56 protein-coding genes (2 of these 56 running past the window's edge) are annotated in these 56,730 nt (G+C 65.2%); 20 read left to right on the forward strand and 36 right to left on the reverse strand.

What is annotated here, in order from left to right:
- From XH96_RS28500 to XH96_RS28510, 3 genes are all read right to left on the reverse strand, one after another.
- Positions 1-858, reverse strand: the 5' portion of a protein-coding gene (locus tag XH96_RS28500) for a TRAP transporter large permease (protein WP_194388850.1). It extends 462 nt beyond the left edge of the window; only the first 858 of its 1,320 coding nucleotides appear in the window; the start codon lies at positions 856-858; its stop codon lies beyond the left edge, outside the window.
- The gene (locus XH96_RS28505; RefSeq protein WP_194388851.1) at positions 855-1,370 is read right to left on the reverse strand and encodes a TRAP transporter small permease; all 516 of its coding nucleotides are present in this window, start codon (positions 1,368-1,370) and stop codon (positions 855-857) included. Before XH96_RS28505 ends, XH96_RS28500 begins: the two co-directional genes overlap by 4 nt.
- An 83-nt stretch (positions 1,371-1,453) precedes the next feature.
- Entirely contained in the window at positions 1,454-2,452 is a 999-nt protein-coding gene (locus XH96_RS28510; protein ID WP_194388853.1) for a TRAP transporter substrate-binding protein, read from the reverse strand.
- 379 nt (positions 2,453-2,831) lie between these two features.
- Between XH96_RS28510 and XH96_RS28515 the strand changes: the two genes are divergently transcribed.
- From XH96_RS28515 to XH96_RS28545, 7 genes are all read left to right on the forward strand, one after another.
- Positions 2,832-4,289 (forward strand): sensor histidine kinase, encoded by a 1,458-nt coding sequence (locus XH96_RS28515; protein WP_194394293.1) that lies wholly within the window; start codon positions 2,832-2,834, stop codon positions 4,287-4,289.
- Between the two features lie 171 nt (positions 4,290-4,460).
- Positions 4,461-5,282 (forward strand): FadR/GntR family transcriptional regulator, encoded by an 822-nt coding sequence (locus tag XH96_RS28520; RefSeq protein ID WP_194388855.1) that lies wholly within the window; start codon positions 4,461-4,463, stop codon positions 5,280-5,282.
- 149 nt (positions 5,283-5,431) lie between these two features.
- On the forward strand, positions 5,432-6,253 hold the full coding sequence (locus XH96_RS28525; RefSeq protein ID WP_246789770.1) for an ABC transporter permease: 822 nt from the start codon (positions 5,432-5,434) through the stop codon (positions 6,251-6,253).
- On the forward strand, positions 6,250-7,056 hold the full coding sequence (locus XH96_RS28530) for an ABC transporter permease (RefSeq protein ID WP_080659888.1): 807 nt from the start codon (positions 6,250-6,252) through the stop codon (positions 7,054-7,056). The genes XH96_RS28525 and XH96_RS28530 overlap by 4 nt, the downstream gene beginning before the upstream one ends.
- Positions 7,053-7,811: an ABC transporter ATP-binding protein gene (locus XH96_RS28535; protein WP_124159510.1), complete on the forward strand. Its 759-nt coding sequence runs from the start codon at positions 7,053-7,055 to the stop codon at positions 7,809-7,811. Before XH96_RS28530 ends, XH96_RS28535 begins: the two co-directional genes overlap by 4 nt.
- Positions 7,808-8,140, forward strand: coding sequence for a hypothetical protein (locus tag XH96_RS28540; protein ID WP_194388857.1), 333 nt, complete (start codon positions 7,808-7,810; stop codon positions 8,138-8,140). Before XH96_RS28535 ends, XH96_RS28540 begins: the two co-directional genes overlap by 4 nt.
- Before the next feature lie 4 nt (positions 8,141-8,144).
- Complete coding sequence (locus tag XH96_RS28545) at positions 8,145-9,200, forward strand: ABC transporter substrate-binding protein (RefSeq protein ID WP_194388858.1); 1,056 nt, start codon at positions 8,145-8,147, stop codon at positions 9,198-9,200.
- Positions 9,201-9,317: 117 nt separating this feature from the next.
- Here XH96_RS28545 and XH96_RS28550 read toward each other — a convergent pair whose 3' ends face one another.
- The 4 genes from XH96_RS28550 to XH96_RS28565 all read right to left on the reverse strand — a co-directional run bounded on the left by XH96_RS28550 (position 9,318) and on the right by XH96_RS28565 (position 12,742).
- Positions 9,318-10,862: a heme peroxidase family protein gene (locus XH96_RS28550; protein WP_194388860.1), complete on the reverse strand. Its 1,545-nt coding sequence runs from the start codon at positions 10,860-10,862 to the stop codon at positions 9,318-9,320.
- Between the two features lie 259 nt (positions 10,863-11,121).
- Positions 11,122-11,394, reverse strand: coding sequence for a hypothetical protein (locus XH96_RS28555; protein WP_194388862.1), 273 nt, complete (start codon positions 11,392-11,394; stop codon positions 11,122-11,124).
- Positions 11,395-11,535: 141 nt separating this feature from the next.
- A complete protein-coding gene (locus tag XH96_RS28560; protein ID WP_194388864.1) occupies positions 11,536-12,267 on the reverse strand; it encodes a cytochrome c biogenesis CcdA family protein in 732 nt (243 codons plus the stop codon).
- Positions 12,268-12,475: 208 nt separating this feature from the next.
- Positions 12,476-12,742: a hypothetical protein gene (locus tag XH96_RS28565; protein ID WP_194388865.1), complete on the reverse strand. Its 267-nt coding sequence runs from the start codon at positions 12,740-12,742 to the stop codon at positions 12,476-12,478.
- Between the two features lie 483 nt (positions 12,743-13,225).
- Between XH96_RS28565 and XH96_RS28570 the strand changes: the two genes are divergently transcribed.
- Both XH96_RS28570 and XH96_RS28575 read left to right on the forward strand, forming a co-directional pair.
- Entirely contained in the window at positions 13,226-14,275 is a 1,050-nt protein-coding gene (locus XH96_RS28570) for a LysR family transcriptional regulator (RefSeq protein ID WP_194388866.1), read from the forward strand.
- A gap of 29 nt (positions 14,276-14,304) precedes the next feature.
- The gene (locus XH96_RS28575) at positions 14,305-14,676 is read left to right on the forward strand and encodes a helix-turn-helix domain-containing protein (protein ID WP_020608151.1); all 372 of its coding nucleotides are present in this window, start codon (positions 14,305-14,307) and stop codon (positions 14,674-14,676) included.
- On the opposite strand, the gene XH96_RS28580 is transcribed toward XH96_RS28575, so the two are convergent.
- Positions 14,631-14,978, reverse strand: a complete 348-nt coding sequence (locus XH96_RS28580; protein WP_194388867.1) for a hypothetical protein — start codon at positions 14,976-14,978, stop codon at positions 14,631-14,633. The genes XH96_RS28575 and XH96_RS28580 overlap by 46 nt on opposite strands.
- On the opposite strand from XH96_RS28580, the gene XH96_RS28585 reads away from it, so the two are divergent.
- Complete coding sequence (locus tag XH96_RS28585) at positions 14,959-15,780, forward strand: enoyl-CoA hydratase (RefSeq protein WP_194388868.1); 822 nt, start codon at positions 14,959-14,961, stop codon at positions 15,778-15,780. The two genes, XH96_RS28580 and XH96_RS28585, sit on opposite strands and share 20 nt — an antisense overlap.
- Before the next feature lie 104 nt (positions 15,781-15,884).
- A complete protein-coding gene (locus XH96_RS28590) occupies positions 15,885-16,166 on the forward strand; it encodes a hypothetical protein (RefSeq protein ID WP_194388869.1) in 282 nt (93 codons plus the stop codon).
- 37 nt (positions 16,167-16,203) lie between these two features.
- Here XH96_RS28590 and XH96_RS28595 read toward each other — a convergent pair whose 3' ends face one another.
- The 8 genes from XH96_RS28595 to XH96_RS28630 form a co-directional block, all read right to left on the reverse strand.
- A complete protein-coding gene (locus XH96_RS28595; protein ID WP_194388870.1) occupies positions 16,204-17,283 on the reverse strand; it encodes an isocitrate/isopropylmalate dehydrogenase family protein in 1,080 nt (359 codons plus the stop codon).
- Between the two features lie 107 nt (positions 17,284-17,390).
- Positions 17,391-18,458 carry an alcohol dehydrogenase gene (locus XH96_RS28600; RefSeq protein ID WP_194388871.1) on the reverse strand — a complete coding sequence of 356 codons (1,068 nt, stop codon included), beginning with the start codon at positions 18,456-18,458 and terminating at the stop codon, positions 17,391-17,393.
- Positions 18,459-18,540: 82 nt separating this feature from the next.
- Positions 18,541-19,512: an ABC transporter ATP-binding protein gene (locus tag XH96_RS28605; protein WP_194388877.1), complete on the reverse strand. Its 972-nt coding sequence runs from the start codon at positions 19,510-19,512 to the stop codon at positions 18,541-18,543.
- The gene (locus tag XH96_RS28610; protein WP_194388879.1) at positions 19,509-20,501 is read right to left on the reverse strand and encodes an ABC transporter ATP-binding protein; all 993 of its coding nucleotides are present in this window, start codon (positions 20,499-20,501) and stop codon (positions 19,509-19,511) included. Before XH96_RS28610 ends, XH96_RS28605 begins: the two co-directional genes overlap by 4 nt.
- On the reverse strand, positions 20,498-21,370 hold the full coding sequence (locus XH96_RS28615; protein ID WP_194388881.1) for an ABC transporter permease: 873 nt from the start codon (positions 21,368-21,370) through the stop codon (positions 20,498-20,500). Before XH96_RS28615 ends, XH96_RS28610 begins: the two co-directional genes overlap by 4 nt.
- Complete coding sequence (locus XH96_RS28620) at positions 21,357-22,307, reverse strand: ABC transporter permease (protein WP_194388882.1); 951 nt, start codon at positions 22,305-22,307, stop codon at positions 21,357-21,359. The genes XH96_RS28615 and XH96_RS28620 overlap by 14 nt, the downstream gene beginning before the upstream one ends.
- A 7-nt stretch (positions 22,308-22,314) precedes the next feature.
- On the reverse strand, positions 22,315-23,850 hold the full coding sequence (locus XH96_RS28625) for an ABC transporter substrate-binding protein (protein WP_194388884.1): 1,536 nt from the start codon (positions 23,848-23,850) through the stop codon (positions 22,315-22,317).
- Between the two features lie 131 nt (positions 23,851-23,981).
- Positions 23,982-25,178 (reverse strand): CaiB/BaiF CoA-transferase family protein, encoded by a 1,197-nt coding sequence (locus tag XH96_RS28630; protein WP_194388886.1) that lies wholly within the window; start codon positions 25,176-25,178, stop codon positions 23,982-23,984.
- A gap of 193 nt (positions 25,179-25,371) precedes the next feature.
- Here XH96_RS28630 and glgA point away from each other — a divergent pair, with 193 nt between their 5' ends.
- A complete protein-coding gene (gene glgA, locus XH96_RS28635; protein WP_194388888.1) occupies positions 25,372-26,787 on the forward strand; it encodes a glycogen synthase GlgA in 1,416 nt (471 codons plus the stop codon).
- Between the two features lie 165 nt (positions 26,788-26,952).
- Here glgA and XH96_RS28640 read toward each other — a convergent pair whose 3' ends face one another.
- Positions 26,953-27,900 (reverse strand): oxygenase MpaB family protein, encoded by a 948-nt coding sequence (locus XH96_RS28640; RefSeq protein WP_194394295.1) that lies wholly within the window; start codon positions 27,898-27,900, stop codon positions 26,953-26,955.
- Positions 27,901-27,978: 78 nt separating this feature from the next.
- On the reverse strand, positions 27,979-29,115 hold the full coding sequence (locus XH96_RS28645) for a patatin-like phospholipase family protein (protein WP_194388890.1): 1,137 nt from the start codon (positions 29,113-29,115) through the stop codon (positions 27,979-27,981).
- A gap of 200 nt (positions 29,116-29,315) precedes the next feature.
- Between XH96_RS28645 and XH96_RS28650 the strand changes: the two genes are divergently transcribed.
- Positions 29,316-30,203: a LysR family transcriptional regulator gene (locus XH96_RS28650; protein ID WP_194388892.1), complete on the forward strand. Its 888-nt coding sequence runs from the start codon at positions 29,316-29,318 to the stop codon at positions 30,201-30,203.
- Positions 30,204-30,388: 185 nt separating this feature from the next.
- Here the strand turns inward: XH96_RS28650 and XH96_RS28655 are convergent, their stop codons facing one another.
- Together XH96_RS28655 and XH96_RS28660 are read right to left on the reverse strand one after the other, a co-directional pair.
- Entirely contained in the window at positions 30,389-31,105 is a 717-nt protein-coding gene (locus XH96_RS28655; protein ID WP_194388894.1) for a peroxiredoxin-like family protein, read from the reverse strand.
- A gap of 84 nt (positions 31,106-31,189) precedes the next feature.
- Positions 31,190-31,474, reverse strand: coding sequence for a hypothetical protein (locus XH96_RS28660; protein WP_194388896.1), 285 nt, complete (start codon positions 31,472-31,474; stop codon positions 31,190-31,192).
- 238 nt (positions 31,475-31,712) lie between these two features.
- On the opposite strand from XH96_RS28660, the gene XH96_RS28665 reads away from it, so the two are divergent.
- Positions 31,713-32,195: a cupin domain-containing protein gene (locus XH96_RS28665; RefSeq protein WP_194388898.1), complete on the forward strand. Its 483-nt coding sequence runs from the start codon at positions 31,713-31,715 to the stop codon at positions 32,193-32,195.
- 176 nt (positions 32,196-32,371) lie between these two features.
- The gene (locus XH96_RS28670) at positions 32,372-33,574 is read left to right on the forward strand and encodes an MFS transporter (protein ID WP_194388900.1); all 1,203 of its coding nucleotides are present in this window, start codon (positions 32,372-32,374) and stop codon (positions 33,572-33,574) included.
- Here the strand turns inward: XH96_RS28670 and ccoS are convergent.
- The 10 genes from ccoS to XH96_RS28720 form a co-directional block, all read right to left on the reverse strand.
- The gene (gene ccoS / locus XH96_RS28675) at positions 33,571-33,738 is read right to left on the reverse strand and encodes a cbb3-type cytochrome oxidase assembly protein CcoS (RefSeq protein ID WP_194388902.1); all 168 of its coding nucleotides are present in this window, start codon (positions 33,736-33,738) and stop codon (positions 33,571-33,573) included. The genes XH96_RS28670 and ccoS overlap by 4 nt on opposite strands.
- The gene (locus tag XH96_RS28680; RefSeq protein WP_194388904.1) at positions 33,738-35,927 is read right to left on the reverse strand and encodes a cation-translocating P-type ATPase; all 2,190 of its coding nucleotides are present in this window, start codon (positions 35,925-35,927) and stop codon (positions 33,738-33,740) included. The genes ccoS and XH96_RS28680 overlap by 1 nt, the downstream gene beginning before the upstream one ends.
- 11 nt (positions 35,928-35,938) lie before the next feature.
- Complete coding sequence (locus XH96_RS28685) at positions 35,939-36,424, reverse strand: FixH family protein (RefSeq protein WP_194388905.1); 486 nt, start codon at positions 36,422-36,424, stop codon at positions 35,939-35,941.
- A gap of 16 nt (positions 36,425-36,440) precedes the next feature.
- A complete protein-coding gene (gene ccoG / locus XH96_RS28690) occupies positions 36,441-37,907 on the reverse strand; it encodes a cytochrome c oxidase accessory protein CcoG (RefSeq protein ID WP_194388906.1) in 1,467 nt (488 codons plus the stop codon).
- A 118-nt stretch (positions 37,908-38,025) separates the two neighbouring features.
- Positions 38,026-38,901, reverse strand: a complete 876-nt coding sequence (ccoP, locus tag XH96_RS28695) for a cytochrome-c oxidase, cbb3-type subunit III (RefSeq protein WP_194388907.1) — start codon at positions 38,899-38,901, stop codon at positions 38,026-38,028.
- 6 nt (positions 38,902-38,907) lie between these two features.
- Entirely contained in the window at positions 38,908-39,072 is a 165-nt protein-coding gene (locus XH96_RS28700; protein ID WP_028179361.1) for a cbb3-type cytochrome c oxidase subunit 3, read from the reverse strand.
- A 13-nt stretch (positions 39,073-39,085) separates the two neighbouring features.
- The gene (gene ccoO / locus XH96_RS28705) at positions 39,086-39,820 is read right to left on the reverse strand and encodes a cytochrome-c oxidase, cbb3-type subunit II (RefSeq protein ID WP_194388908.1); all 735 of its coding nucleotides are present in this window, start codon (positions 39,818-39,820) and stop codon (positions 39,086-39,088) included.
- A gap of 12 nt (positions 39,821-39,832) precedes the next feature.
- Positions 39,833-41,482, reverse strand: coding sequence for a cytochrome-c oxidase, cbb3-type subunit I (ccoN, locus tag XH96_RS28710; RefSeq protein WP_194388909.1), 1,650 nt, complete (start codon positions 41,480-41,482; stop codon positions 39,833-39,835).
- Positions 41,483-41,831: 349 nt separating this feature from the next.
- A complete protein-coding gene (locus XH96_RS28715) occupies positions 41,832-42,257 on the reverse strand; it encodes an HPP family protein (RefSeq protein WP_028179364.1) in 426 nt (141 codons plus the stop codon).
- Between the two features lie 38 nt (positions 42,258-42,295).
- Positions 42,296-43,129, reverse strand: a complete 834-nt coding sequence (locus XH96_RS28720; protein ID WP_194388910.1) for a universal stress protein — start codon at positions 43,127-43,129, stop codon at positions 42,296-42,298.
- A 212-nt stretch (positions 43,130-43,341) separates the two neighbouring features.
- Between XH96_RS28720 and fixL the strand changes: the two genes are divergently transcribed.
- From fixL to XH96_RS28740, 4 genes are all read left to right on the forward strand, one after another.
- Positions 43,342-44,859, forward strand: a complete 1,518-nt coding sequence (fixL, locus tag XH96_RS28725) for a sensor protein FixL (RefSeq protein WP_194388911.1) — start codon at positions 43,342-43,344, stop codon at positions 44,857-44,859.
- A gap of 3 nt (positions 44,860-44,862) precedes the next feature.
- Positions 44,863-45,480 carry a response regulator FixJ gene (gene fixJ, locus XH96_RS28730; RefSeq protein WP_194388912.1) on the forward strand — a complete coding sequence of 206 codons (618 nt, stop codon included), beginning with the start codon at positions 44,863-44,865 and terminating at the stop codon, positions 45,478-45,480.
- 43 nt (positions 45,481-45,523) lie between these two features.
- Positions 45,524-45,940 carry a response regulator transcription factor gene (locus tag XH96_RS28735; RefSeq protein ID WP_194388914.1) on the forward strand — a complete coding sequence of 139 codons (417 nt, stop codon included), beginning with the start codon at positions 45,524-45,526 and terminating at the stop codon, positions 45,938-45,940.
- A gap of 203 nt (positions 45,941-46,143) precedes the next feature.
- Entirely contained in the window at positions 46,144-46,842 is a 699-nt protein-coding gene (locus tag XH96_RS28740) for a helix-turn-helix domain-containing protein (protein ID WP_194388915.1), read from the forward strand.
- A 66-nt stretch (positions 46,843-46,908) separates the two neighbouring features.
- Here the strand turns inward: XH96_RS28740 and XH96_RS28745 are convergent, their stop codons facing one another.
- The 4 genes from XH96_RS28745 to XH96_RS28760 are packed head-to-tail and all read right to left on the reverse strand — an operon-like array spanning position 46,909 to position 52,791.
- Positions 46,909-48,195, reverse strand: a complete 1,287-nt coding sequence (locus XH96_RS28745) for an MFS transporter (RefSeq protein WP_371739892.1) — start codon at positions 48,193-48,195, stop codon at positions 46,909-46,911.
- A 23-nt stretch (positions 48,196-48,218) separates the two neighbouring features.
- Positions 48,219-48,740, reverse strand: coding sequence for a PRC-barrel domain-containing protein (locus XH96_RS28750; RefSeq protein WP_194388919.1), 522 nt, complete (start codon positions 48,738-48,740; stop codon positions 48,219-48,221).
- Positions 48,741-48,763: 23 nt separating this feature from the next.
- Complete coding sequence (locus tag XH96_RS28755) at positions 48,764-50,968, reverse strand: amylo-alpha-1,6-glucosidase (RefSeq protein WP_194388920.1); 2,205 nt, start codon at positions 50,966-50,968, stop codon at positions 48,764-48,766.
- A 59-nt stretch (positions 50,969-51,027) separates the two neighbouring features.
- The gene (locus XH96_RS28760; protein ID WP_194388922.1) at positions 51,028-52,791 is read right to left on the reverse strand and encodes an ABC transporter ATP-binding protein; all 1,764 of its coding nucleotides are present in this window, start codon (positions 52,789-52,791) and stop codon (positions 51,028-51,030) included.
- A 275-nt stretch (positions 52,792-53,066) separates the two neighbouring features.
- Between XH96_RS28760 and XH96_RS28765 the strand changes: the two genes are divergently transcribed.
- Positions 53,067-54,137 carry a glycosyltransferase family 4 protein gene (locus XH96_RS28765; protein ID WP_194388924.1) on the forward strand — a complete coding sequence of 357 codons (1,071 nt, stop codon included), beginning with the start codon at positions 53,067-53,069 and terminating at the stop codon, positions 54,135-54,137.
- Positions 54,138-54,298: 161 nt separating this feature from the next.
- Here XH96_RS28765 and XH96_RS28770 read toward each other — a convergent pair whose 3' ends face one another.
- A complete protein-coding gene (locus XH96_RS28770; RefSeq protein WP_194388925.1) occupies positions 54,299-56,227 on the reverse strand; it encodes an alkyl/aryl-sulfatase in 1,929 nt (642 codons plus the stop codon).
- Between the two features lie 104 nt (positions 56,228-56,331).
- Positions 56,332-56,730, reverse strand: the 3' end of a protein-coding gene (locus XH96_RS28775; RefSeq protein WP_194388927.1) for a GGDEF domain-containing protein. Its footprint extends 759 nt past the window's final position; 399 of the gene's 1,158 nt are visible here — the last part of the coding sequence; the start codon falls outside the window, past its right edge; its stop codon occupies positions 56,332-56,334.

The following is a 56,730-nucleotide window of genomic DNA, read 5'->3' on the forward strand; positions in this document are numbered from 1 at the left end:
CACGCCGGCAAGGCGCCCGGTGTCGAGCAAGGCCTTGTACAATTCGCGTGGCCCCGTCTCGCGGTAGAAGAATGTCGAGAGCGCCACGGAATAGAGCACCGCGACGCAGGCGGACTCGGTCGCGGTGAACCAGCCGAGCAGAATGCCGCCGACGACGATGAACGGCGTCATCAGCGCCGGTATCGACCGCCAGATGGCGGATCCCATCTCGACCCAGGTCGATTTCGGATAGGTGGGGTAGCCCCGGCGCACGGCATAGATGTGCACCGTCACCATCTGCGCGCCCGCGATCAGCAGGCCCGGCACGATGCCGGCCAGATACATCGCCGCAATCGAGGTCGAGATCAGCCCACCCCACACGATCATCAGGATCGACGGCGGAATGATCACTGCAAGCACCGCCGACACCGCGGTGATGGCGATGGAGAACGAAAGGTCGTAGCCCTCCTTGTTCTGCGCATCGATGAAGATCTTGGACTGGCTCGCCGCATCGGCGGTGGAGGAGCCCGAGATACCGGCAAAGAACACCGACAGCACGACGTTGATCTGCGCCAGGGATCCCGGCCAGTGCCCGACCATCGAACGCGACAGCGTCACGAGGCGATCGGTGATGCCGCCGATGCTCATCAGGTTCGCCGTCAGCAGGAAGAACGGCACCGCGAGCAGGATGAATGAATTGTACGCATTGAAGGTCTCCTGCGCGAGCATCATCAGCGACAGGCGCGGCTCGATCAGCAGGATCGGCACGCAGGCAAGGCCGAGCGCGAAAGCGACCGGCACACGCGCGATGAGCAGGCCGATGAAGGCCCCGAACAGCACCATCGCAGCCTGTCCGGCAGAAAGTACGGTGCCGCTCATCTCTGTGCCCCGACCAGAACGCGTATTTCATCGATGATCTGTTCACCCGCAAAGACGATCCACGTCAGACCGGCCACCGGCCAGGCGACATGGATCAGCCAGAGCGGCAGATCGGCCAATTCCGACGTTCTGTTCCAGGCAAAACGGGTGAACTCGATGCCGGCGGTGACGAACACCAGCGCCAGCGCCAGCACGCCGAGTCGCGCGAGGATCCGCACCGCGGCCTCCGACCGCCGCGACAGGTCGGGCCACACGTCGACCTCGAAATGCTGCGCCTCCCTCACACCGACCATGGCCCCGATCATGATCGTCCAGATGAACAGGAAGCGCGCCATTTCCTCGGTCCAGATGTAGGACGGAATGAACGGCGTATAGCGTGAGATGATTTGCAGCGTGACCGGAACAACAAGAATGCCGACGCAGGCGGCCAGCAGGAATTCCAGCAATTTCGCATAGGCCGCCGTGATGCGGCGCCACAGCGACGGTGTGGACGGGACGTGCATTTCGGACATTGGAGCTCCGTGCGGCGACTCATCCGCCATGTCCGGGCAGGAAGCGGGGCCTGCCCGGAATGCCGACGGCGGATCAATCGACCTCAGACGACGTTGATCTTCTCGAAAATGCCCTCGGCGCCGATTTCCTTGGCGTAGGTAGCCATCACGGGATCGGCGAGCTTCTTCATGGCGTCGCGCTCCTCGAAGGGAACGCGCTTGAGCTTGCCGGCCTTTTCGAGCGTGTCGAGCTTGACGACCTCTTCGCTCGACTCCAGCTGGCGGCCGTAGTCGCCGGCCTCCTTGCCGGCCTTCATGATCGCGTCTTGCAGATCCTTCGGCAAGGTCTTCAGCGTCTTCACCGAGAAGCAGATCGGCCGGATCGATACGGCGTGCTGGGTCAGGTTGAGATGCGGGGCCACCTCGTAGAACTTCATCGCCTCGACGCCGGCCGCCTCGTTCTCGCCGGCCGAGATCACGCCGTTCTGGATCGCGTTGTAGATTTCGTTATAGGCGATCACGGTCGGGCTCATGCCGACGGCCGCAAAGGTCTTCGACCAGATCGGAGCGCCCTGCACGCGAACCTTGAGCCCCTTGAGGTCGGCAAGATTCTTGAGTGGCTTGTTGGCGAAGATGTTGCGGATGCCGCCGCCGGCATAACCGATCAGAACGACCTCGGCCTTGGCCGCGACCTCGTCGGCGATCGGTGCCAGGATGTTGGCTTCGACCACCTTGTTCATGTGATCGATGCCCTTGAACACGAAGGGCGCATCGATGAACGGGGCCGCCTTGGCGAAGGTCGACATGTGAGCTGGGGAAACGATGCCGTAATCGACCGCCTTGCCCTGCGACATGTACTCGAAATACTGCTTCTCGAGGCCGAGCGAGGAGTTCTTGTGCAGGGTGAAATTGACGGGCTTGCCGTAGTACTTCTTCACCAGCTCCTCGAACCGGATCAGCGCCCGGTTGAAGGCATGGTCGTCATTGAACTGGACCGCGCCGTTCAGCGCGATCGGGGCTTGCGCCCTGAGGATCGACGGCATGCCGATCGCAGCCGCCGCAGTGGTCGCACCGATACCAGCGAGAAATGACCTTCGCTTCATCGTCTCCCCTCCCTTTGAGGCTCCGTCCCTGTCGCCGGGGCATGAGCGCAGCCGTTATGCGGCTTGCATTCATGGAGCGTATGAAAAACTACGGCGGGACGGAAGTCATTTCGCTTGGGCTGGACGTCCTCCTCGTCGCGGAGCTCCGCCGGTGCCGTCTGCTGCACTGCCGCGATCGCGATGATCTGACGCCACTCCAGACTGCGTCGCAGCGTCTTTCGCGGGATCGCTCCGGCCGTGAAAATCGTGGCACCGGGCAAGTACTGCCCTTATGGTCCTCCCAAAATCATGATCCGGCGCCGCTGCGCTGGAACCGGGACGCCCACGCTTGTCAAAGCTCACCCTGCCGGTCCGGCTCGCCCTCCTGGTCGCGGGAACGATGTTGCCGCTGATCGTCTTTGCCGTCGGCCTCGCCTATTCCAACTATCGCCAGGATCGCAGCGAGGCAACGCGCCGGGTGCTGGAGACCGTGCGAAGCATGCGCCTCGTGCTCGACTCCGAGGTGCAGCGGATGACCGGCGGCTTGCAGGTGCTCGCGCTCGGCGATTCCCTGCAAAGCGGCGATTTCGACGGCTTCCGCCGGCTGGCGGTCGAATTCACGAGCCAGTATGGCGGCGATAGCGTCCTGCTGCTGGCCGACAGATCCGGCCGGCAGCTGTTTTCGACCGTGACGACGGAAGCAGCGAACCTGCCGCCGCGCAACAATCGGGAGATCGTCGAGCGGGTGTTTGCAAGCAAGGCGCCGCAATATTCCGACCTGTTCGTCGGTTCGACCGAGAAACGGCCGATCGTGACCGTGGAAGTTCCCGTGCTTCGCAATGGCGAAGTGGCCTATGCGCTCTCCTTCAGTCCGCCGATCGCGATATTCCAGAAACTGGTCGAGCAGCAGCGGCCAAACGATCAATGGACGGTGTCGCTGCTGGATACCAAGGCGCGCGTGTTCGCGCGTACACCCAACCCTGCCGAGACGTTCGGCAAGCAGGCTTCCGGCGCACTCTACGAAGCGATGTCCCACACACCGGAGGCCGCGCTTTCAACGGTTTCGCTCGACGGCGTCGCGCTGTCCTCCGCCTTCACCCGATCACAGCTGACCGGCTGGACGGTCGTGGCCGGCGTCAGCGAGAGCTCGCTGATCGCGCCGCTCTGGCGCGACATCGCGATCACCAGCCTGATCGGCGGCATCCTGCTGCTGGTCGGCCTCACCTTTGCAGTCAGGATGGCGACCACGATCGCACGCGGCGAGATGCTGCACGATCTGCTGATCGAGGAGCTCAACCATCGCGTCAAGAACACGCTGGCCCTGATGCAGGCGATCGCGGTGCAGACCTTCCGCAGCGCCAGTCGGGACGAGCGGACCAAGTTCGAGGGACGGCTCGGCGCGCTGGCCGAGGCGCATAATCTCCTGAGCCAGGAGAAATGGGCGGGCTCCGAGCTCCGGGACGTCATCGCCCGCGCGCTTCAGCCGTTCCTGATGAGCAATTCCGACCGCATCCGCATGGCCGGCCCGACGGTGCCGCTGTCGCCACGGCTCGCCGTGGTGCTGTCGATGATCGTGCACGAGATCGCCACCAACGCCGCGAAGTACGGTGCGCTGTCCAACGAGACCGGCCGGGTGACGCTGGACTGGGAAGTCATCGCTGATGCGCCGAAGCCGCGACTGCGGCTGATATGGACCGAGACCGGCGGACCGCCGGTGACGGCGCCGGTGCAGCGCGGCTTCGGCTCGCGCCTGATCGAGCGCAGCGCGCGCGACCAGCTCGACGGTGAGGCAACCGTCGATTTCCTGCCGCGCGGCGTGGTCTGCACGGTGATCTGCACGCTGGACGAGGCGCCCTGATCCACGGCCTCCCCCAGCGCATATCGCAACGCAGCACGGTCATGCTGCGACAATTGCGCCTGCCCGCACCCAATCATCCGATGTTAAACATCGGATGATTGTGAAGCTGCCGGGCGTGGCAGCCAAGACAAATGAACCGGCCGCGACAGGCCGGACGGGAGAAACGTACGAGTGGCAAGAGCGCGCCCGAGCCCCGTCGACAAACTGGTCAAGCCCGGCCGCATTCGCGCCGTGCTGACGACGCTCGGCCGCGAGATCGCCCAGGATCTCATTCCCGTCGGGACGACCCTGCCGCCGGAGCCGGAGCTCGAAGCCCGCTTCGGCGTCGGGCGCGGCGTGGTGCGCGAGGCCATCAAGACGCTCGCCGCCAAGGGCCTCGTCAGCGTGCGCCCGCGCCACGGCACGCAGGTGCTGCCGCGCCACGAATGGAGCCTGCTCGACCGCGACGTGCTGAGCTGGCTCGTCGGCCAGGACGAGCCGGATCGCGACCTCCTGCTGGCGATCCAGGAGGTGCGCTCGATCATCGAACCTGCAGCCGCAGCTCTCGCCGCCGAACGTGCCACCAGGAACGACCGCTGGCGGATCGACACGGCCTTGGCCGCGATGCAGAGTGCAAAGGACCAAGCCAGCGCCCTCGCCGCTGACAAGGCATTCCATCTCGCCATTCTGGACGCGACCCACAACCCGGTCCTCCAGGGCTTTCGCGGCGCGATCGATACCATCCTGAGCACCGTCTTCTCCGTCGCCGTCGTCAGCACCGGCGGCTGGTTCAGGGATAATCTGCCGAACCACGCGGCGGCGGCGCGAGCCATCGAGAGCGGCAACCCGGAGAAGGCGCGCGCCGCAATGGAACGCCTGCTGGGCTATACCCGATTGAAGCTCTCGAACCGGAAGACGGCCATCGCCGCCGCGACCCGTAAAGCGGTCGGATCGGCCGTGCGCTCGCCCAAGAAAACGAACCTCAAGAACAAGAGAAAACGCCATGGACCGTGACACGAAGGGCTTGCCCAGATCCTCGCTCCACCGGAAATCGTAAGGCTCGCACACCGACGGAGATAGGCCATCGCGCGAGACGTGGTTACGATGGCGGGAAGATCAGCGTGAAATGCCGGCACAGGCATAGCTGAGCGCAGGGAGGTCAAATGCAGGTGACGGGCAGTCTGAAGGGACGATCGTCGCGGCTGATGCGCAGCGTCAATTCGCTGGCGGGGGCCGCGATGTTCGTCGCGCCGCTGCTTGCGCTGGTCGCGATCTGGGCCATCGTCGTACCGCTGTTCAACGTCAATCCGCGCGTGTTTCCCTCGGTCGGTGCGGTCGGCGCGGCCGCGCTGGACTCGATCCGCGACGGCACGTTGTTCACCCATGTCGGCGCGAGCCTCTTGCGTGTCGGCCTGGGCACGCTGATCGGGATCGCAACCGCCGTGCCGCTCGGCATCGCCATGGGCGTCAGCCCGACGGTTGCGGCCTTCCTGACGCCGCTGTTCCGCTTCTTCTCCGTGCTCGCCGGCATTGCCTGGATTCCGATCGCAACGTTGTGGTTCGGCTACGGTTTCGGCGCGATCGTCTTCGTGATCTTCAACGCCGTGTTCTTTGTCGTCGCCTACAACACCCTGCTCGGCGTCAGGACCATTCCACACACGCTGCGCAACGCCGCCGCCTCGCTCGGCGCCGGCCGCTGGGCGCTGCTGACCGAAGTGCTGCTGCCGGGCGCGCTCCCCAACATCGTCACCGGCATTCGGACCGGCCTTGGCTTCGCCTGGCGCGGGCTGATCGCCGCCGAGATGATCGCGACCAATGTCGGGCTCGGCTACATGCTGTTCGTCGCGCGCGACTTCTACCGCACCGAGGTGATCGTGTTCGGCATGATCGTGATCGGCGTGCTCTGGCTTCTGATCGACCGCCTGCTGCTGGTCCCGCTGGAACGCGCGACCATCGAACGCTGGGGCATGGTGAGGCGCGCATGAATCTGATGCTGCAAATCTGGGCCGGCTATACGCGCCTGACCCGGCGCTGGCCGGGGCTCGCCGCGATCATTCCCTTCATCCCGGTGCTGGCGCTATGGACCGCGGTGAGCGAGGCCGGCTTGTTTCCGCGCGCGTTCTTTCCGGGCCCGGCCGACGTCATGCGCGCGTTCTTCACCCTCACCTACAAGGGCATCCTGCCCGACTATCTCCAGGACAGCCTGATCCGACTCGCGACCGGCGCCGCGGTCGGCATGGCGCTCGGCATTCCCCTGGGGGTCCTGATCGGCACCAGCCGCTGGGCGCACCGCATCTGCTGGCCGGTGCTGCTGTTCTTCCAGGCCATCGGCGACATCGCCTGGCTGCCGATCCTCCTGATCTGGTTCGGCTTCGGATTGACGACGATGACCTTCGTCATCGTCTACACCGTGCTGTTCCCGGTCGTGCTCAACACCGTGCTCGGCGTCGAATCCGTGCCGCGCGACCTCTCGCGCGCCGCCTTGAGCCTCGGGGCCTCTCGCGCGCGCGTTTTGTGGGAGGTGACGCTGCCGGGCGCGCTGCCCAACATCATCACGGGCCTGCGCAACGGGCTCGGCTATGGCTGGCGCGCGCTGATCGCAGTCGAGATGATCGTCGGAACCTCGGGCATCGGCTTCATGATGTTCGACGCCCGCCGCGCCGGCTCGACCGTCGAGATCCTGCTCGGCATGATCATTCTCGGATTGCTCTGGTACATCGTGGACGCCTGGATCCTCGCGCCGCTCGAGCGTGCGACCGGCCAGCGTTGGGGGTTGGTGACATCATGAAGACGCTCTCGCTGCGCAATCTCGGCAAGACCTATTTCGATCCCTATGCGGGCGCGCATGTCACCGCCGTCCACGACGTCTCGCTCGACGTCGAGCCCGGTGAATTCATCTCGGTGGTCGGCCCCTCCGGCTGCGGCAAGACGACGATCCTGAACATGATCGCAGGCTTCATCCCCTATTCGAAGGGGGACATCCTGCTCGACGGCAAGCCGGTGCACGGGCCCGGCCCCGAGCGTGGCGTCGTGTTCCAGTCTTTCGCGCTGTTTCCCTGGAAGACGGTGCTCGACAATGTCGGCTTCGGCCCGAAGATGCGCGGTGTGCCGAAGGCCGAGCGCGACCGCATCGCGCGCGAATATCTGGCGCTCGCCGGGCTCTCGCACGCGGCGCACCGCTATCCCAACGAGCTCTCCGGCGGCATGCAGCAGCGGGTCGGCGTGGTGCGCGCACTCGCCAACAACCCCGACGTCCTCTTGATGGACGAGCCCTTCGCCAGCGTCGACGCGCAGACGCGCATGACGCTCCAGGAGGAACTGACCCGCATCTGGCAGGAGCGCAAGCCGACGGTGATCTTCATCACCCACGACGTGCCGGAAGCGGTGTTTCTCGCCAACCGCGTGGTCGTGCTGTCGAAGGGACGCGTGCTCGACGAGATCGCGGTCGACCTGCCGCGACCCCGGGTCTGGGACGACCTCGTCAAGGACGATCGCTTCAAGCAGCTCTCGGCGCGCGTGCTGCAGATGGTGCGGGCAGCATGAGCATCGCCTCCGAGGTCCTGCGTTCGCCCAAGGGCCGCATCGTGCTCGGCACGATCGCCGCATGGGCGCTGTTTCAGCTCTGGCTGACGATCGCGGCGCCGGGAAAGATTTCGCCGGAGCTCACCGGCACATCGGAGAAGGTCAACGTGCAGATCGAGCTGCCGTTCATGCCGGAGCGCTTCCACGTGCTCGCGTTCCAGCAATACGGACGCGTCTCGGGCACGGACGAGCACTCGATCGAACTTCGCGGTGTCAAAAGAACGGACCTCAACGCCGTCGCCCGGCCTTACTGGGTGACGGCGGTGGGGCCGATAAAAGAGGGAGGCTGAGGACATGAAACGACTCTTGCTGCTTGCGATCGCGCTTGTGGCCGGCATGGTGCCGGCGAGCGCCCAGACCTTGACGAAAGTGAAGGCCGGCATGGTCACCGGCATCGACCAGATCGGCCTGCCGATCGCGCTCGAGCGCGGCTTCTTCGAGAAGTACGGGCTCGACGTCACGATCGCACGCCCCTACGCGACCGGCGTCGATGCGCTCAACGCGCTGCAGGCCGGCGAAAGCGAGATCGTGCAGGTCGGCGTGCCCATGATCGGCGCCGTGCTGCGCGGCATGGACCTCGTCGCGCTCGGCAATTACAGCGGCAACGCCACCAAGGCCGGTTCCGACGCGACGATGGCGATCATCGCGCGCGAAGGTTCAGGCATCGTCAAGGGCGACCTGTCGAGGCTGAAGGGCAAGAAGATCGCGGCGTCCTTCGGCACGATCAACCATCTCTACATCCTGGCGACGCTGGAGAAGGCAGGGCTGAAGCCCGACGACGTGACGCTGGTCAACACGCCGCCGCCGGACATGACCGTCGCCCTGCTGGCCAAGGGCATCGATGCGTTCTCGGGCTGGGACCCCTGGCCGATCGTTGCCGGCAAGGATGTGCCGGGCGCGGTCGAGATCATCCGCGGCGGCGACGTGATCTCCTATATCGGCTTCAACGTCGCGCTTCGCCCCTGGGTGCAGGCCAATGGCGAGACCATCGAGAAATTCCTCGCAGCCGTCTCCGAGGCCGACCAATGGATGCGCAAGAACCCGAAGCTGGCGGCGCAAGTCGCCACGCGCTGGATTCCGGGTCTGAAGCAGGAGGTCGCGGAGACTGCGATGCAGTTCAACATCCAGCAGGCGGACCGTCGGCTGTCGGCGAACAACTACCGCGCGTTGTGGAGCGCCGAGGACCGGCTCGCCCGGCTCGGCATCCTCAAATCGACCTTCGACGTCAATGCCCATATCGAGCCGAAGCACATTCTCAAGGTCATGAAGGATCGTCCCGAACTGTTCGCCGACCTGCCGCCGATTCCGGAGGCTGCAGCAATCACGCCGGGCTATGTGTTCAAGCCTTAAGCCTGCTGCACACGTCGAGGCCGGCGCGCGATGCGCGCCGGCCTAACTGATCGCAATGCCGGGACTGTCTCCAGGCCCGGTTTCATTTATGCAATCGGCAATCGCCGGGCGACTGGTCTAGACCGTCGTAATGCCGTCGATCGGGCTGATATCCCCGACGAAACGCAAGAGATCGGCCATCGTGAATTCGCCCGGCACTTGCGATGGAAGCGTCGGCTTCCAGGTCTTGCCCTTGAGCCAAAGGTACGACTGGTGATCGCCATGGACGAGGCCGACGAAGACCTCGGCGAGCAGCGTCGCGCCGACCGGCCCGAGCCGTTCACCGCCGCCCCGCTGCTCCGCCTCCTTGAGAATGTAGTACCAGAGCGGGGTATGCTGGTGCAGGCCATGCTTCTTCGCCACAGCACCGTCGGTGCCCTTCGAGATTTCTTCCGGAGACAGTGGGTTCTTGATCTTCATGGCCTTGGCGACGTCCTGCCCTGACGGCAATCCCAGCAACACGCCGCGCTTGAGGTTGCGGAACGGCAGGCTGCCGCCGTCGCCGGGCAGGGTGTGGAGTTGCGGCACGACGAACGGATCGATCTTGCGCGAGGGATTGAGCGTCACGCCCGCAGGATTGTTCGGCAGCACTTGGAAGTAGCGCCGCCAGTCGATGATCCAGTTGCTCGAAAGCACCGGAAGCGGGAGCGGCGGCGTTATCGGGCTCGGCGCCAGGTCGCCGATGATTCCTCCCGAAAGCCCGGTGAACCTGAACAGCAGGTCGAGCGTCGCCGGAGTGAGTCCGCCCGGCGTGAAGATCCTGTTGTGACTATAGACCTGGCGGACCATGCTGTGCCCGAGACGGTAGACGGCGCCTGAAAACTCGACGGGCATGTAGGGCGTCTTCTTGAAGCGGTAGAAACGCCGCCCCTGCTCGAGAATCTTCGCGACGATCCCCTTCTCGGTGATCCGCTCGACGAAATCGTGCAGGACCATCCATTGATAGTGCCAGGTCACGATCCGGCGCGCTTCCTCGAAGATCTCGCCCGCCGGCTTGCCCGACGCCGCGAGCTGATCGCAGACCTTGTTGTGAAACTTCAGCATCGCAAGGTGGGTTTGCGCGACGACCAGGTTCTCGTCGTTGCGGTGATCGCCGATGAGGGCGAACCCTTCGGGATTGCGCGGCAGGTCGTTGCGATGATCTCCCGTGATGGTATCGACGTTGACGGTCTTGCCAATCAGGAGCTTGGGTCCCGGCGTCTTGCCGCTGTCGCTCGCCGAATTGCGCGCGTACAGATGGCGGCTCCCGTCGGGACCGAGACCGTAGATGCTGTCGAGATCCAGTGCGGGCGTGCGAAAATTCGTGACCGCCGTCGGGTCGGCTTCCTTCTCGCCGAAGGAGGTCAGATCGAGCGTGATGTCATGGTCGACGAATTGCCCGAGATAGGTGAAGCCGGCCGGAACTTTGAGATTGTTTCCCGCGGCGTCGCCGGGGGCGGCATCCTTCATCGCGTCGGCGAGCTCACGCAGCGGACCGTCGTCGACAGCCAGCGGCTCCAGGGTCGGAAACATCCGGCCAAACATGCCCGGATCGTCGTGTCCGGTAAGCGTATCCAGAAATTGTCGCGTCGGTTGACGTCCGGCCTTGCCATGACCGGGATGAACATTGACGTCGGTTCCCATCGCTTGCTCCTGCTCAGAATGCTTAAGGGAGAGGGGCTCCGAAGATGTCGCTTGGTCTAAAATTCTCGTTTCAGTATATGTTCAGAAGAATTGCCCCTCAGGGTGCAGTACAACGAAATATTACCACAGATTGTATGCTGCGAGTGAGCCTGCCCGCGAGGCTTTTTGCCCCACCGACGACACAGGCTTTTGATCGGCTGGAGTTCAAGCAGAAGAGACTAAGGCGCGATCGACGTGAGCGCTCAATCTTCTTCGCGCGTCAGCGTTTGGCTGCGAACCGCGACCAGATCTCGGCGTCCGTGTAGAAGTCCACGCCGCCATCGAGATCTCTTACCAGCCACTCGCCGAGATAGACGATCTGGGTGCCGCTGCGCCGCTCGTGCCGAAGCTCGAATTTTCCATCGGCATCCTTCTGCAGCGAGCAATTCGACTGAACCCAGCTCGGCCACTCCTGCAACGGCTGCCCCAGAAATTGCCAGGCAACCAGAGCAGCGTTGTCCGACAAGGGTTCTATGCGCAGTGTCTTGGTCACGTGATCTCCACCATACGAGTTGTCCCCTAATGCAACGCCTCGGGACTGGAAAGGTTTGGCATCGTCGTTCCGTGACAGCATGCCTGACGGATTTCGACGGTTCCTCTACTTTTTTGTCCGTGAAAACCCGGTCTCCGTGCCCTAACCGATCGTCTGCAGCGCCGGAAATGTCTCGAGCAGCCAGATGCTCACATTCGAGACCGCGCCGGTGAGAAAGCCGATGCCGGTGATCACCATCAAGACGCCCATGGCGCGCTCGACATTGACGAGGTGGCCCTTCATGCGCGCGAACAGCGCGGAGAACTGTTCGATCATCAGCGCGGCGATCAGAAAGGGAATGCCGAGGCCCGCGGAATAGACCGCCAGCAGGCCGGCGCCCTTCGTCACCGTGGCTTCGGCTGCGGCGATCGAGAGGATCGCGGCAAGGATCGGGCCGATACAGGGCGTCCAGCCGAAGGCGAAAGCGAGGCCCATGATATAGGCGCCCCAGAGGCCGACCGGCTTGGGGATCGGCAGCCGTCCCTCGCGCATCAGGAGGCCGATGCGCGTCAGGCCGAGGAAATGCAGGCCCATGGCGATGATGACGATGCCGGCGAGAATCGACAGCTCCGCCGACCAGGCGCGGATCAGCCCGCCGACCAGCGAAGCGCTGGCCCCGAGCGCCACGAACACCGTGGAAAAGCCGAGCACGAACAGAAGCGCCGACATCAAGATCGCGCGCTTGGAGGCCGCGACCGGCTCGTCGCTTTCGACATGCTCGATCGTGGCGCCCGTCAGGTAGACCAGATAGGGCGGAACCAGAGGCAGGACGCAAGGCGAGAGGAAGCTGACGAGGCCGGCAATCAGCGCCGCCGGGATCGAAACATTTTGCATGATGCAGTCGAAGCCATCTCAGGCACCGGTACGGCGCGCAAAAAAATGCACCCGGCCCGGAGCCGAACCGGCTCTGGTGTAGCCGATGGCTGAGAATGCGCAACAGAGGCGCACGAAAACCAGGGCTCCTCCCGATGCCATCCGTGATCACAGATGCGGCATCGGGACGCGCACAAACCTCGCCAAAAAGCGAGATTCGGCGGCGCGGCTACTTCACCACGCGGAGCAGCGGACGCCGGGGCTGGTCCTGCGTCTGCTTGGAAGGGGTCGGCGGCTCGCTCGCAGCGCTCCGCAGCATTTCGTCGCACAGCGCCTTGAGGTCGGCACTGTCAATTCCTTTCAGCTTCATCCGCACGTCGAGGATGACAATGGACAGCATCTCGGCCGACTCGCGGTTGTTGCACTCGTTGAGAGCCCTGCGGCACTCCTCGAGCGTTCCCAGCACCAACTGCAACTGTTCGTCTGAATGCGACACTTGCGTTCTTTCCGTTAACTCGGCCTGCGAGACGTATCTGTGGCGCCCCCCTTGGCCCGCATGGACGACCAAAGATAGCACGAGGCTACTGCGCCTCCGAACCTGATTTCAGCGTGTTTCTGCCGTGAGACCGTGGTTCCGGCCGCAGTCGCCCCGCAGCAGCATTGGCGATCGCCAAACTGGTCCGGGAGCAAACGTCTTGCGCGATGCGATCGATCCATCGCGTGAGACGGCATCTGCCTTCGCGCATGAAGTTCCATCACGGACAGCGCCGGCAATCCCGCAGCCATTTCACGGCTCGCAACGGAACTCACGCCAGATACCCCTCAGCCGGGCGATAGCCTGCCCCATCCCACCCCAAGACAGCACCCAAATACCGCCCACAAGTTGATAAGGATGACGTTCAAAACTCGTCATTCCCCAACCCGTCGTGGTTGTGGTTTGCGTCAGATTCTGCCAGTTTAGCTACCCAAAGGGAATTGTATGCACTCCTTGGCGGAAAGGGGCGTTCCGCTGGAAGAACGCCCAAAGACAAATATCAGCGGCCTCTCCGATTGGGATGCGGCCCGCATTTTCCTGGAAGTCGTCCGATGCGGAAGTTTCCGCTCGGCGGCCGAACGCCTGTCGCTGTCGATCAACGCGGTCCGCCGCCGGATCGATGATTTCGAGCGTCAGACCGGCACCACCCTGTTCACCCGCGACGTTCACGGCACCCATCTGACCGACGAAGGTGCGATGGTAGTCTCCGCCGTCGAGCGCATGGAGGCCGCGGCCTTCGACGTGCTGCGGACCAGCGATTCGACCGCCAACGTCCTGTCCGGCGAGGTCCGCGTCGCCGTCACCGAAGGCCTCGGGACGTTCTGGCTCGCCCCGCGGCTGGTCGAATTCCAGCAGGCCTATCCGAAGATCCTGGTCGACCTGCATTGCGCGATGCGCTCGGCCGACGTCTCCCGCCACGAGGCCGACGTCGCCATCCATCTGTCGCGTCCCTCTGCGCTCGACGTCAAGCTGGTGCGGCTCGGCCGCATGCACCTGATGTTCTGGGCCTCCGAGAAATACATCGCAAAGCATGGCGCGCCGCGCTCGGCGGCGGAATTGATCAAGCACCGCCTGGTGCTGCAATTCGCCGACCAGCTTGCCGCCAAGGAGACATTCGAGGGCTTCTTCCCCGGCGTTTCGGAGCGCGACCTCCTGGTCATGAAGACCAACGTCTCAAGCGCCAACTACTGGGCGGTCGCGAATGGCGCCGGCATAGGCGTATTCCCGAGCTATGCCATTGCGCTTGGCGGGAAGTTGATTCCACTGGAGGTCGAGCTGAACCGACCGCTGGATATCTGGCTGTCCTACCATCCCGGTAGCGGCCGCATTCCCCGCGTGCGGCACATGATTGACTGGCTGATCGACGCTTTCAATCCGGCTCGCTTCCCGTGGTTTAAGGAAGAGTTCGTGCACCCGCATGAATTCAAGGACTCGTATATGGGCGAACCCCTGACCCAGCTCTTCGGGGGATTTTCAACCGAAGAACAAAGGTGAGAACAGAGATGAAAGCAGCGGCCAAAAGAATGAAGCAGCGCAGTGCCGGCAAGCCGGACATCGAGCTTGGCAAGCGGATCCGTCTGCGGCGCGTCGAGATGAAGATCTCGCAGGCCGAGCTCGGCGAGAAGCTGGGTGTCAGCTTCCAGCAGGTTCAGAAGTACGAGAAGGGCGTCAATCGCGTCGGCGCGGCTCGGCTTCAGCAGATCGCCTCCGCCCTCGATGTGCCCGTGACCTTCTTCTACGACGGCGACAACAAGGCCCGCGAGGTCGAGAGCCTGCTCTTCCTCGACTCCGCCTTCAGCCTTCGCCTGCTGCGCGCCTACAGCAAGATCAAGGACCAGACGGTGCAGCGTCAGCTCGTCTCGCTGATGGAATCGATCGCGGCGAACGAGAGCTGAGGCCGATCGTCGGCCTGGCCTTTACGGCCGATGTTCAATCCGCCGCGCCGCAGATGCGCGGCCGGATTGGACGAGATCCGACGGGATATCTCTGTGCCCGCGCGCATGCGCGCGGCCCGTTTTGGGCGGCCCGGCCGCCCTTTGGTGGTTTGCCGCCATTCGTCGGACTTTGCGCCATGCAATCCCAGCACAGGCGGATGCAAGCTCTCCTCCCCTGCGCCGGTTGACCACGGCAGCGGCGACGCCGCACATTGCGCTCGGCCACCGACAAGCGAGCGCGCGATGCCCGACATTTCCAGCACGACCGGAACTCCTTACGCCGACGGCAAGATCGTCAAGCACTCGGCCGATGGTGTCGGCGTGGTCACCTTCAACAATCCCGACAAGCGCAATGCGATGTCGCTGGAGATGTGGGAGGGATTTGGCGAGGCGCTGGCGGCCCTGCGCGACGACGACACCGTGCGCGTCGTGATCCTGCGCGGCGCCGGCGGCAAGGCGTTCGTCTCGGGCGCCGACATCAGCCAGTTCGAGAAGGTCCGGCACAATGCAGCGGCGTCGGAGGAGTACGCCAGGCGCAGCGCCGCCCAGCGCGCGCTGCTCGCCGACTATCCCAAGCCGACCATCGCCTGCATCGACGGCTATTGCCTTGGCGGCGGCATGCAGGTCGCGATGCTCGCCGACATCCGCCTCGCCTCGCACGGCAGCCAGTTCGGCATTCCCGCAGCCAGGCTCGGCATCGCCTACGGCTATGACGGCTTGCGGCATCTGGTGTCGCTGGTCGGCCCAGCCTGGGCGCGGCTTCTGATGTACACGGGCATGCGGATCGATTCCGCCGAGGCGCTGCGCATCGGTCTCGTCGAGCGCCTGTTCCCGACGGACGAGCTCTGGGGCGAGACCATGACGATCGCCGCGACGATCGCGCAAAACGCCCCGCTCGCGATCAAGGCCGCCAAGATCACCATCGCGCAGGTGCTGAAGGACGAAAGCGCGCGCGACATGGAGGCGATCAAGGCGATCGGCAACGCCTGCATGGACTCGGAGGATTTCCGCGAGGGCCGGCAGGCCTTCATGGAGAAGCGCAAGCCGCAGTTCCGGGGTCGCTGAAGCTGAACCGGCGTTCAGGTAGATTAAATTCCTCGTGCAACTTTACGCAACCGCAACCACTTGATGTCGCGAAAGTTCTCCCGCCACCAACGAGGGAGATTACGATGACACTGAAATCTGCTGTTCTTGGTCTGGCTGCCGTCGGCGGTGTGGCCCTCGCGTCGGGACCGGCCCTCGCGGCAATGCCCAACGGCATCCCGCAGGCGGACAAGATTGCAAGCGGTCCGTCCGCCGACGTCGAGCAGGTGCGTTGGGTGTGTAACCCCTGGGGCCGCTGCTGGTGGCGCCCGAACTATTATCGCGCCTACGGCTATTACGGCGGCCCGCGCTTCTACGGCCCGCGCCCGTGGGGCTGGCGTCATCACCATCACTGGCGCCGCTGGTAAAACGACGGGGGGGCCCGCGGGCCCCCTTTTTCCTTGATTACAGTGCCCCCAGCACGGCCTTCGTAATTTCCGCCGTGCCGTTGCTGCCGCCGAACTCCATCGGCTTGATGCCGCCGGCATAGACCTGGTCCACCGCGCGCTCGATGGTCTCGCCCGCCTCGGCCGCGCTCTCGATGCCGTGCTTGTCGGCGAGCCAGTCCAGCATCATCGCCGCAGACAAGATCATGCCGGTCGGATTGGCCTTGCCCTGTCCCATGATGTCAGGCGCGGTGCCGTGGCACGGCTGGAACACCGCGTACTTGTCGCCGATGTCGGCCGAGGGCGCCATGCCGAGGCCACCGATCAGGCTGGCGGTGATGTCGGAGACGATGTCGCCGAACATGTTCTCCATCACCATCACGTCGAAATCCCAGGGACGCTTCACCAGCATCGCCGAGCAGGCATCGACATAGAGACGGTCGGTCTTCACCTCGGGATGCTTCCTGGCGATCTCGTCGAAGATGCCGCGGAAGAAGGCAAACGCCTTGAACACGTTCGCCTTGTCGACGCAGGTGAGCGCACCGGGTTTGCCGCGCGCCTTGCGCCGCTCGGCGAGGCGGAACGAGAACTCGAACAGGCGCTCGGACGTCTTGCGGGTGATCACCAGGGTCTCGCGCGCGTCCTCATGGGTGACGACGCCCTTGCCCATCGAGGCGAACAGGCCTTCGGTCGATTCCCGGATGACGACGAGATCGATGCCACGCCGGTCGGCACCGACGATCGGGCTCGGCACGCCCGGAATGAGCCGCGCCGGACGCACGCCGGCATAGAGATCGAAGATGAAGCGCAGCTCGATCTGCGGCGCGATCTCGGTATTATCAGGATAGCGCACCGACGGCAGCCCGCAAGCCCCGAGCAGGATCGCATCCGCCTCCTCGCACAGCCTGATCGTGGTGTCCGGCATCGACTTGCCGGTGGCGAGATAATTGTTGGCCCCGGCCGGCGCCTCGGTGAAGCGGAAGCGCAGGCCGGATTTTTCGCCGACCTTGCGCAGCACCTCGAGCGCCGGCGCCATGACTTCGGGACCGATGCCGTCACCGGCGAGCACGGCGATGTGGAAGGCGTTGTTTGCGGACATGGGATTCCTGTAGGGATGCGTCATCCCGGGGCGGCTCGAAGAGCCGAACCCGGGATCTCGAGATTCCGGGTTCGGTCCTGTGGACCGCCCCGGAATGACGGAAGAAGCTACGGCGTCAGCACGGTACGCCCGACCACCGCGCCCTGCTGCAATTGCAGCAGCGCATCGTTGGCCTTGGCTAGCGGTTGCCGCGTCACCGGGATCGGCGGCACCTTCTTGGTTCGCACGAGCTCGAGCAGTTCCTGCGTCTCGCGCAGATTGCCGACGTAGCTGCCCTGGATCGTCACCGCCTTGATCGGTATCAGCGGCAGCGCCCAGGTCGCACCACCGCCGAACAGGCCGACGATGACGAGCTTGCCGCCCTTGGTCAGGCAGTCGAAACCGAGTTGCGTCGTCGCGGCATTGCCGACCAGATCAATCACGGCACGGATCGGCCCGCCCGCCTTCTTGGCGAGTTGCTCGAGCGCATCCGGCGCCTTGGGATCGACGGTCGCCAGCGCGCCGGCCTTCTCGGCCGCCTCGCGCTTCCTCGCGTCGATATCGACCATGATCGCGCCCTTGCCGCCCATGGCCTTGAGCAGCGATAGCGCCATCAGGCCGAGGCCGCCGGCACCGAACATCACGATCGGCGTGTCGAAATACTGCTCGACCTTCTTCAGCGCGCTATAGGTGGTGACGCCCGAGCAGGCATAAGGAGCGGTCGTCGCGGGATCGAGCCCCCGGAGGTTGAGCAGGTAGCGCGGATGCGGCACCAGCATGTGGTCGGAATAGCCGCCATCGCAATAGACGCCGAGCGAGCGCGGCGTCAGGCACATGTTCTCGTCACCGGCAAGGCATGTGGGGCACTTGCCGCAGCCGATCCAGGGATAGACCAGGCCGACGTCGCCGAGCTTGAGATCGCCCTGATCGGTCGGCTTCACATCGGGGCCGAAAGCCAGAATCTCGCCGACCGTCTCGTGGCCCATCGTGAGCGGCAGGTTGATGCCGCGGTCCTTCAGTGACAACGGCTTGCGGCCATGGCCGAGATCGTAACCGCCTTCCCAGATGTGGAGGTCGCTGTGGCAGACGCCGGCGGCCTTCACCTTGATCAGCACCTGCGTGCCCGATGGCTGCGGCGTCGCCTCGTCGAACTCCTGCAGCGGCGCCTTGAAATCGGCAACCTTGAAACTCTTCATTGGCGTCCTCCCGGAATGCTTCTCGTTCCTGCGCAGCATGCCATGACCGGCGAGACGAGACAAACCCGGGAGCGGTCTTAGTTCAGGCCAGCGGATGATGGCAAGCCACGAACTGGCCGGGTCCGATCTGGCGCAACGCGGGTATCTCCGCGCTGCATCGCTGATCGGCGCGCGGGCAGCGGGTGCGGAAGCGGCAGCCGGACGGCGGCGCAATCGGCGATGGCGGCTCGCCTGTCGCCACGCTCTCGGCGGGCCGAACGTCCGGATCGGGCACCGGGATCGCCTGCAACAACAGCGCTGTATACGGATGGGCGGGCCTCGCGAACAACTGCTCGGACGGCGCAACCTCGCAGAGCCGGCCGAGATACATCACCGCGACGCGGTCGCTGACCGCTTTGACCACCGCGAGGTCATGCGCGATGAACAACAGCGTCAGCCCGAAGCGCGCCTTCATCTCCTCCAGCAAATTGAGGATCTGCGCGCGGATGGAGACGTCGAGCGCCGAGACCGGCTCGTCGCAGACGATGAACTCGGGGTGGAGCACCAGCGCTCGCGCGATGCAGATGCGCTGGCATTGACCGCCGGAGAACTCGTGCGGCAGACGGCCCGCCACGAGATCGGGATCGAGCCCGACCGCGGAGAGCACCTCGTGAACCCGCCGCTTGCGCTCGGCGGCATCCTTGACGCCGGCAATGATCAGCGGCTCGGCAACGATGTCGCCGATGCGACGGCGCGGATTGAGCGAGGCGATCGGATCCTGGAAGATCAGCTGCACCCGGCGGCGCATCCTGCGCAGCGCCTCGCCTTCCATGGCCGTGAGATCCTGGCCGTCGAACATCACGCGACCGGATTTGGCGCGGCGTAGCTGCAGCAGCGCGCGCCCGAGCGTCGACTTGCCGCAGCCGGATTCGCCGACCAGCCCCAGCGTCTCACCGCGCGCGACCTGAAGGCTGACGCCGGAGACGGCATGAACCGTCTTGTTGCCGAGACCATATTCGACCACGAGATCGTCGACGCTCAGAAGCGGCGCGGGGCGCACAGCAAGCTGCATCATGCCTCGATCCCCTCCGCCATCCGGATCGGGTGGAAGCAGGCATAGAGATGTCCCGGCATCTCGGCGCTGGTCAGGACCGGTTTGGCTTCATGACAGCGACCGCTGGCGTAATTGCAGCGCGGCGCGAAGGAGCAGCCCTTCAGCGGCCGTGTCGGATCGGGCGGACGGCCGGAGATCGCCGGCAGCGGCGTATGCGGGACGGCATCCAGCTTCGGGATCGCCGCCAGCAACGCCTCGGTGTAGGGCATGTGCATGCGCTTGAACAACGCCGAGGTCGGCGCACGCTCCACCACCCTGCCCGCATACATCACCGCGACCTCGTCGGCACGGCCGGCGACGACGCCTAGATCGTGGGTGATGATGATCATGGCCATATGCCGGCGGCCCTGCTCGCGCGCGAGCAGATCGAGAATCTGCGCCTGGATGGTGACGTCGAGGGCGGTGGTGGGCTCGTCCGCGATCAGCAGTTTCGGCTCGCAGGACAGCGCGATCGCGATCGCGATGCGCTGGCGCATGCCGCCCGAGCATTGATGCGGATATTGCGCGAGGCGCTGCTCCGGCGCGGGAATGCCGACGGCCGCGAGCAGCTCGATGCTGCGCTTGCGCGCCGCCGGGGCATCCAGCTCCAGGTGCTCCTGGATCGTCTCCATCAATTGCGTGCCGATGGTCAGCACCGGATTGAGCGAGGTCATGGGATCCTGGAAGACGACCGCGAGATCGCGCCCGCGCAGGCGACGCAGGCTGTCAGGCGCGAGCCGCACCAGATCCTGGCCGTCGAACATCACGCGGCCCGTGAGCTTTGCCTTCTTCGGCAGCAGCTGAAGGACCGCGCGCGACAGCATGGTCTTGCCGCAACCGGATTCGCCGACGATGCCGAGGGTGCGGCCCGCCTCCAGCGACAGATCGACATGATCCACGGCGCGCAGATTGCCACGCGGGGTCGGCAGCTCGACCGCGACGTCCTCGATCGTCAGCAGCGGCGCGCTCACAGCGCCCCCTGCCGCGGGTCGGTCAGCGCCCGCAAGGTGTCGCCGACCAGATTGAAGGCCAGCACGGTCACGAAAAGTCCGGCCGCCGGCAGGAACGCCAGCCGCGGCGCGACGTCGAGGCTTTCGCGTCCCTCGCCGATCATGCTGCCCCAGCTCGCCATCGGCGGCGGCACGCCGAGACCGAGGAAGGACAGCGCGCCCTCGACCACGATGGTGACGGCGACGCCGAGCAGGAAGAAGGCGAGCAGTGGCAGGATCACGTTGGGCAGCAGCTCGCGCAGGAGGATACGCGCGTGGCTGGCGCCGAGCGCCTCGGCGGCGATCACGAACTCGCGCCGCGCCAGGGTCAGCGTCGCAGCGCGCGCCACGCGCATGAAGGCGGGAATGCCGAGCACGCCGAGGATCAACGTGAGATTGGGAATGGACTGGCCGAGATAGGCCGTCACGGCGAGCGCGAAGATCAGCGGCGGAAAGGCGAGCAGCACGTCCATGCTGCCGACCACCAGCGTCTCGAACCTGCCGCGGAAATAGCCGGCAAGCAGCCCGAGCGCGCCGCCGACGACGAGGCCGATCATCGGCGCGATCAGCCCGACGGTCAGCGACACCCGCGCACCAAAGATCAGGCGAGCAAGCTCGTCGCGGCCGAGCCCGTCGGTGCCGAGCCAGTGCTCGGTCGAGAACGCGGCGCGGCGCTCCAGCATGTCCATGTCGGTCGGGTTCTGCAGCGGCAGCACCGGCGCGAGGATTGCGAGTGCGAGAATGATCGCGAGCCAGCCGCTCGCGAGCCAGAACAGGAGGCCGAGCTTGCGCCTGCCGCGAACCGGCGCGGACGCTGCCTCGTCCTGAATGGACAGCTCAAGCGTGGCCATGGCGGATCCTCGGGTCGAGCACGGCGTAGAGCATGTCGACGATGAAATTGACGATGACGAAGCCGCAGGCGACCAGCAGCACGACGCCCTGGAGAATGACGAGGTCGCGGGTGTAGATCGCCCCGACGAGCAGCCGGCCGATGCCGGGCAGCGCGAAGATCGATTCCACGATCAGCGTGCCGCCGAGCAGGCGGCCGATATTGATGCCTGTCACCGTCACCAGGGTCAGCGACGAAGGCTTGAGCGCATGCACGAACAGGATGCGGGATGGCTTGAGGCCTTTTGCTTTGGCGAGCGCGATATAGTCCTCCTGCAGGGTCGCGATCATGTCGGAGCGCAGCACCCGCATGATGCCCGGCCATTCCGCGAGCGCCAGCGTCAGGGCCGGCAGCACGAAGAAGCGCAGATTTGCAAGCGGCTCCTCGGTGAACGGCACATAGCCGGTCGCGGGCAGCCAGTGCAGCTCGACCGCGAACAGATAGATCAGCAGGATCGCGGTGAGAAACGAGGGCATCGACAGCATGGCGAAGGCGCTGCCGGTCATGAAGCGGTCGAAGGCGCCGCCGGCGCGCGCAGCGCACGCGATCGCAACGGGAACGCCGATCAGGAGCCCGATGAATTCGGCCATCAGCATCAGTTGCAGCGAGACCGGGATGCGCTCGGCGACCGCCTGCAACACCGTCTGCCCGGTGCGGAACGAACGGCCGAGATCGCCCTGCAACACGTGGCCGAGCCAGCTCAGGTAACGCCACCACAGCGGCTGGTCCAGCCCCATGTCGCGGCGCAGCGCCGCGACATTCTCCGGCGTTGCCTGATCGCCGAGGATGACGAGTGCCAGATCGCCCGGCAGCAGCGCGGCGATCAGGAACGTCAGCAGCGAGACGGCGAGCAGCACCGGCAGCAAAGCGAGCAGCCGCCGAACGATGAAGTTCAGCATCGCGCCATCATTCCAGCCAGGTCCTCGAGACGTCCATCACGCCGTTGTACATCTTCGGGAAGCCCTTCAGCTTGGCGCTGGACAGCGCGTAATAGGTATTCTGGAAGGTCCAGAACCAGATCGCGTCCTTGTTGATCAGGCGGCTGATGGCGCAATAGTCCTCGGTGCGCTGCCCCATATCGGCCGTGACGCGCGCATGATCGAGCAACTTGTCGAGCTCGGGATTCGCGTATCCGGCCAGCGCCAGTGGGCTGCCGCTGCGGAAATTCGCGTACATCTGCGGATCGGGATCGGCGAGATCGACGATGCGCCACGGCGTCAGCTGGAACTGGCGGGTGAAGGCGCGCGTCGGAATGGTGGCCTGGTCGACCTGCTCGATCTCCATGTTGGCGCCGACGCGCTTCCAGAACTGCTGGAGCACCTGGCCGACCATGCGGCCGCGGGGCGTCGCCGTCACCAGCATCTTGAAATCGACCGGCTTGCCGTAATCCTTGATCAGCGCCTTGGCCTTCTCGGCGTCGAACGGCAGTGCGCCGTCGTCCTTGCACTTGACCCAGGAGCCGTCGCCGTAAGGATTGCTCGCGGGCCGGCTCAGGCCGTTGCTGATTGCCTGCGACATCTTCGGGCGGTCGATCGCCATCACCAGCGCCTGCCGCACCCGCACGTCGTCGAACGGCGCCACCTTGGTGTTGAAGGCGTAGACCTGCGCGCCCGAACCCTTGTAGGTGTGCACGGTGAGCTTGGGATCCTTCTGCGCCTTCATGATGTTGTCGGCGTCGTTCTCGTCGTCCCAGATGATGTCGGCCTCGCCCGATTGCAGCGAGGCGAAGCGCGACTGCGCGTCAGGCAACGGCTTCAGGACGATGCGGTCGAGATACGGCCGCCCCTTGTCCCAGTAGTTTGGGTTCTTCTCCAGCACCATGCGGTCGCCGGCGGTCCAGGATTTCAGGATGTAGGGGCCGGTGCCGACGGGATTGCGGTTGTAGTCGTCGCCCTTGGTCTTCCAGGCCGTCGGCGAGTGGATCGCGTTATTCTGGCTCTGGATCGTGATCACCGCCGGCAGGTTCACCGAGGGGTCGGTGAGCTTGTAGACGAGGGTGTAGTCGTCCGGCGCCAGCACCTCCTTGACGTTGGTGATGTAGAAGGCGCAGCGGCACTTGTTGGCGGGATCCTTCTGCCGATCGAAATTCTCCTTGAAGGCCTGCGCATTGAACGGCGTGCCGTCGTGGAATTTCACGCCCTCGCGCAGCTTGAAGGTCCAGGTCATGTAATCGTCGGAATGAGTCCAGGACACCGCGAGCTTCGGCGCGGCTTCGCCCTTGTCGTCGAGCGTGGTCAGCGTGTCGAAGATCGCGGCGGCCGCGGTGAAGGTGGAGGTGTCGTAGACACCGACCTTGAGGGGATCGAAGCCCGGGATATCCAGCTCCTGGCCGACCGTGATGCTGCCGCCCGGCTTCTGAGCCTGGGCGGGCACAGCCAGTGCAAACGCCGCAACGAGGAGAATCGGCACGTGCTTACGCGTCGCGGCGGCAATGTTCGTCATGGTTCCTCCCGGGATCCCGCGTCCGATGTTTCGGATCGTCGAATGACTTGAGGGCGAGATTGGCGACAAATGCTCGCCACCGCAAGGGGAACGCACGGGAGTTCAAACGCCGCACGCGGCGGCGATGTTGCTCAATATGTCTCGGCTGTTTTGCCTGGCGGAATTTGCCCATCGCCTGCGAGACCGATCTCGTCGCGCAGCGCGTCCGTGTGCTCGCCAAGCGCGGCGACCGTCTTGCCCGGTGTGGTATCGGCGCTGGACATCCGGAACGGAAGATTGAGCACCCGGAAGGAGCCACCCTCGTCCTGCACTTCGGAGAGCGCCTGCCGATGCGCGAGCTGCGGATCGGCCAGCGCTTCGGACACGGTGCGATAGGCTGAGGCCGGCACGCCGGCCGCACCGAGCGCGAGGAGGCATGCATCTGTCGTGAGCTGACGCGACCAGACTTCGACGCCATCCATCAAGTCCGCCCAGTTCTCGCGACGCGCGGCGTAGGTGGCGAAGCGTGGATCGGAGATCCATTCGGGGCGTCCGATCACACCCATCAATCCCTGAAACGTCTTCTCGCTGGCGACGGTGATCATGACATAGCCGTTTGCCGTCTCGGTCGGACCGAACATCGGGCGCGGCGGCGGCTTCACCGCGAATTGAGAACTCTGCAGTTCGATCACGGTCAAGGTCAGCATCGATTCCAGCATGGAGACGTCGATGTGCTGGCCAAGCCCGGTGACCGTGCGCTGATAGAGCGCCGAGGCGATCGCGCCGAAGCCGTAGGTGCCGGTGACGACGTCGGCATGGTAGATGCCGCAATAATCGGGACGATTGCGGCCCGGCTGGTAGGCCAGATGCGCCATGTCGTAGCCGGAGGCCGCATGGATCACGGGCGCGTAGGCCGGCAGCTCGGCCGAGGGGCCTGTCTGGCCGTAGCCGGAGATCGAGCAGTAGATCAGCCTCGGATTGACCTGATACAGCCTGTCGTAGTCGAGCCGCAGCCGGTGCATCACGCCCGGGCGGAAATTCTCCACCAGAATGTCGGCCGTCCCGACCAGCCGGTGGACCGCCTCCCTGCCATCCTCGGACTTGAGGTCGAGCACCACGCTCTTCTTGCCGACATTGAGCTGGCCGAACACGGTGCTGCACCCCTTGCGCAGCGGTGGCCGGGTCCGCATCGTCTCTCCGCCGTCGGTCTCGATCTTGATGACCTCGGCGCCCATGTCGGCGAGCATCCGCGTGCAATGGGGGCCGGCGATGGTGGTCGAAAAATCCAGGACCCGCAAACCTGCCATGACCTTTGTCAACGTCCCCTCATGCTTATCTGATAACTGCATGCCTGCTCACGCCTTGGGGTCTCCTAGGAACCAACGAAGTGCTGTGTTGTTGATGCGGCGACCCTAGAGGGCGGCGGCCGAGTAGGAAAGTGGTTACCGCACGGACGCGTCGCGTGGGCGGGCTTGGGAATTCCAGGACAACTGGACCCGTTCTTGCATAGCAGCAAGCGGGATCGGAAGAGGGCAGCTGTTCTTGAGGGTCTTGTTCGTCACCACTGAGATGGATGACTTCATCCGCGTTGGCGGACTGGGCGCGGTTTCCGCCGCTCTTCCCCGCGCGCTTCGCTCCTTCGCAGATATCCGGATCATGCTGCCCGGCTATCGCGACATCATCGAGCAACTCACGCATATCCAGATCGTTGGCCGCTGCCCTGCATTCGCGGAGATGCCGGCCTGCTCGCTCGGCCGGGCCGCGACCAAGGACGGCCTGCCGGTCTACGTGCTGTTGTGCTCACAGCTCTACGACCGGCCCGGCAATCCCTATGGTGACGAGGCCGGACGCGACTGGCCCGACAACGACATCCGCTTCGCGCGCTTTGCCTCGGCGGCGGCTGAGCTCGCCATGGGCAAGCTGGACAAGAATTGGGCAGCGGACCTGATCCATGCCAATGACTGGCCGGCCTCGCTCGTGCCGGCGTACCTTGCCTGGCGCGGCGCCAAGCTGCCGTCGATCCTGACCATTCACAACCTCGCCTATCAGGGCCTCTTCCCGAAGGACTCGCTGCGGCGGATCGGCGCACCGGAGAGCTCCTTCCACATCGACGGAGTCGAGTTCTACGATCAGGTCTCCTTCCTCAAGGCCGGGCTGGTCTACGCCTCGCACCTCACCACCGTCAGCGGCACCTATGCGCGCGAGATCACCACGGCCGAATTCGGCTGCGGCCTCGAAGGCCTGCTTCGCCTGCGCTCGGATGCGGCCGAGCTCACCGGCATCCTCAACGGCATCGACGAGAGCTGGGACCCGCGCTCCTGCGCCCAGCTCGCCCAGCAGTTCGGCGCCGGCGACTGGGCCGGCAAAAGAGCCAATGCGGATTACGTGCGCAAGCAGTTCGGGCTTGCGGTGTCGCGCGGCCCGATGTTCGGCATCGTCGCGCGGCTCGTGCACCAGAAGGGCATCGACCTCGTGCTGTCGGCGGCCGACGAGATCGTCGACGCCGGCGGGCAGATCGTGGTCACCGGCTCCGGAGAGCCGGCGCTCGAGCAGGCCCTGATCGACGCGCATCGCCGCCGCCCCGACGCCATCGGAGTCGCGATCGGCTTCAATGACGCCCAGGCTCGCCGCATCTTCGCCGGCAGCGACTTCACGTTGATGCCGTCGCGCTTCGAGCCATGCGGCCTCAGCCAGATGTATGCCCAGCGCTTCGGCTCCCTGCCGATCGGGCACCAGACCGGCGGCCTCGCCGAGACCATCACCGATGGCGAGACCGGATTCCTGTTCTCGCGGCCTTCGCGGGAGTCCTTCCTCGGCGGCGTCCGCCGGGCCTTCTCGGCCTTCATGGCGCACGACCAGCTCGACACCATGCGCCGCAGCGCCATGGGACGATCGTTCTCCTGGAGCATCTCGGCCGGCAGCTACAGCGCACTGTACCGCAAGCTGGCGTCGGTGTGAGGCGCCGCCGTCATTCCGGGGCGCGCCGCTTGGCGCGAGCCCGGAATCCATCGTGCGGCCGGAATGCTCTGAGAAATGGCTTCCGGGCTCGCGCTCCGCGCGCCCCGGAATGACCGAGGAATGACGGCGGGCCGTGAACTGCACGGATAACCGACTTCCAAGTCCCTACTTCCCGCGTACGTCCATCTGCGGCCGGCCGATCCAGGCGCGGTTGAGACAGCGGGTCATCCAGTCGGGCTGCGTTTCGCCCCGCAGCCGCGCCTGCCCCTCCTGGTAGGGACCGACATAGCGCAGCCTGTCGGGCAATCTCGGATAGACGCGCCCGATCCATCTCAGTGCGTTGTCGGCGGCCCTGATATCCCGTTCGTCAAGCTCAAACCCGAATCCGGCGCGCAAGCGCTCGGGCAGCATCCTCACCGTGAGCGCGCGGTACCATCGCGGTGGCCGCAACCAGGGTCGCGCCCCCGCGAAGATCTGCGTGGCGATCTCGCGTGCCGCCGTGCTGACCGTCAGCGTCTCCGACTGCGCCATCGCCGCGGTGTAGTCGGCGAAGCCGGCCCAGTCCGCGGGCAGGTCATTCCCTGTCAGCCCGAACAAGGCACCGAACATCCGGCTCTCGGCCCAGTAGCGCTCGCGCTCTTCCAGAGTGAACGGTGCCAGAACGAGGTCATGCGCCATCAATGCGGTCTCGACCAGCGTGGCGTGGACCCAGCGTAGCGACGGAATGTCATTGGCGCAGTAACGCGAGCCTGCCGCGAACGGGCCGACGGTCTCGGGCATCTCGCCGACGATCATGTCGTGGCGCCGGTGCAGCTGCCGCGACGCCAGTAGCGCCCGGTCGAGCGAGCCGAACACCATGGCGAACACGATGCCAAAGGTACGATGGAAGCGGCCGATCGGATCGGCGAAGGTTCTGGAATGCTCGGCGATCGCCGCGGCGACCCAGGGGTGCGCCAGTTGCAGCAACAGCGCGCGGCCCGCGCCGAGAAAGATCACGGCCTCGCGGTCGATCCGCCAGGTGACGGTGTCAGGGCCGAACACGCCGGCAATTGGGCCCGCCGCGCGAGCACGGACCTGATCGAGGGACAGTTCCAGATCGCTCCCGGACACCACTTGCGAGAACTTTCGACTGCGGGCCAATACCGACGATCCGCAAGGCCCGTGGCAATTCGATGAAGAGGGACGCCGCCCCTACTCCGCCGCCATCGGCATTTCGTCCATATGCTCGTGCAGCACCACGCCGGCGAGCGGATCGAACTCGCCGATCCACGGCTTGCGCGCCAGCACCGCCTTCGTGTGGGCATAGCCGGCATGCCACCGCCGCGTGATCCCGGACGGGCTGAAATCGATGTCCTTGGTATGCGTCTCGCGCTCGAGCTGCGGCGTCAGCAGCCGCACCACATGCATGCGAGTCGGACAGCCGTAGCTCGTCAGCTCACGCACGGCGGACTCGTTGCGCTCGCTCTCGGGTAGCCGTGCCGCAAGCTGGTTGATCACATGGCGCAGGCGATGGGCCTGCTGCTGTCGCACGATCTGGCTCGCGATGCGGCTGGAATATTGCACGTCCTTGTGCCGGTTCAGCACCTCCGCCATCGTGGTCGGCTCGGGCCCGACGGGATTCCACAGATGCACGGAGAAGATCAGCGAATCCTTGCGTGGATTGTCGTCGAACACCGCTTCCGTCGGCGTGTTCGACAGGATGCCGCCGTCCCAATAGAGTTCGCCGTCGATGCGCACGGCCGGGAAAGCCGGCGGCAGCGCGCCCGAAGCCATCACATGCTTCACCGTCAGCTCGCCGTCGCGGCTGTCGAAATAGCGCATTTCGCTGGTGCCGACATGGGCCGCACCGACCGTCAGGCGCGGCGCGCAGCGATTGGCCAGGTCGAAATCGACGAGCTCGCTGAGAGTCTTCTCCAGCGGGGCGGTCGAATAATAGCCGGCGTGATCAGCCCCCAGCGGATAGGAATCTCCGGCATGCGCCAGCGGATTAGGGCGGAAGAAGCCTGGAATGCCGTGGGTGACGGTCGACCAATAGGCCAGCTTTTCGTTGAAGCCGGGAAATGCGGCACGCCAGTCCCATACCGGCTGCTGCTCCATCCGTTTCCAGAACTCCCTCAAGCGCGCGAGCCGTTGCGCCGGCGCGTTGCCTGCGATCAGGCTCGCATTGATGGCGCCGATCGAGGTGCCGATGACCCAGTCCGGCTCGATGCCGGCCTCGTGCAGCGCCTGGTAGACGCCCGCCTGGTACGAGCCGAGTGCGCCGCCGCCCTGGAGCACCAGCACGACCTGACCCGGGATATCCGCAGCTGTGCCCTTGATGCCGTTCATGCTACGCTCCTGGTGAGCCTGCACCGGTCGAATTTCGTCGGACGCGGCGGTGTTGTTACGCGCGATCATTTTAGGAGATCGCGGGGCCTTTTGGAATGCCGGTTGGCTTCCGAGTCCATACGTCCGCGCTATCGTGCCGAGCATGTCATTTCGCGCCCCAATCGGCTAGATTTGAAGCCGATCCTGCTGGGAGCCGATCCATGGAAATGCACCAGGTCCGCTATTTCCTCGCGGTGGCGCAGCTCTTGAATTTTACGCGCGCGGCCGAGGAGTGCAACGTCACGCAGCCGTCGCTGACGCGCGCGATCAAGCAGCTCGAGGCCGAGCTCGGCGGCGACCTGTTCCGCCGCGAACGGCCGGCGGCGCAATTGACCGAGCTCGGCCAGCGCATGCATCCACTTCTGAAGCAGTGCTATGACGCCGCCGCCGGCGCACGCTCGCTGGCCTCCTCGTTCAGAAGCGGCGAGATCGGTGCACTCCGCATTGCGCTGACGCATTCGATCGACCTCGCCTTGCTCATTCCGCATCTCAACGAGATCAAGCGGCAGTTCAACCGGCTCGAATTCCGCTTCCTGCGCGGCTCGAACCGGGAGGTCGGCGATTTCCTGAAGAAGGGCGAAGCCGAGCTCGGCATCGCTACGGAGATCGACGAAGTCTGGGACCGGCTCGACGTCTGGCCGCTGTTCACCGAAAATTTCGAGCTCGTGATCGGCGACGGACACCGCCTGGCCGGCCGCGCCAGCGTCGATCTGGACGATTTGCGATCCGAGCAGCTGCTGAGCCGCACTTTCTGCGAGCACGCGCGCCGCATTTCCGCGAGCCTGCGCGAACACGGCATCGACATCGAACATGGCCATGAGGTCTCGAACGAGCGCGATCTGATCGAGCTGGTCGAAGCCGACATCGGCATCGCCATGGTGCCGCACTCCTCGCCCGTGCCTGAGCGGCTGACGCGCGCCGCAGTCGCAGGACTCGACGCCCGCCGTACCGTCAACCTCTATGGGGTCGCCGGCCGGCAGCGCACGGCCGTAGGCAATGCCGTGATGCGCATGCTGCGCGGAGCCGATTGGCGGGAGATCGCGGGGTAATATTGCGAATGATCGCCGGCGCTCTTCCTTCTCCCCTTGTGGGAGAAGGTGGCGCGGAGCGCCGGTTGAGGGGTTCTCTCCGATTGCACTACCGCACGTGAGGATGGAGACCCCTCACCCGCCTCGCCGCTTCGCGGCGAGCCACCCTCTCCCACAAGGGGAGAGGGGGAAGAAAAGTGCGAAGCTCAGTTCTCCCGGCTCGCGCTCTCCAGCGCTTCGATCAGATCGTCGATCTCCATGCGCTTGCGGAAATCCGGATCGACGAAACGAGCCTTCACGATGCCGTCGCGGCCGACGACGAACACGGCCGGGATCGGCAGCATCCAGCCGTCATTGCCGTGGAATTTCGCCATGTCCTGATAGGACAGCAGCTGCTGAATCTCGGTGCCGAGCCAGATCGCGAGATTGAGCGACAACGCATAGCCGTTGTCGAGATCGGTCAGGATCGGAAACGGCGCGCCGGATTCGGCCTTGAGCTGTCCGGTATATTCCTGCGTCTCCGGCATGATCGCGACGACCTGCGCTCCCATCGCCTTGATGCGGTCCAGCGCCTGGACCACGGCGCGGACATTGAGCCGGCAATAGGGGCACCAATGGCCGCGGAAGAACATCACGGCGAGCGGACCGCGCGCCAGCAGCGCGGGCAGCGCGACGAGACGCCCGCCCTCGTCGGGCAGCATGAACGGCGGCATTGCATCGCCCGGGCGCGGCGCGGCCCCGCCACCGCCGTTTCCGTCCAATCGCGCCACCAGCCGATCGACCGCCTCGCCATAGGCCGGGAAGACTTCGCGGCTGGCATCGGCATAGGCGCGGAGCTGTTCGTTCAGCGTACCGTCCATGTCGCGGCAGCGCTGGAAGGCGAGCCTGAGCTGTTCGGCGTCGACTGGCGAGAGAGACGTCATCTTTCTGCTCCGGCATTCCCTGGGGCGAATAGTAGTTTCCCGGTCCGGCCGCCCGCAAGGGGCGGCCGCGGTGCCAGGATCGGTTCAGTTCACGTAGAAGTTGCCGGTGGGATCGAGCCGCCCCGAGGCAGAGTACAGCGTGCCGTTGTCCATGAAGAAGACCGTGTTCTCGGGTACCTTCTTCGCGTGCTTCATCATGGCCTCGTGGTTCTTCTCGGCCGGCGCCATCGCCATCGCCGACATCTTGCCGGGCCCGCCATAGACATAGGCCATGCCGGCCTTGAAATCCCAGGCGGCCTCCGAGAGCGCCGATGTGGCGATGACCGCAAACGCGGCGGTGGCGATCAGGGTCTTGGACAGTCTTGTCATGGGATGCTCCTCCGGATTGACGTGAACGCCCGCCAATCGGGCGCCTTGCCATCGAACGGTGGAAGTCGCGCGAGCGGAAATGCCGATCCACAATCGGTTCGATAGCCGCCGCCTATCGGCATAGCGCCGGGCTATTGCACCGAGAGCGAAAGGGCATTTCAGGACGAACCGCGGCTCGAAGAAACTCCTGCCACTGCCGGCGACCAAAGAGGTTGCGGCCAACACAGGAGACCTCCCCATGTTCACGAGCCACGCTCTGTCGCGCCTGACCTGGCAAGGCCTTGCGATCGTCGGCGCGCTGACCCTCTCGGCGCAGCCGGTATTCGCCGGCGAATGTCCGGCGGGCAAGATCAAGCCGAACGCACAGCAGATGGTCGACCACAAGCCCGTCGGCGTGACCGACGTCACGCTCGGGGCGATCGACCTCGGCAAGCAGCCGGCGCATATCGAGGGCCGCGAGCTGCGCTTCCGCAAACTGACCATCGCGCCCGGCGGCATCGTGCCCTGGCACAGCCATGACGATCGCCCCGCCCTGATCTTCGTGCAGCAGGGCGAGATCGTCGAATACGCTTCCAACTGCGTCGATCCGATCGTGCACAAGGCCGGCGACATCCGCCCCGAAGTCTACGGCACCTCGCATTGGTGGAAGAATCTCGGCAAGGAGACTGTCATCCTCTACGTCGGCGACGTCCGCAAGGATCCGAACGATCATCACATGTAATTCGCTGCGGCCATCCTTCGAGACGCCGGCTTTGGGCGGGCTCCTCAGGATGAGGACGGAGTGCGCGGCAGCAGCCTCGGCGGCCACGGTGTCGCTTAGCCTCATCCTGAGGAGACCGCGAAGCGGTCGTCTCGAAGGACGAGGCGCGCGCTCGAGGCATGAGGGAGCGCAACGACATGACCGATCTTTCCACGCCGATCAAGCCGACCACGATGACGATGGAAGCGCATTCCCCCGGTCTCGCGCTTCGCTCGCTCGTGATCGGCCTCACCGCATTCCTGACCGTCGTAGATCTCTTCGCGACGCAGGCGATCCTGCCCTCGTTGACGCGGCACTACGGCGTCACGCCCGCAGCGATGGGCTTTGCCGTCAATGCCAGCACCTTCGGCATGGCGGTCGCCGGCCTCGTCGTCGGCTTCTTCAGCCCGCATATCGACCGGCGGACCGGCATCCTGCTCAGCCTGACGCTTCTTGCGATTCCCACCGGCCTGCTGGCGTCCGCGCCGGATCTTGGCGTCTTCACCGCCTTGCGGGTCGCGCAGGGCCTGTGCATGGCGTCCGCTTTCGCACTCACCCTCGCCCACCTCGGCGAGCAATGCAGCGCCACGGATGCCGGCAGCGCGTTTGCCGCCTACATCACGGGCAATGTCGCCAGCAATCTCGTCGGCCGGGTGGTCTCGGCGGCGGTTGCCGATGGCCTCGGCCTTGCCTGGAACTTCTATTTCTTCGCAGGGCTCAATCTTGCCGGCGCGTTGCTGGTCTATTTCACCATCCAGCGCGTGCGGCCGATGCATGCGATGATGCCGGCGGCTTCGCCCTTCTCTGCCACCATCGCGCATTGGCGCGATCGGCGGCTGCGCGCCGCTTTCGGCATCGGCTTCTGCATCCTGTTCGCCTTCATTGGCACCTTCACCTTCGTCAATTTCGTTCTGGTCCGGCCGCCGCTGTCGCTCGGCATGATGGATTTGGGCCTCGTCTATTTGGTCTTCCTGCCGTCCGTCGTCACGACGCTGCTGGCCGGCAAGGCGGCCGCGCGGCTGGGAACGCGGCCCACCATCTGGAGCGCGCTCGCTGTCGCCGGGCTGGGCCTGCCCTTGATGCTGGCGCCGCATCTGGGCGCGGTGCTCGCCGGCATGGTTCTGGTCGGCGTCGGCACATTCTTCGCGCAGGCGGCCGCGACGGGCTTCGTCGGACAGGCCGCAACCGACAACCGCGGCATCGCCAGCGGGACTTATCTTGCGTGTTATTTCTGCGGCGGGCTCGTCGGCACGGCCGTGCTCGGTCGGCTGTTCGATGCTTTCGGCTGGCCGGCCTGCGTCGTCGGTATCGGCGTGGCGCTCGCCCTCGCGGCCTTGCTCACCTTCGACCTGAAGCGCTAACGCTCGGCCGGGGCCTCCTGCGGCGGCTCGTCGTCGGCGATGGCGCGCCAAGCGGCACCGTCGAGATCGTCGTACTGGCCGCTGCGCAGCGACCAGAGGAAGGCGACGAGACCGGCACCTCCGAGCATCAAAGCCAGCGGCACCAGGATGACCAGGATCTCCATCACACGATCTCCCGCGAGGTGCTGCGGGCACGCAGCGAATTCAGCATGACCAGGATCGAGGATCCGCTCATGGCCGCTGCCGCGATCAGGGGCGTCACGATGCCGCTGATCGCGACCGGAACGGCAAGCACGTTGTAGCCGATCGCAAGCCAGAGGTTCTGCCGCATCAGGTGCAGCGCCTTGCGCGAAGCATCGATCGCGGCAACCACGGGGGCGAGCGGCCGGCCGAGGAAGACGAGATCGGCGGTGGCCTGGCTGAGATGCGCGGCCGAGATCGGCGACATCGACACATGGGCAGCCGCCAATGACGGCGCATCGTTCATGCCGTCGCCGACCATCAGCACCTTGGCGCCGCGCTGCTTCAGCTCCTCGATCCGCGCGATCTTGTCGGCCGGCGTGACGCCGGCGCGCCACTCGGGAATGGCGAGCGCATGCGCCGCCGCCTTCACTGCCGGCTCGCGGTCGCCGGACAGGATCTCGATGCCGATGTTGCGCGCCTTCAGCGCCGCGACCACGGCCTGCGCATCCGGACGCAGGCCCTGGCGGACCGAGAGGACGAATTTCTCGCTGCCCTTGCTGAAGGCGACGACGGAGGCTTCGGGATCGAGCGTGGCGCCGCCGACCAGCGCCTCGGCACCGCAGTAGGACGGACGGCCGAGGCGAAGCTCGACACCGTCCACGGTCGCGCGGACGCCCTGCCCGGGTTCCTCGACCGCGCCGACGATCGGAGACTTCGCATCGGCAGCCTGGGCGACGGCGGCGGCGACCGGATGATGGCTCGACAGCGCGAGCCGGCCGGCGAGTTCGAAGATGTCGGCGGGGATGTCGGCCGCATTCATCACTTCGAGATCGGGCAGCGTCAGCGTGCCGGTCTTGTCGAAGATGACATGGTCGGCTTCCGCCAGCCGCTCGATCGCGTCGCCGGAATTCAGCAGCACCCCGGACTTGAACATCGCGCCGGAGGCGATCGTCTGCACGGTCGGAATGGCAAGGCCCAGCGCACAGGGGCAGGTAATGATGAGGACGGCAACGCCGGTCACGATCGCGTCATGCCAGCTCGCGCCGGCGATGACCCAGCCGAGGATGGTCAGAAGCGCGGTCGCATGCACCACCGGCGCGTACAGCCGCGAGGCGCGGTCGGCGAGCCGCATGTAGCGCGAGCGCGCCTGCAGCGCGTTGTCCAACAGCCGCGTGATCTCGGCGAGCAGCGTCGCCTCCGAGGCGGCCGAGACCCGCACCCGCAGCGTGCCCGAGATGTTCATCGATCCCGCATAGACCGGCGTGCCCTCCTCCGCCGTGACATAGAGCGTCTCGCCGGTGATCAGGCTCTGGTCGATCTCGGAACGTCCCTCGATCACGGCGCCGTCGACCGCGCAGCGCTCGCCCGGCCGCAGCAGCACGATGTCGCCGGGGTGGATGGCCGCCACCGGCACTTGCGAGATCTCGCCAGGGCCCACGAACTTCGCAGCCGTCTCCGCTTTCAGCGCCGCGAGATTGCCGGCGACCGCGCGGGTCCGCCGCCGCATGTTCTGGTCGAGGAAGCGGCCGACCAAGAGGAAGGTCAGCAGCATGATCGCGGCGTCGAAATAGGCGTGCTCGGCGTGATTGATGGTCTCGACCACGGACATGCCGAGCGCCAGGATCACGCCGATCGAGATCGGCACGTCCATGTTGGTCGTCTTCGCCGACAGCGCGCGCCAGGCGGAGCGGAAGAACGGCTGGCCGGCATAGGCCGCCGCCGGCAGCGCGATCAGCGCCGACAGCCAGTGGAAGAAGTCGCGCTGCTCGGGCAGCATGTCCGAGACGTTGCCCGACCACACCGGGATCGACAGCATCATCACGTTCATGGTGGCGAATGCCGCAACCCCGAGGCACCGCAGCAGGAAACGCGATTCGGCGACCTCGGCCTCTTCCGCGCTTTCGGTCTCGAACGGATAGGCCTTGTAGCCGAGCTCCTCGAGTCGATCGATGAACCGGCCGGGATCGAGCGTGCCCGCTTTCCATTCCAGCGCGACGCGGCGGTCGGTGAGGTTCACGCGCGCCAGCGTGACGTCGGGGATGGCGGACAGGCCGCGTTCGATCTTGGCCATGCAGCCGGCGCAGTGAACGCCTTCGACCGCGAGATCGATGTGCTGGATGCCCTCACCCGCGCTTCGAACGAAATGCGAGAAATCCCGCGTGACGTGCATGACGAAGTCCTTCAGTTCAGGATCACGCGGTTGCGCGACAGGAACACGCGTGTTCCCCGCGCCTCGCCCTCGATCACCAGGTCCCATTGGCCCGGCGCGACGGACGCGGCACTGCCGCGATAGAGACCGATGCCGGATTCGGTGAGCTCGACGGCGAGATCGGCACGCTTGTCGGTAGGCCGCTCCAGCCGGCCGCCGAACTTGAGCCCGGAGATCGGCTGGCCGCCGGCATCGCGGGCTTCGACCTGGACCGAGGCGCCGCCGTCGCCGCGGCGCTCGATATGGGCGTTGACCTTCCATTTGCGCGCGGCCTGGTCCTGCGCCGCCGAGATCTCGCGGTCATAGACGAGGCCCGCGGCGTAGGGGCTGTCGACGTCGGTGCCGGGCAGCGTCGCGATCGCGAGCTTCATCATGGTCCCGTTGACTCCGATCACGACGCCGAAGAAAGCGACCAGCATCAGCAAGACCTTGGTTCCGGTCAGAGGCTTGGAAGCCATGGCAGTCTCCTGATCCTTAAGGCGAGACGAAATTGTCGGTGGCGGACGCGACGACGCCGAGCCCGATGTCCGTGACGTGGAAGCGGACCGGAATCGACTTCTCCGGGTTGTTGTCGGCCGGCGCGGTGACGAGAAGGCGGAGTTCGCTCGTCGAGTCGCGCGGGATCACGATCATCGGCCGATCCGGGGTCACCGAATCGACGCCGACGACGTGAACGGTCGAATTGACCGGCCCGTCAGCGTCGATCGCGATGACGCGGTCATAGCCGCTCTTGTTGAGCAGCCGCACCGTGTAGGCGTTGCGGATCGAGCCGTCGCTGAGCTTGACCGCGACCGGATTGCGGTCGTGCAGCACGTTGACGTCGAGCAGGCTGCGGGTCGCGAGCGTGTAGATCATGATGCCGCCGACCGCCGCGATGATCGCGCTGTAGACGACGGTGCGGGCGCGGACGATGCGGTAGATCGGCGCCTTGCCTTCCTGGCGACGGTGGATGTTGATGTCGTTGTCGTAGCCGATCAGGCGCTTCGGCCGGCCGATCTTCGCCATCACGTTGTCGCAGGCGTCGATGCAGAGCCCGCACTGGATGCATTCGAGCTGCGGACCGTTGCGGATGTCGATGCCGGTCGGGCAGACCGCGACGCATTGATAGCAGTCGACGCAGTCGCCGACCTGCTGGCCGAGCGCGCGCAGCTCGGCGGCCTTCTTGACGGAGGTGCGCTTCTCGCCGCGGTCGTAGCGATAGGTGACGTTGAGCGCCCATTCATCCGTGAGCGCGGCCTGAATGCGCGGCCACGGGCACATATAGGTGCAGACCTGCTCGCGCATGAAGCCGGCGAGGACGTAGGTCGTCGCGGTGAGAATGCCGATCCAGATATAGGCGATCATCGGCGCCTGGAAGGTGACGAGCTCCTTCACCAGCGTCGGCGCGTCGCTGAAATAGAGCACCCAGGCACCGCCGGTCCACCAGGCGATCAAGATCCAGATCGAATGCTTGAGCACGATCTCGGAGATGCGCTCGAGCTTCAGCGGATCGGACGATTTGTCCTTCTTCATCCGCTCGCGCCGGTCGCCCTCGACCAGCCGTTCGACGGCGTAGAACAGGTCGGTCCACACCGTCTGCGGGCAGAGATAGCCGCACCAGATGCGGCCGCCGACCGAGTTCATCAGGAACAGCGCCACCGCGGCCACGATCAACAGGCCGGTGAAGTAGTAGACCTCCTGCGGCCACAGCTCGATGAAGAAGAAATAGAAGCGGCTGTTGGGAAGATCGATCAGCACCGCCTGGCTGGGGGCACCGAGGCCGCGATTCCAGCGTACGAACGGCAGGAAATAGTAGACGCCGAGGCAGATCGCCATCAGGGTCCATTTGATCCGCCGAAACGTGCCCGAGACGCTCTGCGGGTAGACCTTCTTGCGGGCCGCGTAGAGCGGCCCGCTGTCGTCCGCAGGCTGCAGTTCGTTCGGATTGACGGCCTTGTTCATCGCTGAATCTTTCAAGAGGTGCGATTAAACCTAGACCCGGCGCCGAAAAGGCCCTTGATCCAACGCAAACGGGGGCGCTTTTCTTCGCCCCCGCCGGAAGTCGTCGGTCGCGGATCGGCTATTTGCCGCCGCCGAGCGAGTGGACATAGACCGCCATCGCCTTGATGGTGGCGGGATCGAGCCGGCCTTCCCAGGCCGGCATCACGCCGGCGCGACCCTGGCCGATGGTCTCGATCAGGCTCGCCTCGTCGGAGCCGTAGAGCCAGATCTTGTCGGTCAGGTTCGGTGCACCAAGTTCCTGGTTGCCCTTGCCGGTATCGCCGTGACAGGCGGCGCAATTCTCCGCAAAGATCTTCTGGCCCTTGGCGGCGTCATAGCCGTTGCGGGTGGAAAGGCCCGACAGCGACCGCACGTAATTGGCGACCGTGACGATCTCGTCGCCCTTCAGCACGCCGTCCTTGCCGAAGGCGAGCATCTGGCCCTCATGCGTCTTGGCATGGCCGGACCGTGCGCCGAACTGGATGGTCTGCATGATCTGGTCGAGCGTGCCGCCCCACAGCCAGTCGTCGTCGTTCAGGTTGGGATAGCCCTTGGCACCGGCGGCACCGGAGCCGTGACACGGCGCGCAATTATCGCCGAACACGGTCTTGCCCTTGGCGCGGGCGAGCGCCAGCAGCGCCGGATCCTTTTCGATGTCGGCGAGCGAGGCCGCGCCCAGTGCCACCATCTTGTCACCGCGGATCTTCTCAAGGTTGGCGAGCTCGACCGCGACGTCGGCGCGTGAGGAGTAGCCGAACACGCCGGTGGTGTTGCTGGAGATCAGCGGCCAGGCCGGATAGACGATCCAGTAGCCGATCGCCCACACGATGGTGAGGTAGAAGGTGATCACCCACCAGCGCGGCAGCGGCGTGTTGAGCTCCTTGATGCCGTCCCACTCGTGTCCGGTCGTGGACTTGCCGGAGACGGAATCGATGTCGCTAGAATGATCGGTCATGGTTCTCTACTCCTCCCGCAACGGCAGGTGCGCCGCTTTGTCGAACACAGCCTTGTTACGGGGCCAGAATGCGTAGGCGACGATCGCGAGAAAGATCGCGACGAACACCGGTGTCCAGATCGTCGTCACGAGATCGGACGCAAGATTATGGACGGTCAGGATGGCTTTCATCGTTCATGCCTTCTCAGCGAAGATTGGCTTTCTCGTTGTAGATCTTGAAGTCGACCAGCGTGCCGAGCATCTGCAGGTACGCGATCAGCGCGTCCATCTCCGTAGGCGTGCCGGTCTTGCCGTCGAAATTGCGCACGACGGCCTTGGCGTAGCGCTTGCCGAAGGCATCGGTGCCGGCGTTGTCCGGATCGGCCTGAGCCTTCAGGTCGGCGGCGGCATTGGCAATCTGCTCGTCGCTGTAGGGGACGCCGACCGTCCTGAGCGTGCGCATGTCGCCGGCGATCGCATCCGGGTCGATCTCGGCCCTGCTGAGGAACGGATAGCCCGGCATCACCGACTGCGGCACGATCGCGCGCGGGTTGGTCAGATGGGTCACGTGCCAGTCGTCGGAATATTTGGCGCCGACGCGGGCGAGGTCCGGACCGGTGCGCTTGGAGCCCCACTGGAACGGATGGTCGAACATGCTCTCGGCGGCGAGCGAGAAGTGGCCGTAGCGCTCGACCTCGTCGCGCAAGGGCCGGACCATCTGCGAATGGCAGAGATAGCAGCCCTCGCGGACGTAGACGTTGCGTCCGGCGAGCTCCAGCGGCGTGTAGGGCCTGACCCCGTCGACCTTCTCGATCGTGCTCTTGAGGTAGAACAGCGGCGTGATCTCGACGAGACCGCCGATCGCGATCACCAGCAGGATGCCGACGACCAGGATGATCGAGTTCTTTTCGAAGATTTGGTGGCGTGTCCAGAACGACATTGCTTTAGCTCCTCATTCCGCCGGCTGAAGAGCGACGGGCATCTGGGCTTCCTGTTCGCCGACGCGAACCGTCATCCAGAGATTGTAGGCCATGATCAGCGCGCCGATCAGGAACAGCCCTCCGCCGGCGGCGCGGATGATGTAGAAGGGATGCATCGCCTCGACGGTCTCGATGAAGGAATATTCGAGGAAGCCGAGCGAGGTGTAGGCGCGCCACATCAGGCCCTGGAGGATGCCGGACACCCACATCGCCGAGATGTAGAGAACGATCCCGAGGGTCGCGATCCAGAAGTGCCAGTTGACGAGCTTCAGGCTGTAGAGGCCCTTGCGATTCCAGGCCCACGGCACCAGGCAGTAGAGCGCGCCGAAGGAGACGAAGCCGACCCAGCCGAGTGCGCCGGAGTGCACGTGACCGATGGTCCAGTCGGTGTAATGACTGAGCGAGTTGACCACCTTGATCGACATCATCGGGCCTTCGAAGGTCGACATGCCGTAGAAGGCGACGGAGACCACGAGCATGCGCAGCACAGGATCGGTGCGCAGCTTGTCCCAGGCGCCCGACAGCGTCATCAGGCCGTTGATCATGCCGCCCCAGGAGGGCATCCACAGCATGATCGAGAAGGTCATGCCCAGCGTCTGCGTCCAGTCGGGCAGCGCCGTGTAGTGCAGATGGTGCGGGCCGGCCCAGATGTAGAGGAAGATCAGCGCCCAGAAGTGGATGATCGAGAGCCGGTAGGAATAGATCGGCCGCTCGGCCCGCTTCGGGATGAAGTAGTACATGATGGCGAGGAAGCCGGCGGTCAGGAAGAAGCCGACCGCGTTGTGGCCGTACCACCACTGGAACATGGCGTCCTGGATGCCGCCCCAGGCGACGTAGGACTTCGAGCCGAACACCGAGACCGGGAGCGCGGGGTTGTTGCCGAGATGCAGCACCGCGATCGTCACGATGAAGGCGAGGTAGAACCAGTTCGCGACGAAGATGTGCGGCTCCTTGCGCTTGAAGATGGTGGCAAGGAAGACCAGCAGATAGACGACCCAGACGATGGTCAGCCACAGATCGGCGTACCATTCCGGCTCGGCATATTCCTTCGACTGGGTGACGCCGAGCAGATAGCCCGTGCCGGCGACCAAAATGAAGAAGTTGTAGCCCAGCACGACGAACCACGGCGCGAGGTCGCCGGCGAGGCGCGCGCGGCAGGACTTCTGCACCACGTAGAAGGAGGTCGCGACCAAGACGTTGCCGCCGAAGGCGAAGATCACGGCGGAGGTGTGCAGCGGCCGCAGCCGGCCGAAGCTGATCCAGGGCAGATCGAAGTTCAGCGCGGGCCAGGCCAGCTGCGAGGCGATGATGAGGCCGACGAGGAATCCGGCAATGCCCCAGAACATCGCCATGAAGGCGGAGAACTTGATCGGCCCCATGTTGTAGTTCGGGCGGCCGTTGATTTCCTGGGGCGGCAACGCCGCCGGCCGTTCGAAGTAGCGGTTGACGATGAAGAACACCGCAGCCAGGCTCGCCGCCGCGCTGAGCGCGGCGTGAAAGGCGAAGGGAGCATCGAGCGCCTTGGCCGAGGCGATCACGCAAAGAAAAGCGGTGACTGCGAACACGACAGCCAAGCCGCTTTCACCGATGGTCATGGATTTGGGGATGGAGGGCTGGCTCATGCGGATTCTCTCTGAAAGAACACAACGCCAGAAATCACATTCACCCTCTCGGGGAATTGATTGAAATCAAGCTGGATGGATTTCTGTTAATGTGAGCCGATGCGCGGCCGGTTGAAGCGCTCTCTCCTGGCAGAAGGCAGCGAGAAAGGGTTCGGCAAACTCGTTAGGTGAAGCGTCGGCTCAGCAGTGAAACCCGCCTCCGTGGAGACAGACCTTTCATCCGGCGCCATAGCGGAAGCTTCGCTTCCGCGTTTCCAAGAACGGCGGCCGAGGGCCGCCTGTGCCACCTTCTTCCACAAGGGACGAATGGAAGAAGAGAAATCTCTCCGTATAATCACGGAGCTCCTGCTCAGTCCCGCGCCGTCGCCTTGAGCGCCGCGATGACGTCCTCACGGGCGATGATGCCGACCAGCTTCTGTGCACCGTCGAGCACGATAATGCTCCTGATGCGGTGCTCGACCATGATCTGGAGCACGCGTGTCAGCCGCGTGTCGGGGCTGACATAGATGAACTCGGGAGTCATGACGTCGCCGATCTTGCGTCTCATCAGGTCATCATAGCGCGGCAACATCTGGGTCGGCGTGAAGGCGAAGCACTTCAGGATGTCGAACTTGGTGACGATGCCGACCACCTGCCCGTCGTCTTCGACCGGATAGGAGTTGAAATCGTCGGTCTCGAACATCTCGCTGAGCTGGAACAAGTCGAGGCCGCGCTGCACCGTTTTGACGTTGCGCGTCATGTAGCCGTCGACAGTCTGTTCAAGAAATTTGTACATGACGCGTCCTCCTCGATTCGATACTGACCGGCCGGCGGTCAGTGCGACAGCAGCACGCTCCGGGCGGTTTGCGTGACCAGATACTGGGTGACGCCCCCGAGGATCAGCTCACGAAATCTCGAATGACCGTAGGCGCCCGCGACGATCAGGCCGGCACCGACGTCGCCCGCGACCTTCTCCAGATGCGCCGCGGAGCTTTCATCTCTTGCGGCCTCCGAGACGCGTGCGGTCGCGGTGACGCCGTGACGGCCGAGCCAGGCGGCGACGTCGATGACGCCGGCCATCACGGCCGAGCGGTCGTCGTCCTGCTCCGGAATTTCAACGATGCTGACGTCCCTCGCCTTGCGCAGCATCGGCAGCGCGGCGGCCACCGCCCGCCGCGCCTCCGGCGTGTCCTTCCACGCCACCAGCACATTGCGCAGGTCGAGCCAGTTGACCCGATCGGGGACGACGAGAAGCGGACGGCCGGCCTGCAGCACCAGATCCTTGGGGCTTGCGAGCGAGAAAGCATCGGAGAAGGCCGGGCTCTGCCCTCCGCTGACGACGATGTCGGCGCAACGCGCCTGCGCCAGGACGAATCGCGCCGGAAAATCCATGGCGCTGCGCCACTCCACATGCCCGCCGCGCGCCTTCGTGGCCGCGCGGAATTGTGCTTCCAGCTCTGCCAGCCGCCGCTTGACCGAAGCTTCGCCCTCGTCGATCAGCGCCTGCGCCTCGGTGCCGTCGGTGAAATAGAGTGGCGGCGCGAACTGCGCTGCGGCGACCCCGACGATCGCAGCCTCGAAGCGCTCGGCCAGCTCCCCCGCGACCTGAAGACGCGCTTCGTTGGGCTGATCGAGTGCCAAGCTGACCATGACGGTCGCGTATGTCATCGGGTATCTCCAGCATCACCAATTTTTTCAAATCGTAAGCCTGCTGCCGCGCGGCAGGATGAGATAGATCAAACAGGCGCTTTCTGGCTCTCGCTGTTCAATGAGGATACGATAGCGAATTCAACGTCCGCGCTTGCCTCTGGGCGAGCCTTGGGCGAAATTGCCGTAGCGGTAATGGCATCCTGCCTGCCCGCTGAGAACAGGAGCAGAGCTTGGCGCCGACCCGCGTGACTCATCCGGCAGACGAGGTTCGGGGCGAGCATTTCCGGGGCCGCATCGAGGGCTTCGGGGTGGGCACCTGGGACTTTGATCTGCAGACCCGCGAGCTTGAATGGTCGGAGATGGCCAAGCGGCTGTTTGGCCTCGAGCGGGACCAGGCCGTCAGCTACGACCTCTTTCTTTCGCTGCTGGAGCCGGGCGATCGGGACCACCTCCTGAAGGAGATCGGGCGCGCCTCGGAAGGCGGTGGGGGACTTGACCTGTCCTTCAAGGTCGGCGGCGCGTCCGGAAACGGCCAATGGATCCGAGCCAGGGCCGGCGTGATCCGGGACGATTCGGGCGCGCCACGTCATCTCAGCGGGATATTCCTCGACATCAACGAGGAAAAGCAGCTCGAGGAGGCCCTGCGCTCCCAGGAGAATCATCTTCGCTCGATTCTCGAAACGGTGCCCGACGCCATGATCGTCATCGATTCACGCGGCATCATGCAGCTCTTCAGCAGTGCCGCGGAGCGGCTGTTCGGCTACAGCAGGCAGGAAGCCATTGGCCGGAACGTGAGCATTCTCATGCCTGAGCCCGATCAGTCGCGTCACGACGGCTATCTTGCGCGATACCTCAGGACGAGCGATCCGCACATTATCGGCATCGGCCGGATAGTGACGGGCAAGCGCCGCGACGGCACGACCTTCCCGATGCATCTCTCCGTCGGGCAGACGCAGCGCGCGGGCGAGCCCCATTTCACCGGCTTCGTGCGAGACCTCACCGAGCACCAGCAGACCCAGGCGCGGCTCCAGGAACTGCAAGCCGAGCTTGTGCATGTGTCGCGGTTGACCGCAATGGGCGAAATGGCTTCCGCGCTCGCCCACGAGCTCAACCAGCCGCTGGCGGCGATCAGCAACTACATGAAGGGATCGCGGCGCCTCCTCGCCGGCAGCAGCGATCCCAACTCGGCGAAGGTCGAAAGCGCGCTCGATCGGGCGGCGGAGCAGGCCTTGCGGGCCGGCCAGATCATCCGCCGGCTGCGCGACTTCGTCTCGCGCGGCGAATCGGAAAAGCGGGTCGAGAGCCTGTCGAAGCTGATCGAGGAAGCCGGCGCGCTCGGGCTCGCCGGCGCGCGCGAGCAGAACGTGCAGCTCCGCTTCAGCCTCGATCCTGACGCCGATCTCGTCCTCGCCGACCGGGTGCAGATCCAGCAGGTGCTGGTCAATCTGTTCCGCAACGCGCTGGAAGCAATGGCGCAGTCGCCGCGGCGCGAGCTCGTCGTCGCCAACACTTGCGTCGCTGACGACATGATCGAGGTTGAGGTTTCCGACACCGGGTCGGGCTTCCGCGACGACGTCATTCCTAACCTGTTCCAGACCTTCTTCACCACCAAAGACACCGGCATGGGCGTGGGACTGTCGATCAGCCGCTCGATCATCGAGGCTCACGGCGGCCGCATGTGGGCCGAGAGCAACGCGGCGGGCGGAGCGACATTCCGCTTCACCTTGCCGGCAACCGACGAGAGCTGATCCATGACGACCAAGGGAAATGTCTACGTCATCGACGACGACGCAGCGATGCGGGACTCGCTGAACTTCCTGCTGGATTCCGCCGGCTTCGGCGTCACCCTGTTCGACGACGCCCTCGCCTTTCTCGAAGCCCTGCCCGGCCTCGCCTTCGGCTGCGTCGTCTCCGACGTGCGCATGCCCGGCCTCGACGGGATCGAACTGCTGAAGCGGATGAAGGCGCAGCAGAGCCCCTTCCCGATCGTGATCATGACCGGTCATGGCGACGTGCCGCTCGCGGTCGAAGCCATGAAGCTCGGGGCGGTCGATTTCCTGGAAAAGCCGTTCGATGACGACCGTCTCACCGCCATGATCGATGCGGCCATCCGCCGGGCCGAGCCTGCCGCCAAGAACGAAGCCGTCGCGCAGGACATCGCCGCCCGCGTCGCGTCCTTGAGTCCCAGGGAGCGCCAGGTCATGGAAGGGCTGATCGCGGGCCTCTCCAACAAGCTGATCGCCCGCGAATACGACATCAGCCCGCGCACCATCGAGGTCTACCGGGCCAACGTCATGACCAAGATGCAGGCGAGCAGCCTCTCCGAACTCGTCCGGCTAGCGATGCGTGCCGGCATGCTCAACGATTGAGGCAGGTCAAGGCGCCTTCCCGGGGCCATGCTAACCAGTCAGCATGATCGAGGTCAGCTCACTTGGTGCGCGGCTACCGTCCTCCCCACAACTCACCGTCTTTGTGGTCGACGATGATGCCGCCGTCCTGGGATCGTTGCGGTTCCTGCTGGAGACCGATGGCTTTGCCGTGCGGACATTCAGGAGCGGCACGGCGCTACTCAATGTCAGCGGCGCGGCCGGGCCGGACTGCTACGTCATCGACTACAAGATGCCGGATATCAACGGCATCGAGCTGACCGGCCGCTTGCGCAAATCCGACTGCGACGCGCCTGTGGTCCTGATCACCGGCTATCCCGACGAGAACATCTCGGCCCGGGCGGCGTCGGCGGGCATCAAGGACGTGGTCTTGAAGCCGCTTCTCGAAGAAAACCTGGTCAAGTGCATCCGCCATGCCATCCAGGACCGCCCCCGCGCCTAGAGCATGATCCGGAAAAGTGCGCAGCGGTTTTCCGAAAAGATCGTGCTCAAACAGTAACCTAAGGCGCAATGACGATTCATTCTGATCTCATCGCGCCTGACCTACGGGATTCTACGTAAGGCACCCTCCTTAAGATATCGCTCGAAATTTTCGAAGCCCCCGATACCGCGTAGGAAAGCGCCATCACAACGGAGATGGCGCAGATGCTGACCCAGACAATCAACACCCAGGCGATCAACACCCAAATCGGTGGCAAGATTGCCCCTGCCCACCCCGTAACCGACCAGTTCGGCGCGATCACGGGCCATGTCGGCCTGGTCGCCACCGAGTTCTCCTACGGCAAGGACGAGGAGATCTACGGCGAGGACGAGGCGGCCGAGTACGTCTATCAGGTGGTCACCGGCGCGGTGCGCAGCTACAAGCTTCTTTCCGACGGCCGTCGCCAGATCGGCGCCTTCCATCTCCCCGGCGACGTGTTCGGCCTCGAATCCGGTCCCACTCACCGTCTCGCCGCGGAAGCCATCATCGACACCAACGTTCGCCTCGTGAAGCGCGCGAGCCTCGAGAAGGCCGCCGGCACCGACGTGCAGGTTGCCCGCAAGCTATGGGCGATGACCGCCGGTGAGCTTCGTCATGCCGAGGATCACATGCTGCTGCTGGGCCGCAAGACTGCGATGGAGCGTGTTGCGACTTTCCTGCTCGAAATGGACCGCCGCCTCGCCGTTGCCGGCATGATGGCGCTGCCGATGTGCCGCCGCGACATCGGCGACTATCTCGGCCTCACCCTCGAAACCGTGTCGCGCGCACTGTCGCAGCTTCACGCCCAGGGCATTCTCGGCTTCTCCGGCGCCCGCCAGATCGTGCTGCGCAACCGCCAGCGCCTGCACAATCTCGACGCCTGATCGGTTTTCTCCCCCCGTGACTTGGCCGGCCGAACCCGATTCGGCCGGCCTTCTCTTTTGTCGCGATCAGGCCTTGCGCCGGGTTTCCGGCATCATCAGCAGGATCAGAAGGAGCCCCGTCGCGGCGACGCCGGACAGCCCGATGAATGCGGTGGCATTGCCGAACTTGTCGCTGACATAGCCGCCGAGCACCGTGCTCAACGATGCCCCGATGCCGGTCGCAGTCCCCACGATCCCCTGCGCCAGGTTGAAATGACCGCTGCCGAAGGCGACGTCGGCCACGATCAGCGGAATCATGACTGCGAACACCGCGGCGGTGAAGCCGTCGAACACCTGCACCAGCACCAGCAGGTAGGGATCGCGCACGGTCGCAAACAGCAGCCCGCGAATCGTCAACGCGCCGAATCCGATCAAGAGCAGCGGACGCCGGCCCCAGAGCTGTGCCTTACGCCCGACCGTCGGCGACAGCAGCGCCACGATCGCCTGCGGCACGATGATGCAGGCGGCGACGAGCACGGTCGCCCATTGGCTCGACCGCGCCGTCACCGCGCTCGCCATCAGCGGCATCATCGCGGCGTTCGCGAGCTGCAACAACAGCACGCTGAGCGCGAAGACGATGAGCGGACGCTGCCGGATCAAGTGCCAGATGTTGGTATCGCCGCGGTCCGCGGCTTCAGGCGGCATCTCGCCGTGACAGCGCCTGATGTCGACCTCGTTCTCGCGGATGCGCGAGAGCGCGATCAGGGTCGGGATCGCGAGCAGGAAAGTGACCAGGAACACCGAGCGGCTCGACAGGAGATAACCCGCGGTGCCCATCACCGCCGCCGCGACGCCGTTGCCCAGCGAGGCGAAGCGCGCGTTGCGGCCGAGCCGCTCGCCAATCGCGAGCGGGCCGACGAGGCCAAGGCTGATCGCGGCGATCGCCGGCCCGAGCACGCAGCTCGCCGCCGCGTGCAAGGTGGCGGCGGCGACCACAACCGGGAAGATCGGCATGGCGGCATAGGCAAGCGCGCAGACGCCGATGGTCGCAATCGCGAGGGCGGCGACCAGGCGCTCCGACTTCGCGGCATCGATGATCGCGCCGCCCGGCATCTGCCCGATCAACGCGACGATGCCGCCGATCGACAGCACGAGGCCGATCTCGACCTGAGTCCATTTCTGCGTCGTCAGGTAGACCGCGATGAAGGGGCCGAAGCCGGTCTGTACGTCGGCGAGGAAGAAGATGAACCAGTCGAGGCCGCGCAGGCTCTGGCGCGAGGGCGCCGGAATAGCCGCGGCCGAAGGCGCAGCGACCTTGTCCTGCTCGGCGCGGGCGCCGTGATCCGCATGGTTCGGCTTCCTCGACAACAGCACAGGCGATGAGCCCTCCCGGCACCTCACTGGATCGCTTGCAGCGGCTGAAGGCTGCCGGACGCGCCGAGCACGACGATCGGCGTGTCCTCCTTGTATTCCGGCGCGGCCGCGACCTGCGCCTTGGTCAATTCCAGCGTGATGCTGTCCTTCTTGTTGGCGATCTTGCCGAAGCGCAGCGCGTTCCAGTCCACCACGATCTTGCGGCTGCCGACACCGAGGAAGCCGCCGAAATCGATCGCCGCGGCCCGCACATGGCCGGTGCGATCGACGATGACGTCGACGATACGGCCCATGTCCTCGCCGGCGGCGCTGCGAACGTCGCGGCCGAGCACGCCGTGGGCCTCGCTCGCACCGATGATGGTTACCGACGGTGGCGGCGCGGCGTCCTTGGGCGTCACCGGAACGGTCGAGACCGGCGGCGGTGCCATCGGCGGCACGTTCGCTTCATTCTGGCCTGCGGGCTGATCCTCCGCGGCGCGCGACGGTGCGACCGTCAGGGCAACCACGATCGCCACGCTCAGGATCAACGCTCCGATCGCACGCATGTCACCCTCCTCACGATGCAACGCTAGCGCGCCAGCACGATCGAGACCTGGATCTGGCCGCGTGTGCGCAGAACCTCCAGCGCCACGTCGTCGCCGTGGCGGCTGACGCGAAGATCGACGCTGGATTCGCCGAGGCGCAGATCGCGCAGGATCACCTCGTTGAGGAACGCCGGCAGATGCGGATTGCGCAGGCGAATCTCGCCGCGTGCCACGTCGAACTCGAGGCCGAGCGCCGCCTCCAGCAGCGTGAACGGCGTCGCGCTGGCCCAAGCCTGCGGCGCGCAGGCGACCGGGTAGAGCGTCGGGCCGCGCCGCTTCTCGCGCCGGAAGCCGCAGAACAATTCGGGCAACCGGCGCAGATCCATATAGGTCGCGGCATCGAACAGCCCCTTGAAAACATGCGCCACCGAATGCTTGAGGCCGTAGCGCGCGAGCCCGAGCGCAATCAGCGCATTGTCGTGCGGCCAGATCGACCCGTCATGATAGGACATCGGATTGTAGCGCACCTCGCCCTGCGCGACGGTGCGGATGCCCCAGCCCGAGAAGAAATGCGGCCCCATCAGATCGGCGGCGACGAGGCGGGCGCGATCCTCACGGATCATGCCGCTGAACAGGACCTGCCCGGCGTTCGAGGTCCGCACCTTGCAGGGCCGCTTCTCGCCGTCGAGCGCGAGCGCATAGGTGCCGAGGTCCTCGCACCAGAACGACGTCTCGAAGCGCTCGGCGAGTGCCCTGGCTTCGGCCTCGAGCTTGCGCGCGCGGTCCGGCTTGCCGAGCCGCAGCGCGCAACGCGCCGCGAGCTGCTTGGCGGCAAAGACGTAGCCCTGGACTTCCGCGAGCGCGATATTGCCCTCTGCAAGCTGTCCGTCGGCATGGAAGATCGCGTCGTAGGAATCCTTCCAGCCCTGGTTCGCCAGCCCCTTCTCGGTCGCGCGCTGATATTCGACGAACCCGTCCTGGTCAGGATCACCAGGGCCGTCGATCCAGGCCAGCCCCGCCTCGATCGCCGGCCACAGCTCGATCAGCGTGGCCTCGTCGCCGGTGCGCTCGAAATAGCTTCCTGCGAGCAGCACGAACAGCGCGGTCGAATCGACGCTGCCGTAATAATGCGCGAACGGCACCTCCCCGAGCGCCGCCATCTCGCCGCCGCGCATCTCGTGCAGGATCTTTCCGGGCGCAGCGTCCGCGAGCGGATCGATCGCCGTGGCCTGGAAATGCGCGAGCCGACGCAGGACGCCCTTGGCGACGCGCGGATCGACCCAGAGCATCTGGAGCGCGGTGATGAGGCCGTCGCGACCGAACGTCGTCGAGTACCAGGGAATGCCGGCATAGGGGTAGCGCCCCTGCGGCGTCTCGGTCATCAGCATGTTGAGGTCGGCCATGGCCTGACACAGCACCTCGTTGAAGATGTTGTTGGAGGTCTCGATGCTGGCCGCGCCCATGGTCAACTGCCGCATCTCGCGGCGGTGCGCCAGCAGCCCCGGGAAAAACCGCACCGGCTTTTCCGTCACCGGCCGGTTGCAGGACACGGCCACGAACAGCGATTTGGCCTGGTGCGGCTCCAGGTCGAGCTCCCAGGTCGCGGCATTGACCGAGAGCCGCGTCGGACGCGGGTCGAAATGCAGTCCGGTCGCCCGTTCGGCCTCGTCGAGGCCGCGATACTCGAACATGACGTCGGTCGGCCCGAGCAGCCGGCTGGTTCCGATCCCGCGGCGCGGCCGCCGCTCGCCGCGGACCTCGAACAGATCGGCGAAGTCGTTGCCGAACAGCAGCGTCAGGTCGACGCTGGTGCGCCGGTCGCCATGGTTCTGCACGCCGATGCGCTGATAGGCCGTGCCGCGCCACAGGAAGATCGTGCGCACGATGTGCAGCAGGTCCTTCTGCAGCACGAGGCTGCCCTGCCGGTAGATGTCCGGATTGGTGAGATCGACGGTCAATGCCGAATTGTCGTCGCGCAGATTCGAGCCGAGCAGCAGCGGCTGGAGATCGTCGAGCACGAGCTCGAGCCGCGCGAGGTAGCGCGTATCGTGATGGAACAGGCCGTCCGGCCCGCCGGCGGATGCGCCGATGTCGCCATGGCTGTCGAGCACGATGAAAGTGTCGTCGTGCTTGAGCGAACGCCGTGGCCGCGCCGACGGCCCCGTCATCGGGATATAGAACGGTTGTTCCGCGACCTGTTCCGAGGTCCGCGTCACGGAGACGAGTTGGGTGACGGCTTCGGCCGACATGAGCTGCTCCCCTGCGCCTGTTTCAAAACGCAACCGACTCGAGAAACGCGACTGTTGGTTTACGCGGCGGCTTGCGCGAGCCGGCTCATTTCCTGCGTGACCAGCTCACGATACGGCCCGTGGCCCTGCATCAGACGTTCGGGCGAGCCGTCCTCGATGATCTTACCATTTCTCAGCACCACCACGCGGTCGAAATTGCGCAGCGTGGCCAGCCGATGCGCGATCGCGATCACGGTGCGGCCGCGCATCAGGCGCGACAGCGCCTCGCGGATCGCCTCCTCGGACTCGCTGTCGAGCGCAGCAGTCGCCTCGTCCAGAAGCAGGATCGGCGCATCCTTCAGGAAGGCGCGCGCGATCGCGATGCGCTGGCGCTGGCCGCCGGACATCTTGACACCCCGGTCGCCGACCATGGTGTCGAGGCCGTCAGGCAGGCTCTCGACGAAGTCGCAGCGCGCAGCGATCGCCGCGCGCAGCACCTCGTCGTCGGTCGCATTGGGCCGGCCGTAGCGGATGTTCTCGCGAATGGAGCGATGAAACAAGGAAATGTCCTGGGGCACGACGGAAATCGCCTCGCGCAGGCTCAGCTGCGTCACCTTGGAGATGTCCTGGCCGTCGATGGTGACGCTGCCCTCGTCGACGTCGTAGAAGCGCTGGAGCAGCGTGAACAGGGTCGACTTGCCGCCGCCGGACTGCCCGACGAGGCCGACGCGCTGGCCCGGCTGGAGGCGCAGGCTGAACCGCTCGAAGATCTTCTCGCTGCCGGGATAGCCGAAGGTCACGTTGTTGAACGCGATTGCAGCGCCGCTCTTCACCAGCGGCTCGGCCTCGGGGTGGTCGCGCAATTCGTGCGGCACCAGCAGCGTGGCGATCGCCTCGGTCAGGCGTGCGACGTGCTGGGTGACATCGACCAGCGCCACCGCGAGATCGCGCGTGGCGCTCAGGATGGAGATGCCGAGCGTACAGACCAGCACGACATCGCCGGTCGTCGCCTGGCCCTTCTGCCACAGCGTGATTGCCCAGGCCATCAGCGCGATCGTCAAAAGCACGGTGATGACGGCATGCAACAGCCGCAGCTTTTCCAGATAACGCAGGCTGCGGCTGCGCGCGGTGAGCTCCCGGTTCACCGTCGCGTCGAACCGCTCATGCTCGTGGCCGATGCCGCAGAAGGCACGGACCAGCGGCATGTTGCTGATGACGTCGATCATCTCGCCGTCGACCACCGCGGCCTTGTCGGCGAAATCGTCATGCAGCGGCTTGCCGGCGGCTGCCAGATGGAACATCGCAACCACCATGCCGCCGGCGATCACGACCAGGCCGAGGGCCATGTAAGGACTGACGGTTCCAATCAGGGCAATTGCCGCAATTGTGGCGATGCAAGGCGGCAACACGTTCCAGACGAACATGTTCTCGACGGTGAACACCGCATTCGACGTCGCCGTGATACGGCTCGTCAGCATGCCGGGCATCCGATCCGAGAAGTAGCTCGGCGCATGCCCGGTCAGATGACGAAATATGTCACGGCGCAAGTCACCCGTGACACGCACGAAGGTGAAGCTCGCCGTCCAGCTCGCGATCCGCCACAGGAAGTTGTCGGCTGCGATCAGCGACATGAGCAGAATGAATGCCAGCCATACGCTGCCGCCGTGCCCCGGTCCGGCGGACAGGCTGTCGACGAGGGATTTGACGCCGTACTGGGTGCCCACGGAGCAGGCAACGGCCGCCACGACGGCGGCCAGGATCACCAGATGCGAGGCGAGACGACGCCGGAGATAGCGCAAGACAAAGGCAAATGGCCTGCGCGCGTATCCAGAAAGCTGATCCATATGACTATCGCCCCGTTATGCTGATTTTCGTTTCGTTACTGGCCGAGTGAACATCGACCACTTCGCCTCGGTTCCCGGGCAACGCCATCACGACATGCGGATGCGGGCGATGTGCGAAGATCTAGTGGCAGCATCGCGACAGTCCCCCGACGTGTCGAATATGTAACGTTCGGAGGAAGGAACTTCGCAAGTGCGGGAACGTTCCCTTGGCTGGCATAGCCGGTGCCGACGTACGGGGGGCTTTCAACGTTCATGATCGCAGAGGAGATGGTGAGATGCGCATCGCGCAGGTAGCTCCGTTGACGGAGGCTGTTCCACCCAAGCTGTATGGCGGCACCGAGCGGGTGGTGCATTGGTTGACGGAGGAGCTGGTAGCCCTTGGACACGACGTCACATTGTTCGCCAGCGGCGACTCGCAGACGTCGGCAAAGCTGGATGCGTTGTGGCCGAAGGCGCTCCGTCTCGACGGTTCCGTGCGTGATCCCAATGCGCTGCACATGGTGTTGCTGGAGCGGGTGCGGCAGAAATGTGACGACGAGGAGTTTGACTTCCTCCACTTCCATCTCGACTATTATCCTTGGTCGCTGTTCCACCGGCAGCCGACGCCATTCGTGACGACGCTGCACGGCCGGCTCGACCTGCCGGAGCACCAGCCGGTCTTCAACACCTTCTCCAGGATGCCCGTGATCTCGATCTCCAACGCGCAGCGGCGGCCGGTGCCGCAGGCGAACTGGGTGACGACTATCCACCACGGCCTGCCGGAGACCCTGCTGACGCCGAAGCCGGCGAAACAGGAATATCTCGCCGTGCTCGGCCGCATCGCGCCGGAAAAAGGCGTCGACCGCGCCATCAAGATCGCGACCCATTGCGGCATTCCGCTGAAGATCGCGGCCAAGGTCGATCGCGCCGACCAGGATTATTACGACGAGCTGATCCGGCCGATGATCGAGAACAATCCGCTGGTCGAGTTCATCGGCGAGATCAGCGATCACGAGAAGTCTGACTTCCTGAGCGGCGCGCTCGGCCTCCTGCTGCCGATCGACTGGCCGGAGCCGTTCGGCCTCGTCATGATCGAATCCATGGCCTGTGGGACGCCGGTGGTCGCCTTCAACCGCGGCTCGGTTCCGGAGATCATCGACGATGGGCTGACCGGCTTCATCGTCGAGGACGTGATCAGCGCTGCCGGCGTGGTGAAACGCTTGCCGCAACTCGACCGCGCCGCGATCCGCAAGCAGTTCGAGACGCGCTTCAGCGCACGGCGCATGGCGCTGGATTATCTTGCGGCCTATCGCAGCCTGACCGAGGCACAGGCGCCGCGGATCAAGCTGGTCAGCAGCGCGGAGTAATTCACGGCCGCGCACCGCGGCTGCCAATCGAAGCGCCCTCTCCCCTTGTGGGAGAGGGCTCAAGAATGAGGCCGCATACTTGCTGGGGTGAGGGGTTGCCTCCGCATTGAAACTTTCTCAGTGGAGAAAGACCCCTCATCCGGCGCCAACAGCATCCTCGCCTACCTCACCGCCGCCCGCTTCGGCTCGACGATCTCGAACATCCTTGGAAACTCGTCCATCAGTCCCATCAGCTCGGCGAGCTTCATCGGATTGCCCGCGAGCTCGACCTTGCCGGCGGCGACCGCTTCCGGAAAGCTCGTCAGCTTCGCGATGACCTCGTCGAGCGTTGCGCGCGCGAGCGTGAAGCTGGCATCCGCATTTTCCGCCTGCACGCCCTCGGCGTAAGTGAGCGCGCAGTTCTCCAGATTGAGCACGAAGGTCTCGCCGGTATCGGAAAAGCGCCAGTTCAGGACGATATGCTTGCCTTCCGCCTTGGGACCGTTGAGACGGATACCGAGCACGTCCCAGAGCTGGGAGGTGCGGAGCGCGGCCAGCGTCTCCCGCGGCATCGGCGGACGCGCCGGCACCTTCGGCATGCCCTGGCGCAATTCCTGCGCGCCGAACAGATAGGCGTTGCGCCAGGTCGCGCTCTCGGCGGCATAACCGAGCTGCTCCAGCGTATCGGCCAGGAGTGCGCGCGCCGCCGCATGATCCGGCTCGGCAAAGACGAGATGGCCGAGCGCCTGCGCGACGAAACGGAACTCTCCCTTGTCGAAATCGGCCGCCGCCCGCGCCAGGATCGCGTCCGCGCCGCCCATGTACTCGACATACTTCCTGCCCGACTCGACCGGCGGCAGCGGATCGAGATTGACCGGATTGGCATCGTACCAGCCGAGATATTTCTGGTAGATCGCCTTCACATTGTGCCGGATGTGGCCGTAATAGCCGCGGCCGTGCCAGGCGCCTTCCAGGCTCTTCGGCAGCTGGATCGTTTCGGCGATTTCGGCCGCGGTCAGGCCGTGGTTCATCAGGCGGATGGTCTGGTCATGCGCGAACTTGTAGAGGTCGCGCTGCTGCCGGATCATCGTGCCGATCCGCTCGCGTCCCCACACCGGCCAATGGTGCTGGCCGCACATCGCCTCGGCCTTGCCGTCCCAGAGCTGCAAGGCTTCGCCGAGATATTTCGACCAGGCCAGCGCGTCCCGCACGTCGGCGCCGCGGAACGGCAGCAGATTGTGGAAATTGTGCGTGCAGTTCTCGGCGAGGTTCAACAGCCTGTAGCGCGGAACGAAGAAGTGCATCTCCGCCGGTGCTTCACTGTTCGGCGCCATCTGGAATTCGAATGCAACGCCGTCGATCACGCGCGTCTCGCCGGTCGCCATGATCAGGTCCGTGGGGCGCAGCAGCGCGACCGATCCTGCCGCCATCGACTTGCCGAGGCCGCAATCGACCTGCCCGCGCGCGCCCTTGGCCAGAAGGGGTCCGAACTGGTACTGCGCCCGGCGCAGCATCGCCGGTCCTGCGATGATGTTCTCGGAGACGGCGTGCTCCATGAACAGGTTCGGCGCGATGATCGGCACGCTGCCGGTGGCGAGCGCATCGTCCGCCAGCACGCCGCGCGCGCCGCCCCAATGGTCGGTGTGGGTATGGGTGAAGATGATCGCCGCGACCGGTCGCGTGCCGCAGTGCTCGAAATAGAGATCGAGCGCGGCGCGGGCGCCTTCGATCGAGGTCAGCGTGTCGACGACGATGACGCCGCTGTCGCCCTCGATCAGCGTCATGTTGGCGATGTCGAGCCCGCGCACCTGGTAGACGCCGGGCACGACCTCGAACAGGCCATGCTGCATGTTGAGGCGCGACTGCCGCCACAGGCTCGGATTGACCGTGTGCGGCGCCTGCTCGGCGGACAGGAAGCCATAGGGTTCGAGGCTCCAGACCGTCCGCCCTTGGGGATTCGTGATCGTCGCGTTCTCGATCGTGCCGAGGAAGCCGCGCGCGGCGTCGTCGAAGTCGCGTGTGTCGGAGAACGGCAATGCGTTGAGCATGGCCTCGTGCTGAGCGATGACGGACGGCGATGCGTCCTTCGGCTCGCTGCTGGATTCCGTCATGTTGCTCCTCCCCGCCTGATGCACGGCATCTAACCGCATCTTGCGGTCGATTGCCATTGGAGGAGACGAAGGAAATGGAGCGAGATGAGGAGAGGGTGCACCGTTTAAGCAGCGACGCCTTCAACGGCTTGGCGCGATGCCGTGGCGTTGTCCGCCATCCGCAGCTCGCTGGCCAGCACGTAGCCGCCACGATTCTGCTTGGCCCGATAAAGCGCCTTGTCCGACCACGACAACAGCGCCTCTGCGGTTCGGCCGTTGTCCGGGGCGACGGCAACGCCTACGCTCGCACCGAGATCGATCACCTGACCGTCAACCTCGTATGGCGTGCCGATCGATTGCACGATCCGCCGTGCCATCGCCTCCGCGTCGGACGCGGCGCGCTGCACCAGGACGAACTCGTCGCCGCCCATGCGGATCACGAGGTCGTCAGGCCCGGCCAGCGCCTTGAGCCGTCCGGCGACCTGCTTCAGCAGCGCATCGCCGGCGGGGTGGCCGAACCGGTC

The sequence above is a fragment of the Bradyrhizobium sp. CCBAU 51765 genome, assembly GCF_015291725.1.
Classification (GTDB): Bacteria; Pseudomonadota; Alphaproteobacteria; order Rhizobiales; family Xanthobacteraceae; genus Bradyrhizobium; species Bradyrhizobium liaoningense.

Coding starts and splice junctions, on each gene's coding strand:
- XH96_RS28505 (WP_194388851.1), bottom strand. CDS start 1,370: ATGTCCGAAATGCACGTCCCGTCCACACCGTCGCTGTGGCGCCGCATC.
- XH96_RS28510 (WP_194388853.1), bottom strand. CDS start 2,452: ATGAAGCGAAGGTCATTTCTCGCTGGTATCGGTGCGACCACTGCGGCG.
- XH96_RS28515 (WP_194394293.1), top strand. CDS start 2,832: ATGTTGCCGCTGATCGTCTTTGCCGTCGGCCTCGCCTATTCCAACTAT.
- XH96_RS28525 (WP_246789770.1), top strand. CDS start 5,432: ATGCAGGTGACGGGCAGTCTGAAGGGACGATCGTCGCGGCTGATGCGC.
- XH96_RS28530 (WP_080659888.1), top strand. CDS start 6,250: ATGAATCTGATGCTGCAAATCTGGGCCGGCTATACGCGCCTGACCCGG.
- XH96_RS28535 (WP_124159510.1), top strand. CDS start 7,053: ATGAAGACGCTCTCGCTGCGCAATCTCGGCAAGACCTATTTCGATCCC.
- XH96_RS28540 (WP_194388857.1), top strand. CDS start 7,808: ATGAGCATCGCCTCCGAGGTCCTGCGTTCGCCCAAGGGCCGCATCGTG.
- XH96_RS28545 (WP_194388858.1), top strand. CDS start 8,145: ATGAAACGACTCTTGCTGCTTGCGATCGCGCTTGTGGCCGGCATGGTG.
- XH96_RS28550 (WP_194388860.1), bottom strand. CDS start 10,862: ATGGGAACCGACGTCAATGTTCATCCCGGTCATGGCAAGGCCGGACGT.
- XH96_RS28560 (WP_194388864.1), bottom strand. CDS start 12,267: ATGCAAAATGTTTCGATCCCGGCGGCGCTGATTGCCGGCCTCGTCAGC.
- XH96_RS28570 (WP_194388866.1), top strand. CDS start 13,226: ATGCACTCCTTGGCGGAAAGGGGCGTTCCGCTGGAAGAACGCCCAAAG.
- XH96_RS28575 (WP_020608151.1), top strand. CDS start 14,305: ATGAAGCAGCGCAGTGCCGGCAAGCCGGACATCGAGCTTGGCAAGCGG.
- XH96_RS28585 (WP_194388868.1), top strand. CDS start 14,959: ATGCCCGACATTTCCAGCACGACCGGAACTCCTTACGCCGACGGCAAG.
- XH96_RS28590 (WP_194388869.1), top strand. CDS start 15,885: ATGACACTGAAATCTGCTGTTCTTGGTCTGGCTGCCGTCGGCGGTGTG.
- XH96_RS28595 (WP_194388870.1), bottom strand. CDS start 17,283: ATGTCCGCAAACAACGCCTTCCACATCGCCGTGCTCGCCGGTGACGGC.
- XH96_RS28600 (WP_194388871.1), bottom strand. CDS start 18,458: ATGAAGAGTTTCAAGGTTGCCGATTTCAAGGCGCCGCTGCAGGAGTTC.
- XH96_RS28605 (WP_194388877.1), bottom strand. CDS start 19,512: ATGATGCAGCTTGCTGTGCGCCCCGCGCCGCTTCTGAGCGTCGACGAT.
- XH96_RS28615 (WP_194388881.1), bottom strand. CDS start 21,370: ATGGCCACGCTTGAGCTGTCCATTCAGGACGAGGCAGCGTCCGCGCCG.
- XH96_RS28620 (WP_194388882.1), bottom strand. CDS start 22,307: ATGCTGAACTTCATCGTTCGGCGGCTGCTCGCTTTGCTGCCGGTGCTG.
- XH96_RS28625 (WP_194388884.1), bottom strand. CDS start 23,850: ATGACGAACATTGCCGCCGCGACGCGTAAGCACGTGCCGATTCTCCTC.
- XH96_RS28630 (WP_194388886.1), bottom strand. CDS start 25,178: ATGCAGTTATCAGATAAGCATGAGGGGACGTTGACAAAGGTCATGGCA.
- XH96_RS28645 (WP_194388890.1), bottom strand. CDS start 29,115: ATGAACGGCATCAAGGGCACAGCTGCGGATATCCCGGGTCAGGTCGTG.
- XH96_RS28650 (WP_194388892.1), top strand. CDS start 29,316: ATGGAAATGCACCAGGTCCGCTATTTCCTCGCGGTGGCGCAGCTCTTG.
- XH96_RS28655 (WP_194388894.1), bottom strand. CDS start 31,105: ATGACGTCTCTCTCGCCAGTCGACGCCGAACAGCTCAGGCTCGCCTTC.
- XH96_RS28660 (WP_194388896.1), bottom strand. CDS start 31,474: ATGACAAGACTGTCCAAGACCCTGATCGCCACCGCCGCGTTTGCGGTC.
- XH96_RS28665 (WP_194388898.1), top strand. CDS start 31,713: ATGTTCACGAGCCACGCTCTGTCGCGCCTGACCTGGCAAGGCCTTGCG.
- XH96_RS28670 (WP_194388900.1), top strand. CDS start 32,372: ATGACCGATCTTTCCACGCCGATCAAGCCGACCACGATGACGATGGAA.
- ccoS (WP_194388902.1), bottom strand. CDS start 33,738: ATGGAGATCCTGGTCATCCTGGTGCCGCTGGCTTTGATGCTCGGAGGT.
- XH96_RS28680 (WP_194388904.1), bottom strand. CDS start 35,927: ATGCACGTCACGCGGGATTTCTCGCATTTCGTTCGAAGCGCGGGTGAG.
- XH96_RS28685 (WP_194388905.1), bottom strand. CDS start 36,424: ATGGCTTCCAAGCCTCTGACCGGAACCAAGGTCTTGCTGATGCTGGTC.
- ccoG (WP_194388906.1), bottom strand. CDS start 37,907: ATGAACAAGGCCGTCAATCCGAACGAACTGCAGCCTGCGGACGACAGC.
- ccoP (WP_194388907.1), bottom strand. CDS start 38,901: ATGACCGATCATTCTAGCGACATCGATTCCGTCTCCGGCAAGTCCACG.
- XH96_RS28700 (WP_028179361.1), bottom strand. CDS start 39,072: ATGAAAGCCATCCTGACCGTCCATAATCTTGCGTCCGATCTCGTGACG.
- ccoO (WP_194388908.1), bottom strand. CDS start 39,820: ATGTCGTTCTGGACACGCCACCAAATCTTCGAAAAGAACTCGATCATC.
- ccoN (WP_194388909.1), bottom strand. CDS start 41,482: ATGAGCCAGCCCTCCATCCCCAAATCCATGACCATCGGTGAAAGCGGC.
- XH96_RS28715 (WP_028179364.1), bottom strand. CDS start 42,257: ATGTACAAATTTCTTGAACAGACTGTCGACGGCTACATGACGCGCAAC.
- XH96_RS28720 (WP_194388910.1), bottom strand. CDS start 43,129: ATGACATACGCGACCGTCATGGTCAGCTTGGCACTCGATCAGCCCAAC.
- fixJ (WP_194388912.1), top strand. CDS start 44,863: ATGACGACCAAGGGAAATGTCTACGTCATCGACGACGACGCAGCGATG.
- XH96_RS28735 (WP_194388914.1), top strand. CDS start 45,524: ATGATCGAGGTCAGCTCACTTGGTGCGCGGCTACCGTCCTCCCCACAA.
- XH96_RS28740 (WP_194388915.1), top strand. CDS start 46,144: ATGCTGACCCAGACAATCAACACCCAGGCGATCAACACCCAAATCGGT.
- XH96_RS28750 (WP_194388919.1), bottom strand. CDS start 48,740: ATGCGTGCGATCGGAGCGTTGATCCTGAGCGTGGCGATCGTGGTTGCC.
- XH96_RS28755 (WP_194388920.1), bottom strand. CDS start 50,968: ATGTCGGCCGAAGCCGTCACCCAACTCGTCTCCGTGACGCGGACCTCG.
- XH96_RS28760 (WP_194388922.1), bottom strand. CDS start 52,791: ATGGATCAGCTTTCTGGATACGCGCGCAGGCCATTTGCCTTTGTCTTG.
- XH96_RS28765 (WP_194388924.1), top strand. CDS start 53,067: ATGCGCATCGCGCAGGTAGCTCCGTTGACGGAGGCTGTTCCACCCAAG.
- XH96_RS28770 (WP_194388925.1), bottom strand. CDS start 56,227: ATGACGGAATCCAGCAGCGAGCCGAAGGACGCATCGCCGTCCGTCATC.